This is a genomic window from Gracilibacillus kekensis, from assembly GCF_900143085.1.
In the GTDB taxonomy this organism is placed as follows: domain Bacteria; phylum Bacillota; class Bacilli; order Bacillales; family Amphibacillaceae; genus Gracilibacillus; species Gracilibacillus kekensis.
This window is the reverse complement of record NZ_FRCZ01000001.1, coordinates 461,374-519,044: the sequence shown is the minus strand read 5'-3', so window position 1 is coordinate 519,044 and position 57,671 is coordinate 461,374. Positions and strand designations below refer to the sequence as shown.

Below are 57,671 nucleotides of genomic sequence, written 5' to 3'. Positions count from 1 at the left end.
TAACTGCATAATTGTAGTGATCAGGAAGCCCTGTTGAGAGAAATCTCTTCAGGGCTTTTTGTGTTGAGTCGATTTGATTTTTCTTCACGGGATAACTTCTTCTGTTAACAGGATAAGTCTGTCTGTTGACGGGATAACTCTGCCTCTTCACGGGATAAGTGATCATATCCCGTGAAGAGGAGTAGTTATCCCGTCAAGAGTAGACGATATCCCGTGAAGGGAATTACCGGATAAGAAAGAAGTTTTATCTAGCTTAGGAAAGTACAAATCGGCAAAGAAATCATTGCATATATTGGAAAAATATGATAATCTACTTTTAAAATGATGTATTTACTAAAAAAGTATTAATTTACATAAAATTTTACTTAATAGGCAGGAGAATTAATATGACAACAATAAAAGATATAGCTAAACATGCTGATGTTTCCACTGCTACCGTATCTAGAGTACTAAATAATGACAAGCATTTAAGTGTTTCCGTGGAGACAAAGAAAAAGATTTTAGACATATGTGACGAATTTGGCTATGTACCTTTAAAAAAGAGGCGACCTCAAATTGAGGAGGGTGCGAAAACAAAAGAAATTGGTATTATTATGTATTGTTCTCAAGAATACGAGTGGGAAGATGTCTATTTTCTATCGATTAGAAAAGGTATTGAAAATGAATGTAGAAATAAAAATGTACTTGTTAAGCGAATTATTCATCTAGGGGATCAATCTTCTAAAGAAATTAATGATTTGGATGGAGTTATTGTAGTAGGTATTCCAAATCCTGAAGAAGAGAAAATGTTAGATGAAACTCTCGGTGATAACATCGTATATGTTAATAATCTCGTAGAAAATGATCAGGTAGACAATATTATTATAGATTATGAAAAAGCAACCAACAAAGCTTTAGATCATTTACTTGAGCTCGGTCACACTCGTATCGGTTATATAGGTGGAAGAGAACATAGGGGTAGAAGTGGACCGGAAATGGCGAATCCTCGAAAGGAAGCTTTTGAAGCAAAAATGAATAGCCATCAATTATTAAATAATAATTATATCTATCTAGCTGACGAATTTTTAATTAAGGATGGTTATGATTGTATCCAACATGCTATAAAAAATAAAGAAATGCCGAGCGCATTTTTTGTTGCTAGTGATGCAATGGCTATCGGTGCTATTCGTGCATTGGATGAGCAAGGTTTACATGTGCCTGATGATATTAGCATTGTAAGTTTTAATGATATTTCAATGGCTGAGTATACCAAGCCTGCTTTGTCGACGATCAAAATTTATACAGAAGAAATGGGAAAACATGCTGTAAAGCTGTTATTAGACCGATTCGATGGAAGAAGAATCCCTGTTAAAGTGGTTACACCGTCAAAATTAATTGTCCGCGAAAGTACGAAGAAGATTAGATAAGGAAGTGCCAAAATAGTACCTCTAAAGTAAGAGGTACTGCATTAAATGTAAGCGCTTAATAACATTAAGGGGGTGGTAGGAGAGTTTCATTTGATGAAGTCACAGTAGGAAGCTATCTATTATAAAAGGAGTGTATTACTGGATGTTAACCTTTCGTAAAAAAGTATTGTTTTTTTTAGCTCTGTTGTTGTTCGTATCTACTATTACGATTACTGTATTCGCTGAAACTACTACGAATCAAGAGGATTTACCAGCGCCATTATATCATTGGGGGTTTGAGCCTGATGAAGTAGATGGAAGTACTATTTTAAACAAAGTGAACAGTGAGGAAACTACTGATCAAGCAGAATTAAAAGAAGAAGCTACCGTACTAGAAAGTGAGGAGAAAGGCAATGTTTTGCATTTGCCTGGTAATGGTTGGTTAGAACTTCCTGGTGATATATATGAAGAAGTAACAGATGAATTAACCATTTCTGTTTGGGTAAATATTGAGGAAGAGGCTAGTGGTTATTCTAGATTAGTAGGCTCAACCATTACTGAAAAGCACCAACATTACCAAGGGGTATCTGGTTCATGGTCTGATCCTGAATTTGCCTTTGTAGCTGGAGGAGCTAACTATAACCAAATTATTAACATTGGTACAGATACTGAAGGTGCAGCAGATTATCGCGCAGCTGTTTCATGGGAAGACCAACCGGATAGAAATAGTTGGCAGCATGTCGCAATTTCTCTCAAGAGTGATGGAAGTTATCGTGCTTATATAGATGGACAATCTATTGGAATGAGCGGAATGGACGGTAACGCAAGTGATGATGACGCAAATCTAGAAGAAGCAGTTCAGCAATTTTTTGATCGAGAGTTTTTAGATGCGTTACAGTTTAATGATTTTGGCAGGTCAATTTATACATCAGATGATGATGTGACTGGATACTTTGATGATTTACAAATATACAATCAAGCGTTAACTTCCGATCAGGTTCTTGCACTTGTTGGTCCAGAAAATGATGCTACGATTAATAGTATTACTGTTGGTGACGATGTAGTTGAGGTTGATGATCAAAAGAACATTCGCTACGAAATATCCGATAATTCTCAAGTAGATTCTACAGATATTTCAGTCGAAACCTCTAATCCGAATGCTAATGTGGAAATAGAAAAAATAAATTTATTTACTTATGAAATTAGGGTGACATCTACTAATAATTTAAAAACTTTAACCTATACACTATCGTTATATAATCCTGATTTGGGTGCGATTGCAAACTTTGATATGAATAAAACGAATGGAGAGATCATGCATGGAGCTAGTGGTTTTCTGTATGGTGTAAGTGAACCGAATGTTCCGACAATAGATTTGCTGGAACCTCTTAAACCTCAGGTGGTAGAACAAAAGCCTCCTAATGGATTGCAACATCCAACAGGAGATGGCTTAAGGGTTGCGGATACGTATTTTGAAGCTGGAACAGAATGGATACAATTAGCTGTTCCCGATATGTATTTGCAATGGCCATATGAATATGAAGGATTAGATCATTATGAAGAGTTGATAAGAGAAACGGTTAGAACCGTAAAAGATAATAGAAATAGTGATAAGATCGTATATGTCATTTTTAATGAGCCTAATGGTATTTGGTTCTCTGGAAATTTAGGAGAAGATGGCTTTTTAAACGCTTGGGAAAGAATGTACAATGTTGTGAAAGAAGAAGATTCAGATGCCAAAATTGCAGGGCCAAACCTGTCCCATTACGACAGCAATTTTTATGAGGATTTTGTAGAATTTGCTGTAGAAAATAATGTGTTACCAGATCAGTTTACATGGCACGAACTATCTGGAGAAAGCTCATTAAGTAATTGGGATGCACATTTTGACCATTACAGAAGCCTTGAAGAAGAATATGGTTTTAGTCGTCCAGTAGTAATTAATGAATATTCGAACCCAGAAGATCCAGGTGCAGCAGGTAGTATGATTCAATGGCTATCAAGGATTGAAAACAGTAAAGTAAACGCCGGACTTGCGTATTGGCATTTTGCTAATACATTAAATGAATTAGCTGCAGATGCAAATAGACCGAATGGTGCTTGGTGGTTATACAAGTGGTATGGTGACATGACGGGACAGACCGTTGATGTAGAGACATATAATGCAGAGGTCGATGGTATGTATGGATTAACATCTATAGATGAGGGAAAAGGTAAAGCATATACCATTTTTGGTGGAGAAGATGGTGTTTTAACCGCCTCGATGGAAAACCTTACAGACACCTCTGCCTTTCATGACGCCCAGTCAGTTCATGTAAAACTTTATCGCACAAAGTATACAGGTTTCTTAGGTACTCACGAAAAACCACGGGTGGAATTTGAAGGGAATGTACCCCTTCAAGATGGAAACCTAAATATTACTATTCGTGATGCTAACGAATTAGACGGCTATCACGCGATTGTGACACCAGCTACTAATGATACAACTACAGATTTTCAAGACTATAACAGAATTTGGACTAAGAAGTATGAGGCTGAAGACGCTCAATTAAATGGAGCAAGTGTAGCTAATCAAGGCTGGGGAGCAGTTTCCAATCAAGCATATGTTCAAGGGTTAAACTCTTCTGAAAAGAATGTGAAGCTTGACGTAACAGTACCACAAGACGGGAAGTATAAATTAGAAGTATTTTATGGAAATGGAGCACCACTTACGGATGGCAAAAATAGAGCGCAAGGTGAATTAGCAAGACAATTACTTACATTAAACGGAGAAGAATACAAAACATTAACCTATGATTCTACGGTAGACAGCGATGTTTTCTCAAGTGAAACCGTATACCTAGATTTAGAGGAAGGGACACATAGTTTGCAATTCAGTTATGAAAGTGGCATGGAAGCTTCATTAGATAAATTTGATCTGACTTATGTCGGAGAGAAAGATCAGGATTTAACCAAAACATATCTTTTTGAAGCAGAAGAAGCAAGCTACAGTGATGGATTTACTTTAAAGTCTGAAAAAGATAACTATAGTAGTGCAGGGTATATTACCGGAAGTGGTGAAAACCAATACACGGTTGTAGTAGAGGATAATGGCTACTATGATCTTGAGTTAGGTTATGCTTCAGATTCCAAACAATCGATTAGTGTTCAAAAACGAATTGTTAACTATCCAGAAAATGCTACAGCTGAAGCTAAACTTAGTACAGAATGGAACGAGATCGCAAAACAGGATATTGAAACATCTGAAGATATTACTTCTGTTTCCGGCTCAAAAATATATCTGACCGCGGGTGCTAATTCTATTATACTAGCAAGCCAAGAGGAGGTTTCACTTGATTATCTAAAAGTAACACATCTTCCAGAAGAAACATCTTCTAACTCTACGATAGTAGAAGCTGAGGATGGAGACGTTTTTGGTGAAGCAAAAATAATAGAGAATAAGAATACTTCTGGTGAACAAGTAGTATCTAATATCGGAGAAAATAAAAATAATGGTCTTTCCTTTGATGTGGAAGTCGAGGAAGCAGGTGCATATAAGCTATCTATTGATTATATTAATGATGAGCCTGCCCCAGTAATTTATAATGAGGATCACCCGGATGGTTATTTGCATCCATACAATACGGACTTAGTGGAAAGATACGCACAAATCGTCGTTAACGAGCAATCACCACAAACTGTATATTTCAGAAATACGCTATCTTGGGACACAGTTAAAAACCATGTTGTTGATGTAACTTTAAAGGCTGGCAAAAATACGATTACACTGTATAACGATAATTCTTATCAATTTAATGATGTTGTGCAATATGCCCCGCATTTTGATAAATTTGAAATTGCGAAGTCAACATTATCAGATGAGTCTGAAGAAGTCACAAACATTCATATTACGCCAGAGGACTTACTTTTAAAGAAAGGAAAGGAAATGACATTAGAGGTTACAGCTGAATATGAAGATGGTAATACTGTAGATGTTACTGAAGAGGCAGAATACCATTCCAAGAACGAAGAGATTGTTACGGTTACCGATAAAGGTGAGGTTCTATCCGTAGGAACGGGCGAAACGGAAATTCAAATAAAGTATCAAAGTCATACAAAAGTGATAAATGTAAAGGTATACCAGACAACGATTACGTTAGGTGAGGCTATTGAAGTGATTGCAGGAGAATTATTTAATATAAATAACTCTAATGCGACGATTCATATGCCTGAAGATTTACCAAAAGGTACGACCTTAACAGTGTATAAAGTTGATCAAGATGATGTTAGTAATGAAGGCTACATTATAGCAGGAGATGTTTATGAATACATTTTTGAATATCCTTCTGGCAACTATAGTGAATCCTTTACTTTAACACTTGAGTATGATCAAGAAAAATTTAAGGAAAAAGAAGTCGATGTGCATTACCAAGGTGAAGATTCAGACGAGTGGGAAATACGTGATAGCAAGGCTGATCAAGGGGTAATATCATTTACGACAAATAGCTTTTCTACTTACGGCGTATTTGCTGAAGAAGAACGTTCGAACGATGGTGAAAATTCTGATGACAATGCAGATGAAGATAATAACAGTGGTTCGGATAATCAAGATCAAGGTAATACTAACCAGGTTAATGAAAGCGAAAGTGATCAAGGAGAAACCACAAGTGAGGAATCTTTACCTGATACAGCAACCTCTATGTTTAATTGGTTGCTTGTAGGACTAGCATTATTAGTCTTAGGGATAGTCATTTATTTTATTGTGAACAGAAGGAAGAATTCGAATTAAAACATTATAACTGTGAGTGTTAGAAAAATTGTAATATTAAAAAAATGTAGAGCCCCATTGAATTGATCTTATATTCAATGGGGCTTTTTTCTATAATAATGGATACACTTTCTTTAATGAGTTTTTGAATGAGCAACTATTTAATTCATTACTTGAAAACTCAGATAAGTTTCTGGTATGTCTGTCTAGCTAATTTTGGTTTATTTTATGTAAAAAAAGCTGCTCTTTAATGGGTATCGGTATCTGTGAAGTCAATATAACAAGCATGAGAGAACTTCATTCAATAGGAGAGAATTAACTTTCTAGTTTAATTCTCTCCTATTGTATTCTAACTTGCCGATAATTTTGGCTAAACGTAGGGGAAGTTTAAAACTCCCAGTAATTGAGATCACATTTTTTGTTCACGGGATAAGTCTGTTTGTTGACGGGATAACTACTCCTCTTCACGGGATAAGTGCACATATCCCGTGAAGAGGAGTAGTTATCCCGTCAAGCCATGTACATATCCCGCGAAGGGAATTGTGAGAGGATAGTCGTAATAAGCGGGAATAAAAATGTGAAAAATTAACGATTAAGTGTTTACATTTAACAAAAATTCATGTATATTTTGTTTAATAAAAACATAAAAAAGTTCATTTTAAACATATTAGTGAAGGAAGGATAGAGAAATGGCTGATACATCCACATTAAATGATAGACAAAGAAAAATAGTAGAGTTTTTAAAAGAAAAACATGAAGTGAAAATAAATCAGCTTAGTGATGTATTAAATGTAGCGGGTATGACCATAAGACGTGATTTAGAAAAAATAGAAAATTTAGGGTTGGCCAGACGTACTTTTGGAGGAGCTATTTATATTTCAGTCCAAAATAAACCAAATACTGATATCATTTTTGGACAAAGGGAATTGCGTAACACCGATGCAAAAGATGCTATTGGGCGTATAGCAGCGAGCTCTATAGAAGAGGGAGATTCTATCTTCGTTGATGCAGGTACGACTACATCACATTTTATAAAATATTTACCTACCGATAAAAATATAACAGTTGTAACAAATGGCATGAATATTGTTTCAAATATTACGGACAAGAATATCGAAAAAATTTTAATTGGGGGTTTCATGAGAGATTCAACATTATCGCTTGTTGGACCGATAGCAGAAGCTGCTTTAGATAACCTGTATTTTAACAAAGCTTTTTTATCTGCATCAGGCTTTACGATTAAAGATGGTTTTAGTAATAGTAATAATTTTGAAGTTCAAATCAAACAGAAAGTTATTACTAAATCAAATGAAATAAATTTTCTAGTTGACAGTAGTAAATTCGGGCAACAATTCTTACATAAAATAACTACCTTAGATCATGTAGATCGATTGTTTATAGATAAATACAATTTCTATGATGAGATCAAAACGATAGAAAAAAAAGATGTAGAACTAATTTTGTGCGAATAAAACATATAGTTATTCGTACACATAAAAAGTAAGCGTATACATTTTGGTATTAGACCTAAAAGGTTTGATATAAAACAAAAAACAAGGAGAGGTCAAACATGAAAAGTAATTATGTAAAATTCTTGGGGATTTTGTTCGTCGTTCTTATTCCATTGTTTTTAGTTGCTTGTGGTGAAGAAGAAAGTACAACCAGTGAAGATTCTGAGGTGGAAAGTGAGGATGCTGGTGGAACCGAGTCAGAAGATACCGAAGGTGAAGACTCTGAAGGTTATGTGTTTGGGTATACGTCAATGACACAAAATAATCCTTTTTTCCAAGTAATAGAGGAAACGATGCGAGAAGAAATTGAGGCAAATGGTGATGAATTAATTACTACGAATCCAGCAATGGATGTTTCATTGCAAATTAGTCAAATTGAAGACATGATAGCTCAGGATATTGACGCTATTTTCTTGAATCCAGTCGACTGGGAAGGTATTCGACCAGCATTAGAGCAATTAGATGAAGCAGGTATTCCTATTATTAATTATGATACAGAAGTAAAAGCATTTGAATATGTTACTGCATATGTCGGTTCCGATAATAAAAATGCCGGGAAAGTAGCTGGTCAAGACTTAGTCGAACGTTTTCCTGACGGTGGAAAGATTGCAGTATTAGACAGTCCAACAATGAACTCTATTAATGATCGAATCGAAGGGTTTATGGAAGCGATTGATGGAAAAGGTTTTGAAATTGTAGCTCAGCAAGACGCTCAAGGTGATTTAGAAACAGCATTAGGCATTGCTGAGGACATTTTCACAACTAACCCTGACATTGATGCAGTTATGGCTGGGAATGATCCGTCCGCCTTAGGTGCACTTGCGGCGGCAAAAGCAAATAATGTCACAGATGTAGCGATTTATGGCGTTGATGGCTCACCAGATGCTAAGGCTGAAATCGCGAAGGGTGAACAATTTGTTGGATCAGGTGCTCAATCACCAATGTCAATAGCTACACAATCCGTGGAGACTGCTTACCAATTGTTAAATGGTGAAGAAGTTCCTGAACGAATTCCAGTAGATACCTTTTTAATTAATGAAGAAAACGTTGAGGAATATGGAACAGATGGTTGGCAATAAATGAAGGAACAATATATAGAAGGGCTTTACTTTTCATAGTGGAGCCCTTTTGTTGAAAAGAGGTGTAAACGTGTCAGAACAATTACTTGAAATGTCTAAAATAACGAAACGCTTCCCTGGTGTGCATGCATTGAAGGGTGTTGACTTTTCTTTACGAAAAGGGGAAGTCCATGCTTTATTAGGAGAGAATGGAGCTGGTAAGTCTACCTTGATGAAGGTTTTAGGTGGAATCTATCAGTTGAATGAAGGCTCTATTACAATTGGTGGAAATAAAGTAGATATTAAAGATGTTAATGATGCGAAGGAAAATGGTGTCAGCATTATTCATCAGGAAATTGTTCTCGTTCCTTACTTAACAATTGCAGAAAATATCTTTCTTGGTAAAGAACCATTAAAAAAAAGCGGCTTCATTGATATGGACAGTATGATAAAACAAGCACAAACATTTATTGATAATTTTGATTTAGGTTTACATGCAAAAATGCTTGTTAGTGATTTAACGGTAGCGCAACAACAAATGATTGAAATTATCAAAGCCGTTTCTTTTAATTCTGAAATAATTGTTATGGATGAACCGACATCTTCATTAACCGATAAAGAAGTCGATTTTCTTTTTAAAACGATCAAACAATTAAAAGAACAAAATGTTGGAATTGTTTATATCTCTCACCGGATGAATGAATTGTTTGAAGTGACCGATCGGATTACAGTTATGCGAGATGGTGAATATATTGACACTGTTAACACAAATGAAACTACCAATAATGAGTTAATAAGTATGATGGTAGGACGAGATATGAATCAAATGTATGAAAGAACATACGTCAAAAAGTCAGGTCAAACTATTTTAAGTGTGCAAGGTTTAACAAGAAAAGGTGTCATTAACGATGTTAGTTTTTCATTGGAAAAAGGGGAGATACTAGGTTTTTCTGGTTTAGTGGGTGCTGGTAGATCAGAGGTAATGAAATGTATATTTGGTATTGATGAATATGATGAAGGCGAGATATTCGTGAACGGTAAAAAAGTCAATATCAATGTTCCAAATGATGCGATTAGTCATGGAATTGCTTATGTACCTGAAAATCGAAAGGAAGAAGGATTATTTCTGATAAAGCCTGTTGACTATAATATAACAATAAAAATTTTGCATCAATTTATGAGTATGTTCCAAGTTAATAAGCGGTATGAAGATGAACAAGCAGACTATTACATTAAAGAACTATCCATTAAAACACCGAACAAAGATCAAATTGTCAACAACTTAAGTGGAGGAAACCAGCAAAAAGTCTTGTTTTCCAAATGGCTGGCAACAAAACCGAATATATTAATTTTGGATGAACCGACAAGAGGTGTTGATGTTGGTGCGAAATCCGAAATTTATACGATCATGAATCAATTAGTAGAAGAAGGTGTCTCTATTATTATGGTTTCTTCTGAATTACCTGAAATTATTAATATGAGTGATCGAGTAGCCGTTATGTATAAAGGAAGTATACAAAAAGTATTAGAAAAAGAAGCAATGGATCAGGAAACCATTATGTATTATGCGACAGGGGGGAACTAATATGTCAAATACAACATATGATAACTTTTTTATAAAATTAACCAATGCTTTCCTTCAATATTTAAGAGAAAATCGGGGGATTTTAATCGGTTTAGTTGTATTATGTATCATTATTTCCTTGATGAATCCAGATTTTTTGTCTACGAATAATATTATGAATGTGCTTAGACAAACCTCAACAAATATGTATCTAGCTATTGCGATGACAATGGTAATTATTTTAGGTGGTATAGATTTATCCGTAGGTTCCATTATTGCTGTTACAGGGGTAGTAACAACGATGTTGATTGCTGTGGCAGGATTTCCGATTTGGTTGGCGGTGGCATTAGGTATTTTCGTAGGTATGTTATTTGGCAGTTTTAACGGTTATGTATCAGCGACGACAATCATTCCGCCGTTTATCATTACTCTAGCTACGATGAACATTGCCAGAGGTGCAGCGTATGTTGTTACCGATGGAAAACCAGTAAGAGTGATGGATGATTCTTTTAACTTTATTGGCTCCGGGTATATTGGTCCTGTTCCAATGCAGGTGATATATTTACTATTCTTTTTAATTATTGCCTATATCATCATGAACAAAACGAAACTTGGCAGATATATGTATGCGGTAGGTGGGAACAGTGAAGCTGCAAAATTTTCGGGTATAAATATTAAAAAAGTGAAACTGTTTGCTTACACTTTTAGTGGGTTTATGGCTGGTGTTGCGGGTGTTGTATTATCTGCTCGTATGTTCTCCGGGCAACCCACTGCAGGTGATATGGCAGAACTGGATGCTATTGCTGCCGTGGTACTTGGGGGAACAAGTATGACTGGAGGACGCGGCAAAATTGGTGGTACCGTGATTGGCGCACTTATTATTGGTGTTTTAAGTAATGGATTGAACTTAATGGGGGTTAGTTCCTTTTGGCAATATATCGTGAAAGGTGTCGTTATTTTAGTAGCAGTATATGCTGACGTATTTAAAAAGAAAAATTAAAAGAAGGTGGTTCACGTGAGTGGGGGTATTGCGGTTGCAGGAACGATTGCAGTGGATGAAATTAAAGTAGTAGAAAGATACCCAGATAAAACAGAGCTGACAACTATCTCTGATATAAAACGGTCTTTAGGAGGAGCAGTAGCAAATTGTTCACTTGCACTCTCCAAGATAGACGCAACTTTACCTATTGAGACATTGTGTATTTTAGGTGAGGATGAAAAAGGCCAGTATATTTATAATCACCTAAAGCAACACAAAAACATTGATGTTAGCAAAATTAACTTTAAGAACACGACCCCTTTTACGGATGTGATTCAGGATAAAAATGATAAGACGAGAACGTTTTATCATTTTAAAGGCAATGCCTCTTTGTTTAATGAGCATACGATCGATTTTACAAAACTAAATTCGAAAATTTTACATGTAGCCTATTTGTTACTTTTAGATGGATTGGATCAAACCGACGACCAATACGGAACAAAGATGGCACTACTTCTAAAAAAGGCCCAAGATCATGGTGTCAAAACATCGATCGATATTGTAAGTGAGAATCAAGAAAGATACCAGAAAATTGTTCCCCCCAGTTTAAAATACACGAATTATTGTGTGATTAATGAGTATGAAGCAGGAAAAACTGCTGGGATTCCTTTGCGTAATTCTAAGGGAGATTTATTGGCTGCTAATATTAAGGATGTACTTAAATCTTTGAAATCCTTTGGGGTAAAGGATTGGGTTATTATTCATGCCCCAGAAGGAAGCTTTGGCTTTGACGGGAAAGATTATTATAGTCTGCCTTCTGTCAAGATTCATAAGGATCAAATTAAAGGAACAGTAGGGGCCGGAGATGCCTATGTAGCTGGTGTTTTATACGGGGCATATTTAAAATTCAGTATCTATGAAGCTATGAAATTAGGAACAATAACGGCTGCAACTTCGTTATGTGAGGAGGATTCTAATTCAGGTATTCTAAACTTTGACTGTCTCATGCAGGAGTATCAACGTTATCCCAAACATGAAGAAATCAAGATATAAAGGAGACATCGATATGTTAGTAACATTAAAAGAAAATTTAAAAAAGGCGGATGAGGGGAATTATGCTGTTGGGCAGTTTAATTGCCCAACCCTTGAATCAGCCAGGGGAGCAATTGAGGCTGCGGAAGATTTACAAGCTCCAATAATTCTGGCGCATGCAGAGGTTCATGATGAAATTATTCCTATCGAACTGATTGGTCCTGTATTGGTGAGGCTTGCTAAAGAAGCTAGTGTACCAGTTACTGTGCATTTAGATCATGGGACGAATTTAGAGATGGTCAAAAAAGCAATTGATATTGGATTTAGTTCAGTGATGATAGATGCTTCTGTTTTAACATACGAAGAAAATGTTAACACGGTAAAAGAAGTAGTCGAGTATGCGCACAAGAATAATGTGTCTGTGGAGGCAGAATTAGGGGTAATGACTTCATCTGGTATTGGTGGGGAGGATACCGGCGGAGACAATGAGGATGAATTGTACACAGATCCTGATATAGCAAAAGATTTTGTTGAAAAAACAAATATTGATGCATTAGCAGCAGCATTTGGTACTGTTCATGGCATCTATGTAAACAAACCTAATTTGGATTACGATCGTCTTAGTAAAATACATGATAATATCCAAAGACCTGTTGTGATGCATGGAGGTTCTGGATTGAGCGAAGAGGAATATATAAATACGATTAATCATGGCGTCCGTAAAATTAATTATTATAGTTATGCTGCAAAAGCGGGTGCAGATGCAGTAAAAAAATATGTTAATCAACATGAAGATATTTTCTATCATGATCTAACGGTTGTCGCTAAAGAAGAATTAAGGAACAATTATAAAAAAGCGATTTCGATCTTCACTAATAAGGGTGTGTAATATATGGAAAAAAGGGAATATAAAGAAATCAAAGATTATGTTTTAAAAAAATTTCAAGAACTGAATATTGTTCTGACAGATGAAGAATTTAATCATATTGAAATTGCAGATTTTGGTTTAGATAACATTACAGTTAGCGGATTACAGTTATTTACGTATATTAATACTAATAAGGTTTGTGCCAAAGATTTAGTGCTATTACCACATCAAACGTGTCCAGAGCATAAACATCCGAAGCGCTCTTTTGATGAGGGAAAAGAAGAAACGTTTAGATGTAGATCAGGTGTTGTTTATTTGTATGTAGAGGGAGATAAAACAATTAATCCAGTAGCAACTCCACCTAAAGAAGACAAGCAATATTACACCGTATTTCATGAAGTGATATTACATCCGGGAGAACAATTTACAATTCCTCCAGATACACTGCATTGGTTTCAAGCTGGTAAAGAAGGCTCAGTAGTTTCAGAATTTTCTACTACTAGTACAGACGAAGAAGATATATTCACTGATCCACGTATAAAAAGAGTTTAGTATAGTAAAACACAAACACGAATGGTATATTGACATCTTACCTTAATGCATAATTGAAGTAATCAGGAAGCCCTGTTGAGAGAAATCTCTGCAGGGCTTTTTGTATTGAGGCGTTTCTTCACGGGATAACTTCTGCTGTTAACGGGATAACTCTGCTTCTTCACGGGATAAGTGCACATATCCCGTGAAGAGGAGTAGTTATCCCGTCAAGCGTAGAGGTTATCCAGTGAAGGGGAGGACTTATCCCGTGAAGAGAAAGGTTATCCGAAGAGTGTGTCTGCTTTGCTATACAATTATTGAGATATTGCCAAAAGAAATAAATTACAAAAATAAACCGTTAAATATTTACTGTTGATGACAAATAGTATATTATTAATAGGTAAATAGGGTTAGTAATTGTGCATGTGAGTCTTTTGATTAAATATTTATAATAGTAAATACCATTATTATGGTATATTTTGATTATTATAATGCTGGGTATATATGTATATGGGTAATATTTACTATATTTCTTGAGGAAGACTAAGGAATATCTAGTTAAACTCAGTGTTTACTTATATAAAAGAAAGTAGTGGTGTTGTTGAAAAGAGGGGAATTTTTTGTTGAGTTTGTTAAGCGAAAAGGCTTAACTATAAAGGAAATATCAGAGAAAATCGAAGTGCCATATTCTACTTTACTTTCGATGATAAAGAGGGATTTTGATAATGCCTCTATCAATAAAGTGATAGACTTATGTACCGTTTTAGAAATAAAAGTGGAAGATTTATTTAATGATAACCTGGATCAGATTCACTTAAATGAGTTAATACAAAGACCAATAGCAGAAACGTTTATATCGGAACAAGTTATTGTAGAGTTTATTGAAAAAGATCTGGAAGGGCTTCTGTCATTTTTAAATAATGATTCAAGATTTTCAAGCCAATTATTTTTCCAATCAAAAAATATTCTTGAGGAAGATAAAAAAATGCTTTTTATTTATATTGAACAAGCATTAAAAATAATAAAAAAAATAAAGTATGAAAGACATTAACATACGCTAAATCTGTCATCATTCGTAACCCCCATAGATCAATTCAATTCGTTAGTGTGAAACCTTTTACAAATATGCTACAATTGAATAAAAAGACCTAAATCTCTACATTGAATTAGAGCGCTTGCACGAATAGATAGCCAGTGGGTACATATAACCGGAATTTCAGGGTGGTGAGGAAATGGACAAAAACAAGAAGATTGGTCTTATATCGCCTTTTTTAGATGGGGATTATTACGGAAGAATTTTCATTAATCTTCAGCAGCAAATTCAAAATACACAATCAAGTTTATTTACTTTTCAGGCCCGTGCTAGTGTAAATAACCCAGTATCTTTTCATTATCCAGTAGGGACCGATGTGATGGATGGCTGGTTATTAATGACCAATCCACAGTCTGTATTGCCACTGGATAAGGTATTATTAGACAAAATGGAGAAAACCGGTAAACCAATTGTTACTGTTGGCTATCAGGAAGATTCGATCCCCTCCTATGGAGTGATCATAGATAATGTTCAATCAGCTAAGGATGCAGTACTTCATTTAATGGAGGAGCATGGACATCAACGAATTGCCTTTGTTGGCAGCATTCATGAACACTTAGATATGAAGGATCGTTACACTGGTTATTTGGAAGCGTTATCTCAGTCAGGTGTACCTTATGAGGAAGCTTTATTTTACCAAAGTAATGATGCATTAAGGCAAAGTGGTTATGAAGTTGCAAAGCGAATGGTGGCAGCAGGAATTGATTTTACGGCGATCTTTGCAGCAACGGATTTTAATGCAATGGGGTTGATTGACGGCTTAACAGAAGCAGGCTATCGAGTTCCGGAAGATATAGCAGTGATCGGATTTGATGATATACCATCGGCTCAAGACTTTAAAGTCCCCTTGTCTACAGTGAAACAGTCATTCGAAGATCTGGCCAAGGCAAGCTTTGATGTGCTTTATCGAAAAATGAATGGAGAAACCATAATTTCCGAGCACACGAAGATAAAAACAAATCTTATTTGTCGAACCTCTTGTGGCTGTGCTGCTCAAGTGAAAACATCTACAGAAGAAGATGTGCAAAACCAAAATCAGTTGCTCGGAACAAGGGCAAATTTAGAGAACATTATTAAACGATATGATAATTTTGTTGAGAAATGGGCAACGTCCGCTAGAGAGAAAAAATTCCGTCTATCCAATATGTTTGGAGAGAAGAATCAATGGGGTTGTTTAGCTTTATGGGATAAAAACGATAAAGAGAAGAAACATGTAGTAATAGCACAAGCATTTAGTAATCACGATGATCCCGTACCTCCAACTGGACTGCGAGTCCCCATTGAACAATTTCCGCCAATTGATTGGTTACCTCAAATGAAAGATGATGAGTTTGTTCGTGTACAATCTGTCAGGAATGAACGAGGGGATTGGGGTTTTATCGCAATAGTTAGTAATGTTGATGAATATATTTTAATAAGTTCTGCAGATATAACACAGGTAAGCTTTACGATTTCAGCAGCTGCATTAGAGAGAGATGATTTATTTGAACAGACCCAATCGATTGCAGAACAACTTGAAATTGTCTCACGATCCACAAATGATGGGATTTGGGATTGGGATACAGAAACGAATCGTATTCGCTGGAACGTACGCAGTAAGGATATTTTTAATGCTATTCACCAAGAATTGCCCGCAGATACACAAGCATTTTTAAATTTAATTCATCCGGCAGACGTTACCGATGTAGTTAATCAAATTCAAATGCTGAAAGATAAGAATGTCCCATTAAAAGTGGAGTTTCGCTTGCATGGAAAAACAGGGGAAGAGCTCTGGGTATATGTAACAGGTGATGCTATTCGTAATGACAAAGGAAAATCGATTCGCATTATTGGTTCGATCACAAATATCACAGAAAAGAAAAAAACAGAGGAAAAAATCAGACATCTAGCTTTTCATGATAGTCTCACTGGTTTACCAAACCGAGAAATGGCAAAGGAACGTTGGGATTCTTATAAAAAGAATGCGATATACCATAACTATAAACTGGGGATCTTAATGATCGATTTGGATCGATTTAAAGTCATCAATGATACATTAGGACATCTTGCAGGTGATCAATTGTTGCAAAAGGTAGCTAAATCTTTAACGCGATCAGTTAAAGAAACGCTGAACACGAAAGATGAACAAAAACAATCAACCGTTTCACGCTTAGGCGGTGATGAATTTATTATTCTATTGTCTAGTATTAAAGATGTAAACAAAGTTTATCGAGTGGCTGAACAAATTATTTCGAAATTTAAACAGCCCTTCATTATACAAAATCAAGAAATTTTTACATCGGCAAGTATCGGGGTCAGTATTTATCCAGACAATGGAGGAGATTTCGACGAATTATCTCGTCGTGCAGACATGGCTATGTATAAAGCCAAAGAAAATGGCAAAAGTCAAATGGAGATGTATACTTCTGATGTTGATTCACAAACAACCAAGCGATTCTTGTTAGAAAATCGCATGCGAAAAGCATTGGATAACAAGGAATTAATACTGAATTATCAAACAATAGTAGATATGAAAACAAATGAAGTTACAGGTGTGGAAGCATTAATAAGATGGAATAGTCCTGAGCAAGGTTTGATTTCACCACTCGATTTTATACCAATAGCAGAAGAGACTGGATTAATTATTCCTATTGGAACGTGGGTATTAAAGGAAGCCTGTCTGCAAAATAAAAAATGGATCGATAAAGGCTTTAAACCGGTGCCAATATCGGTGAATATCTCTCCGAAACAGTTAGAACAAGAAGGTTTTGTACAAACGGTTACCACTATTTTAGAAGAAACTGACTTATCACCATCGTTTTTATGTCTGGAAATCACAGAAAGTATGGCGATTAAGAATGTGAAAAACAGTATAAATATCTTAAGGGAATTAGGGAAAAGTGGCGTGCAAATTGCAATTGATGACTTCGGTACAGGATACTCATCACTAGCAATGTTAAAGCATTTACCAATTACTAACATAAAGATTGATAAGTCGTTTGTACGAGATATGGATGATGATATGGATAATGCTGCCATTGTTCGTGCTATCATTTCTATGGCTAATTCATTAGAACTAACGGTCACTGCCGAGGGTGTAGAAAAAGCTGCGCAAAGAGATATACTTAAAGAGGAGAATTGCACGTATGCGCAAGGCTTCTATTTTAGTAGACCAATAGTGGCTGAAAAAACAGAGCATTATTTGCTCAGAAGTTAAGCCTTTCAATAGAGACGTTAAAAAAGGAGAGAGCAGTATTGGCAAAGGAAATTATCTCAAAAACACCCCTTTGTAAGGAAAATGGTAAGTTAAATCCTGAAGCAATCGGTTGGGCACGTGATCCTTTTATTCACCCTAATGTAAAAGGATCCTTTGGACGCAAGAAAAAGTGGAATTACTGGTGTGTCACCAATGATCACTTGCTTTTCTCAGCAACGATTTCGGATATTGATTATGCAGCAAGTCTGTTTGTATATATTTATGACCGGGAAACGAAAGCATTTGCCGAAGAAACCGTGTTGATCCCTTTAAGCAGGGGAATTGAGATGCCTGTTAAGGTATTAGAATCGGTGCAGTTTAAAAGTGATAAAATGACCATTCTAATTAGTGAAGACACAAATCAAACAAAAATACATGTGAAATGCCCGGATTTTGGCGAACAGAAGGAAATGTTAACTGCAGATCTCATGATACAAAGGCAGCAACAATTAGAAGCGTTGCATGTCGTTATTCCATGGAGTGAAAAGCACTTTCAATACACAGCAAAACAACCGGCCCTCCCGACCCAAGGAAAAGTGGATTGGGGAGAAAACACCTTTATTTTTGACAGTAAAGATAGTTTTGCCTGTTTAGATTTTGGTCGAGGAAAATGGCCATACAAATCGAAATGGAATTGGGGTTCTGCTTCAGGTTATAGCAAAGATAATGATTTAATCGGTATTAATATCGGTGGTCAATGGACTGATGGAACGGGACAAAATGAGAACGGAATCATTGTTAATGGGCAACTACATAAAATTCATGATGACATGGAATGGGAATATAACAAGGATAACTGGATGCAGCCATGGAAAATGAAAACACGACACACGAATCAAGTGAACCTTACTTTCACCCCGGAATATGAACGTGTTGCTGCAACAAATGCGATCATCATTCAATCCGAAGTACATCAACTATTCGGTACTTATACCGGCAACATTAAACTCAATGGTGGACAGTACATACAAATCGAAAATCTGTTTGGCTGGGCAGAAGACCATATTGCCAGATGGTAGGAAACAGTGGGGACGGTTCTACTGTTTCATTTTTTTGTGATTTGAAGTTCATTAGAATTCGAAAAGCTTTTGTTAAATCACGATGAAATCTTTTCTATGAATGGTCCTTAAACTAGCATTATTCTTAAAATTAATCTATGATTAAATGAGATATGCTTAACGAAATTAGTTTAACCTAATGCTTTTTTCGTATGCGTAGTATTACGTAATATACTGCAATGTTTGTTAAACATACTTTGGGACGTGTTCATAATGAAAGTAGAGAAAGCGGATTCAACTAGACACCATGTTTCGTTTCGTACACTTTTATATTTCTTTATTCCGCTAGGTTTATCTGCAAGTTTGGTAACCATTTCTCATGTTATCATCAACAGCACACTAGCTCGTGCACCAGATCCGGCGGTTGTCATTGCAAGTTACTCTGTTGCTATGAGTCTTTTCGCATTATTAGAACGCTGTGCGGTTATATTACGACAAACGTGTTCAACCTTAGTGCGCGATCGTATTTCCTACAAATTAATGAAAAATGCTACCTTTTATGTATTGGCAGCTATTTTTTTGTTAAGCCTGATCCTGGCCTACACGCCATTGGGAGAGGTATTCTTTTCTGGATTACTTGGTGTTAGTGACCGGATGCTGCAGCCTACAATAGATGCCTATCGCGTTTTGATGTTCGTCACGATTTTTTCAGGAGTTCGTTGTTTGTATCAAGGTGTGATTATTTCCAATCTGAAAACAAAATGGCTGACAATAGGGATGGCGATACGATTAATAGTTATGGCTGCTTTAGCTTGGTTTTTGCTTGCAAATGATAAGGTGAATCACGGTTATATTGGTGCTTACATCTTTTTAGCTGGAATGGCAGTTGAGGCTCTTGTCAGTGTGTTGGAGGGAAGGTTGATCGTCAAGGAGTTACCACCAAAAAAGGACAAGCATCATATTAGAAAGCAATCACAGATCTTCCGTTTTTACAGTCCGTTAATGATAGCGTCTTTGATTGCGGTTAGTGTAACACCAACGATAAATGCAGTGCTTGGTTGGAGTACAAAAGCGGAAATTGCGATTGCTTCCTATGCCGTCGCTTTATCTGTCGTGCATTTACTGAATAGTATTGCCACCTATGTGCATCAGATCGTTATTAATTTTTATCCGAAAGATCAAGGTGCAGTACTTCGATTTACAGCAATTATGAGCTTGATCCCAAGTATCATGTTAATGATTATTGGTTATTCACCAGTTGGGGTATGGATTTTTGAAAATATCATTGGCGTTTCCGGAGAGTTACTTGACCATAGTATTTTAGCATTGCAATTCTTTGTGCTTTTTACACTCTGTTTTCCGTGGATCGATTTTGCCAATGGGATCCTGATGATTCGAAACAAAACTAAGATTATGTCTTTTTCGCAAACAGGTAATGTCGTGGCAGCCGTAACCGCCTTATTTATCCTCATTTTTGTTTTTCCAGATGGGGGCGGATCGATCGGTGCTCTGGCGCAATCGATAGGCTTTCTAATGGAACTAATCATTTTGTTGATATTTCTGAGGACTGCGGCAATATCCAAGAACAGGTAATAAAAAAGCTTCACGGGAATCCATTTTGTCTCCCGTGAAGCTTGAAAAAGAGGTTATTGTTTTAGATAGGTCTTTCCATCGACTTGTTCGATTTTTCTTTGCTTCATTAATTTTCCAAGTGCTCGTTTGAAGGCTGCTTTACTAATATGAAAAGTATCTCTGATTGCTTCAGGATCACTCTTATCAGAAAATGAAATCACACCATCATTTTCTTCTAAATGAGCTAAAATTTCATCAGCGTCCTCACGGATACTTTCCTTTTTAAACGGTCTTAACGAAACATTGATCGTGCCATCTTCCTTAATGTCAATCACGCGACCTTTCACTTGTTCACCAAGCCGAGGCTCTTCTTTTTGTTCGGTGTGATGGATAAACGCCCGGTAGCCTTCTTCTGTTATGCCTACAGATCCTTCTCTGCCTGTTCGGTAAATACGCCCGGTAATTGTCGTGTTTAATAACCGATCTGGTGCTGCTTCAAATTCCCTCTCAAAGATGCTTTCTGTAGCCGGAAGTGCGAGAAGACGACCTTTCTGATCATTTCCTAACGTGACATAGAGCTGATCGCCTGCAATTGGCCATACATCTTCAAATAATGGAAGGTCATCCTTTGAAACGAGCATTTCTTTAGATGTACCAATGTTTACAAAAACACCTAGGTGTGGCAACACTTCCGCGACTTCTGCCCAGCCGTAAATATTGATTTGAATATGTGGTAATTGGGTCGTAGCAATTGTTTGCCCTTTTTTATTTCGATAAAGGAAAACCTCTGTCATATCCCCTTCGTCGAGTGCGGAGTCTGTTTCATTATGATGCAAAAGGATATCGTTTTCTAGTACATAGCCAGTATCCATTTCTCTTACTACTTCCAATGTTTGAATTGTACCTATTGGTTTGTTCATATCAAGACCTACTTTCATTTTATATGTATTGGAAAAGGGGTACTCTTACAATAAGAGTACCCCTTTGTTTGATAAAGTAACGCATAAGATTTATTATTTTTTATCCCGATAAACTCGGGTGGGAAATTTCATAATTGGAATTTCACTTAACCGCGGTACATGTTCCACTGGAATTTTCTAACTTAAGCAACGTAAGCCCTACCTGCTCTTACGTCCTTGCGACCCCGAAGTCGCGCCAGTGTGAATAAGCATCTTCAAAAAACTTCATGCAGAATGCCAGATACTCTTATTTGTTACCTCACATTTGTTAACTAAATAATAATATCACATGAGGAAGAGAATGTCAAATAGTGTATTATTTTTTCGTTCCCATGGTAAAAGAATTACGTTCTGAATTTGAGAAAATGCTTCAACTTTTAATAAGACATGTTGTCCGTTTTTTAGTAATATCGGAAAAATACAAGGAAGAAAAATACGATTCGTTGAGCAACATAAGAATGTTGTCAAACCCTTTGTAATAGGGATGTTGACCAGAATTATTATTGGAATTTATCGAACCGTTGAGCAATCTCAGTCAAATGAAGAGCAATAAGATTAGAGAATCGAATGAAAAATATTGATAGTATTTGAATAAGAATAAAAGAAAACGTTTACAAATACAAAAGGGGGTAACAAGGTGAAGTATTCTGTGTTCTCCGTAATGGCCCATGATCAATCACCTGAAGCTTTATTGCCAATGATGAAGGAAGCGGGTTATCAAGCTGTAGAATGGCGATTTAAAGAAATATCAGACAGTCTAAAGCAAGAACAGACAAGTTTTTGGCGGAACAATAAATGTACCATTGATCCAGAAGCGACGGATGACCAATTAGAAAGGCTGAAACAATTAACAGCTCAATATGGCATCGAAACATTAAGTGTGACCCCTTATTTAACAGATAATTTAGAAGAGACAGAGCAGGTTTTACAAGTTGCGAATAAACTTGGGGCCTCGTTTATTCGTTTAGGTGTTCCAAAGTATCATCGTGACGGAAATTTCCAAGAGTTGTTCGAAAATGCAAGACAATACATGAAATAAGCAGAAAAACTGTGTAGTAAATATGGTGTGAAAGGACTTATTGAAACACATCACAACACCATTGCGGCAAGCGCCTCAGCAGCTCTTCGGTTATTGGAAGGGTTGGATGCTAAGTATGTCGGTGTTCTTTATGATCCAGGTAACATGGTGCATGAAGGGTATGAGAATCATCTTCTCGGTATGCAAATGTTGGGAGATTATTTAGCGCATATCCATATGAAAAATGCAATATGGGTCAATGATGCTGAAACAGAGGCTGGAGACGTGAAGTGGCGAGTCGAATGGGCACCAGTCGAAAAAGGAATTGTGGACTGGCAGCAGGTAATACTTGATTTAAAATCGGTTGGATATGATGGATATATCGGAATTGAAGATTTTAGTAGCCAATACGATACAGCAACAGCTCTCTGTCACAATTATAAATGGCTGGAACAATGGACAAAGAACTCCTGAAAAATTAGGAAGGGAATGGTCATTATCAAGTTAGGTGTGTGTGGAAGTATAGAAGATGCCGTAGTTGTGAAGGAAGCAGGTTATGATTTTCTAGAATGTTCGGTTGTTTCATTAGTTCCCGAAGATGATCAAAAATTTGATGCAATCTTTGAAAAATATAAACAATCTCCTATTCCTGTTGAAGCCTGTAATATGTTGCTTCCAGGTCATTTACATGTGACAGGTCCCAACGTTGATTTTCGACAATTAGAAATGTATATTAAAAAGGCTTTGAAAAGAGTCCATGCAATTGGGGCTGACACCATTGTATTCGGTAGTGGTGGAGCCCGCAGTTACCCTAATGGCTTCTCAAAAGGTGATGCAGAAGTACAAATTATCCGCTTCTTACAAATGGTAGCAAATATTGCGGAGCCACTAGGAATAACGATCGTTATCGAACCTTTGAACAAAAAAGAAAGCAATATTATTACAAGTGTACCAGAAGCTGTAGCGTTGGCAGAAAAGCTAAACCACCCTTCCATTAAGGTTTTAGCTGATTTATATCATATGATGGAAGAAGAAGAACCGATTGAAAATATTGAAAGTGCAGGCCGCTATTTACAACACATTCATGTAGCTGACATTGGTCGACTGGCTCCAGGTACGGGGAATTATCCTTATGATGTATTAAAGGAACATATCGTTAAAGCAGGCTATGATAAAAGAATTTCGATTGAATGTGAATGGGAGGATTTTCCTGGTGACGTTAAACTAGCCAAGATTTATTTAGAACGTATCTTTACGTAATACGTAATTTGAATGCACCTAAAACGAGGGGGATCGGATGGTGAAAAAAGTGAATGAGTCGTTAGATAAATTTAATATTGTCTATCGCAATGTTGATGTTGATTTTGAGGAACAAGATTTTTTTGTTCATTCGCACAATTTTTATGAAATTTATTTTTATCACAATGGAGACTGCAAGTATCTAATTAATGACGATATTATTGAACTGGAAGAAAACGATATTATTATTATGAATGGTTCGAGTTTGCATGGTCCATCGCCAGATGTCCATTGTCCTTATGAACGTAGTGTCATTGAATTTTCTTCGGAATGGATTCGCCCGATTCTTGATAAATTAAATGTGCCAGAATTATTAACACCTTTTGATGAGCTATCGAATTCATTGTTTCGTAAAGTCGATCGTGATGTGTATGAAAGTATTATGCAGATGGTGAAGAAACTACAATTAAAACAAATACAGCAACAAGATCACCATAAATCAGAGGTTCAAAAGCGTCTGTTAGAGGCGGAAGTTACGACGATGTTAATTGAACTGTTATTTATTATTTATGAATTAAGCAAAGGTAAATTAAATAGCATCATGATGCACAATAATGATAAGAGTAGTCATGTTCATCGGATTATTGCCTGGATTGATCAACATTATCAAGATAATATTTCCTTAAATGATATTGCCGAATCCCTTCATATCAGTAAGTATTATATGGCGAGAATATTTAAAGATATTACAGGTATGACGATTATGCAATATTTAATGCAACGTCGGTTAGTACGCGCAAAATATTTGTTGGAGATGCAGACATCAAAGTCGATATTGGAAGTTGCTATTGAAGCAGGCTTTGACAGTTCCTCTCATTTTAGTCGTAAGTTTAGAGCCTGTTATCAAGTGTCACCTTCTGTATATCGCAACAGAATGCGGGAAAGATCTGTGGGGAATGCTTATTCCGTTAAGTAAGCAATATCGTGCAAACACTTTAATTAAGAGTGCAAGCAGCGACAAGAATACGATTTTAAAATGAAGTAGAATGAAGTTACTTTAATAAGATAAACGGTATCATTCTAATAAAGTTGCTAAATGAAGGGGGAGGGGAAAGCATTGAATAAAGAAAATATGAAAGCGGATACAACAGTGTTACCAAGTGAAGATGTCACGACGATCAAACAAAAGAAACGAAAAGCAACATTCACCTGGTATCTGTTTTTGTTGCCAAGTTTTATTGGTATCTTACTATTTATGGTTTATCCAATCGTTGAATCTTTTCGTTTAAGTTTCTATCAATCAAATGGAACGATCGAAACGTTTACTGGTTTAAGTAATTTCCAACTCGTTCTGACGTCAGCGACTTTTTGGAACACTGTCTGGAATACATTTTTTATCGCTTTTTTTCAAATTGCATTAACGATACCGCTAGGGTTTATCTTTGCTTCGATGATTAACTCTGTTCGCAGAGGACAGAATTTCTTTAAAGTTATTTATTTCTTACCGAATGTAACTTCTATTGTAGCGGCAGCAATGATCTTCCAATTTGTTCTGCACCCAGAGATGGGGGTAGTCAACTATGCTCTAGATGCAGTGGGGTTGCCAACATCCACTTGGTTTTCAGACCCTTCTACTTCAAAATGGGGAGTTATTCTTTTAGCGGTATGGCATTGGATTGGCTTTGTCATCATTATTTGTTTAGCCAATTTACAAGCGATCTCACCTGAAATGTATGAAGCGGCACGAATTGATGGTGCCAGTAAGATTCAGCAATGGCTATTCATCACGATTCCGAATATGTCAGGAACTTTTGCTTTCCTATTGATAACAGGTTGGATTGGTGGTCTGCAACGATTTAATGAGGTTTATGTACTCGGTGGACCGAATGGAAGCCCTGCTCGGTCTATCCAAACAATGGGAGCTTTCATCTATGAGAGAGGTTTCACTGGGTTTGAGTTTGGGATCGCCTCAGCTGCTACGTATATTATGTTTATTATTATTTTGATTTTTACCTTTATTAATTTAAAAGTATCGAAAATGAATCTGTAGCGATAGGAGGTATGAAAAATGAATCAAAAGTCGATGGATAATACGACTGGAATAATTAAATTCGTCATCCTGCTAATTTTTGGTGTCTTGTTAATGATGCCGTTTATTTGGATGGTAAGTGTTGGATTTGATCGAACTGCGAATATTACAATGCCATTTCCACCGCGATTGATTCCGGAGAAGATCTCATCATTTAACTACGGAATCGTATTTGAAAATGGCCGCCTGATTCAATCCTATATTAACTCAGGTATTGTAACCACGAGCTCTGTAGCTCTCCAGGTAGGTGCTTCATTGTTAGCGGGATATGCCTTCTCAAAAGGTACATTTAAGTATAAAAGACTGCTTTTTATTTTAGTACTGTGTACGTTGATGATCCCAATGGAACCACGATTGATTCCATTGTATACATTGTTTAACTCATTTGGTTTATTAAATTCTTTTTGGCCATTAATTTTACCAACGGTTATTAACGGCATGCTTATCTTTTTGTGTAAGCAATTCTTTGACCAATTGCCAACTACTTTAAGGGAGGCAGCACAAATCGATGGTGCTGGGGAATTTCGTATTTTCTTTACCGTTTATTTACCGCTAGCCGGACCGATTGCAGCAACAATGGTTATTCTATCTTTTATTTGGAGCTGGAATGATTTTATGTGGCCACTAGTCGTACTGAATAATCAGGAACTTCATACCGTACCACTATATCTCGCGAGTTTTTCATTAGAGAATGGTACTAGTTTAGGTGGGTTAACGATGGCATTAGCCACTGTTAGTATATTACCAATTGTAGTGTTGTACCTTTTCTTACAAAGGTACATTATTCAAAGTATCGCTTTAAGCGGAGTAAAGGGGGAATAAATAGTTGCATTATCAGTCAACGATTTTACTATAAACCATACAGGGGGTAAAAAAATGAAAAAAATCAAATGGTCCTTATTGTTAGTGTTAGCACTTTTATTTTCAATGGTAATTATGACAGCGTGTAGTTCTGATGATGAAACAGGTGGCGAGTCTGATACAGGTTCTGAGACCAGTGAAGAAGGCAATGATACTAGTTCTGAAGGTGGAGAGAACTGGGACGGTCAAACGATCAATGTTCAATTAATTGGAGATTTTAATATGGAAGATTCAACAGACCCTATAACTGGTCAAACAACGAAGGGATTACAGGAAATAAAGGATCAGTTTGAATCAGAACATCCGGGTGCGACTGTTGAATTTACGATTATGCCATGGGAAGGATACACGGAAAAAACACAAGCAATGCTAACATCTGGTGAAGCAGATGTTTATCAAATGCCAGGTATTGCAGATTTTGCTGCACAGGGTTTACTGGAACCGTTACAACCATGGATTGATGAAGATGAAGAGTTTTCAACGGATATCTTTATTGATAATCAGATGGAAGGCTGGATGGCTCTAGGTCCGGATAGTGACGAATTGGATGTGTTTGGATTACCATTTTTAGGTGATGCGCGTTTTATTACCTATGACAAACAGTTATTTGACGAATGGGGCGTAGAATATTTATCCGAATACCCTACCATGGAAGAAATTGCAGAAAAAGCGAAACAAATGACAGGTACAAACCCAGAAACTGGTGAACAGAATTATGGTCTGTGGTTCCGTGGCGATTGGTCCTCAGCCTTTACATTGATCAACCTTGCTGAAGGTCAGGGAGGACAGTGGGGTACCGGATTTGCCTGGGATGAAATTGAATTTGAATTTGATAGTCCAGAAATGGTTTCAGGGCTAGAGTGGTTGTTAGAAATGCAAGAATATGCACCAGAAGGTTTAGTAAGTAATCAAGGGGCTGAGAAGTGGTTAACACATGAGAATAATATTGGGATTATGTTAAATCAAGGGCCTGGGGATACGATTATGCCAGCATATGCCCAAGATTTAGGTGATCGAATTGGTATCGCACAGGAATTTAAAAATGATGACGGTGTAGGTGGTATGTTTGCCGGCTCTCCGATCACAATGGCAAAAGATAGTGAAAACAAAGAATTAGCATGGGAATGGATGAAATTTGCTACGAGCGATACTGTACAGCAATATGTATTTGAAGAAGCAAATGCAATGCCTTCCGTACAATCTGTAGAAACTTGGGATAGTTATGCAGAGGTGGAAAATCTGATGGAGCCAACGGTTGAGGCAATGAGTACTCCTTGGACTCCAAGATATCCATGGGCCTCTTCCCAACCTCGTTTTATTTTAACCTCTGAGGTGGAAGCAGCACTTACAGGTGAAAGATCTGCACAAGAAGCAGTTGAAAAAGCCCAAAAAGAAAGTGTCGAATGGCTGGAAAATCGTTAATAAAATAGTACTGTAGAGAATAAGGGGGAATATGCTTCTCCCTTATTCTGCTATTCTGTTGTTTTAGAGGTTAGGGAATGACTTTTTTCTAAAAAAGGAAGGTGTGTTATGCATCAGGATGGTATAATTTATCGGAGCATGGTATGGTTAACTCGTCTTGCATATTTGAATATACTGTGGATCGTTTTTAGCTTGTTGGGACTCTTGGCAGTTGGATTTTTTCCTGCGACAATTGCAATGTTTGCTGTCGAGAGAAAATGGATAAGAGGCAATACGTCATTTGCTATCTTACCTTATTTTTGGGTTGTGTATAAAAACAATTTTAAACAAGCGAATGTAATCGGTTTTCCTTTCGTATTGCTTTTTATTTTGATCTACTTCAATTTATACTTTACACAGGTAATGAATCATTTTATAGGAAATCTATTCTTCTTCTTTTTATTTGCTATTTTATTTTTGGTTGCTATTGTCTTTTTATATGTATTCCCAACTTATATTCATTATGATGTGCGAATGATCGAATCCATAATATTTTCTTTCATTATCGCTTTTTCTGCACCACTGCAAACATTTTTAATTTTGGTAAATTTATTCGGATTTTTTATTATTACACTTTATTTGCCGGGCGTCTTCTTTTTATTTGTTGGAAGCGCCACTAGTCTTATTATCATGTGGTTTGCCTACAGAGCGATGACGCAAATTAAAAATCGAAAAGAGTTAATTTTACGGCATGAAAAATAATGTCAAAGGGAGTTAGGAAGATGGAGACTCGAAAATATTGGATAACAACGATGCAACAGATAGTAAAACCAGTCATAGATGCCGCAAGCGTTGGGGAATTAAAAAAGCGGATGCCTCTCGAGGAAGTCGAGGGCGCAAGTCGTGAGCGCTATTCGCATTTAGAGGCTTTTGCACGGACGATTAATGGCATCAGTCCGTGGCTGGAACTAGAAGTCGATGATCCGGAAGAGGCAAGATTACAAGTAAGCTTTGCCGAAAAAGTTCGCCAGGGAATAGCATATGCGGTGGATCCGACATCAACGGATTATATGAATTTTTCCGAAGAAGGTCAGCCGCTGGTGGATACTGCTTTCTTTGCGCAAGCAATTCTGCGTGCGCCGGTTCAATTGTGGGAGAAATTAGATTCTTTAACACAAAAAAGGGTTATTACTGCTTTAAAACAGACACGGGCATACAAACCGCACTATTCTAATTGGTTGTTGTTTTCAGCGATGATTGAAGCATGCCTTTTTCGAATAGGTGAAAAGGATTGGGATTCAATGCGGATTGATTATGCTTTGAAACAATTTGAACAATGGTATGTTGGTGATGGTCACTACAGTGATGGCCCTGCTTACCATGCTGATTATTATAATAGTTATGTGATTCAGCCATTTCTCGTCGATATTTTAGATGTAGTTGGTGAGGAATATTCTGAATGGCAGGAGACAAGAAAGGTGTTCATCGAAAGGGCAAAACAATATGCATTGTACCAGGAACGGTTGATTTCTCCTGAAGGTACGTTTCCGCCAATTGGTCGGTCGCTTGCCTATCGTTTTGGTGCTTTTCATCATTTGGCAAATCAGGCTCTTCGCGGTGAATTACCAGCTTCTATTCATGATGCTCAGGTGAGAGAAGGGTTAACAGCTGTCATTAGACGCACCTTTCAGTCTCAGCATATGTTTGATGAAAATGGCTGGCTGACGATCGGTTTGACAGGGCATCAGCAGACAATAGGAGAGCATTACATATCGACAGGAAGTTTGTATTTAGCTGCGTTTATTTATTTGCCATTGGGTCTTGATGTTCATGCATCATTCTGGAAAGCCCCCGCTGAAGACTGGACAGCTAAAAAAGCTTGGAACGATCAGGACTTTCCGATTTATCAATCAATAAAATGAAACATGGGGACGGTTCTACTGTTTCAGTTACCTAAATGGTTACAAAGGAAAAAGTCTCTATATTCATGATATACTAATTGTAGATCAAGAGGTTGAGTATAATTGCTCGACCTCTTATTATGTAGAAAGAAGGCGTAATCATGTTACAGGCTGTGCATCAACGATTTTACATTATTTATGGATTATTATTTTTGATGTTTTTGCTCGCACTTGCACTGGGGAGTGTGAAGGTCGAAATAGTAATAGCGATCTATGCATTATTGGTTTTTATGCTTTCCTGGTTCTGGGCGAGTAATCTATTTAAAACAATCAGTATTCTCTTTTTTATAATTGGGGCGAGCTTGAGCTTAGGGAGTGGTGTGTCCTTCGATGAGATTATCCGTCATATTCTCACCTCATTACCGATTTTAATCTTTCTAAGTTTATTGCCGTGGATTCGGACTGTATTCAAATTGGGTACATATGATCAATACTTAGCCCAGTTATTAGTGAGCAAAAATGGCGACTTAGCCCAGCTTTATAGTAAAAGTATAGCCACGACGTATTCCTTATTAATTTTTCTTAATATATCCGCGATTTACTTAGCTCAAGAGTTATTGCGTGAGAAATTAGTATCTTTGCCAGAAAAAATACGAAACTCGTTTATTATCGAAACGACATTACGGGCATTTTCGGTTGCGATTATTTGGAGTCCGATGGAGGTTGTTGTTGGATTGACCGTCGATGGAACGGGTGTTAGTTATCTGGTGTATTTGCCATGGCTTTTGATTAGTTCCTTTTTAATCGCTTTATTGGACATCCTAATGTCGAAAAATCGCTATAAAGGATGGGAGATTAAATCTGCTTCAACGAGCATTGCTTGGTCCGTTTTATGGCCACATCTACTGAAAATGTTTGGAATGTTGACTGTCTTTTTAGTGCTCATTCTATCTGTCAATAAAATAACAAACATGAGCTTTATTTTAAGTGTTACAATGGTTATTTTCCCATTTTCTTTGATTTGGTCGGTCTTAATTGGCAAAGCGGGTACCTTTTTAAAGGATGGTTGGTATTCTTGGAAAAATTATACGAACCATCTTCAAAATTTTGCGGTTTTATTTTTGTCATTAGGTTTCTTTTCAGGAGGATTTAATAATAGCGCAGTTCCTTCATTGCTCCAGCAATTGATGGGTTCCATGCAGGATTATCTCATTGTGGTTTTTGTGTTTATTACAGTCATCTATTTCGTATTGGCAATGGTTGGCGTTCACCCAATTGCAACAGTAGCGATATTGTTGGAGGTTTTACAGCCAATGTTTGCTTACGTTAATCCATTAAGTATCGGGATCGTCTTAATCATATCAGCACTGGCGACCTCGGCATCATCACCATATGGCATCAACGCCACGATGACATCACAAAGCATGAAAATAAACCCATACACTATCACCAAACAGAATATTCTGTTTTCACTGATGATGAGTGTAATTGGGATTGCAATAGCGTTGATTGTTAACGGGTGAAATGGTGAAACATGGGGACGGTTCTGCTGTTTCATTCTACGCTAGATTTTATGATAAAAGAATGAAACAAAAGAACCGTCCCCGGCGTTTCACACTGGTGTCTTGAATGACCAGTCTTTGATGTTTTCTGTTTTTAGTGGTTTGCTATAATAATAGCCTTGCATGACGAAGCAGCCTAGTTTTGTTAGGTGGTCGATTTCTTTCTCGATTTCGACGCCTTCTGCAATGACGTCTAATTCTAGTGATTCTGCTAATAGAATAATTGCCTGAATAATCGCACGCTTACTGGGATTCTCAATATCCATTGTGAAAATTCTATCTAATTTCACGGCTTGTATCGGTAAGACATCCAGTAACCCTAAGGAGGAATAACCTGTTCCAAAGTCATCCATTGATATTTTTACTCCAAGTGCTTGAATCGCTTCCAGTTGTTTTATAATATCACTTAAATCCTGCAACATCATGGATTCAGTAATTTCTAGTTCTAAATATGTTGGATCTAAATTATTTTTTTCTAAAATGGAAGCAATTAAATTATATAGTGTGCCCGTATGGAACAGATTTGGAGATGTTCACAGCTACTGGCTGAATAATACCCTGTGAGTGCCAGACTTTGCATTGCTTTGTTGCTTCTTCTAACGTCCACCTAGTCAAAGGTATAATTAAACCTGTTTCTTCTGCTATTGGTATAAATTCCCTTGGTGAAATAATCCCTAAACGTGGGTGTTTCCAACGGATCAAGGATTCGAAACCGTATAAAGTATTCGTTTTGACGTTCCATTTCGGTTGATACTCCATATAAAATTGGTTATCTTTTAAAGCTTTTTGCAAATCTTTTTCTAACTCCATTTTCCTTACTTCTTTTAGTCCCATTTGTGTCGTATAGACAGAGAATTGATTTTTCCCTTTCTTTTTGGCTACATACATTGCTGTATCTGCAGCTCTCAGCAATTTAGTGTGGTCAGATTCTTCATTGGAACCAACTACAATTCCAATACTTCCAGTAACATAAAGCTCATTGCCCTCTATGTGAAAAGACTGCTTAATTTGTTCTAGTAAGGAGTGAGCCGATTGCTCTAAAGCTGATAAGTCTTGATCCTTTGTTATTATTAAAAACTCATCCCCACCTATTCGATACGGTATAACTTGATCCTTCTCCCATTTTTTTAATTGTTCTCCTATTTTTGTTAATAATAAATCACCCGTGTCATGTCCTAATGTGTCATTAATTGCTTTAAAATGATCAATATCTAAATATAACACTCCTGGTTTTTGACCTATTGATTGTTTGTTTAAAAAAAGGTTCATTTCGTTTCTATTATATAAGTTTGTTAATGAATCTCGATAGGCCATTTTCTCTAATACATAACGATCGAAAAACATGGCAACCCATGAAACTATAATGATAAGGAAGATTGTAACGATCACACCAAACGATAAAAATATATTAATCGAATGCGACTGATGTTCATGTCCTCTGTAGTTTGAAATGTAGTAGCACTCATCCCCGTATAGTGCATCCCGCAAATAGCCAATCCCATTAAAATAGCTGATAACCACTTCGTCCAACTTATAGTAGTATGATTACGAAAACGTGTAAACAGGAATAAAGCTGCATATGAAGCGATAAAGGCAATCATAATCGACAAAATCACTTTAAATGTCTGATAAGTGATCTCTGTTTCCATAATCATCGCTTCCATGCCCAAAATGCATAGTGACGATGCCGCTACCCATAGATAATCCGCCAAATAAAATTTTGTTTCGATTAATTATTTTAGGCATCGTTATGTAAAAGGCGATAAATGAGGAACCTATACTTGCAAACATCGAAAGCAATATTATGAAAATATCATATTCTACTGCATCATGTATGTGATAGGCTAGCATGCCAATGAAATGCATTGACCATACACCTGCTCCCATTACGATAGAACCAGATGCCAACCAGAAAATTCGACTCTTCCCTTTTGTATTTGAGATTCTCGAAGTGATGCTAAGTGCTGAATAGGAGGAAATGATGGCAATAATAATAGATAGTGTAACCAAGTAATAATTATATTCTGCTTCCAACGCGATGTAACCCCTCTCTTGATAGACAATAATTGTAATGCGTAACTAACGCTGAAAAATCTATAATCTTTCTTTTAAGTATAATGATTGGTCTTAACAACTCTTTTATCAAAAATCCAAATGAATTGGGTAAATTTTATCATTATAAGTCTCTTTCAATAGACTTAATAATAACATAACAAAGTTTGAAGTATGTATTTATGAACCATAAATAGATTTAAGCAACATACCTTTGTATCCTTCTATATAACTAATAGATACCCTAAAAATCGACAAGTAAGCACAAATTGTAACTATTTTCGCCAACAACATGTCCTATTGTCACATCATTTTGCTAAATTGTTGAGTTGGCAAAGCATCATATGGAGATGGGAAAGTTTAAATTTCATTTCTTCCGTTTACGAATGTAGTAAACACATTACTAGATATTTTCCTAATATTTTTTTCAGAAGTGATAAAGCATACTCATAAAAAAATCTTTATTAATCAAAATAAACTGTATTTGATCAAAATATTTCTAATTAGTTAAATTTCGAGTTGTTATACTGAGTTTCAGTAAGCGTTATCAGAAATCAGAGGATCTGCTATATTTTTTTCTGATTAATGAAAGTGTTTTCAAAAGTATAGAAAAATACAAAGAGGGGGAAGCGATATGTCAGAAATAACGTTGGATAATCAAACAAATTACAATACCTCTAAATGGTGGAAGATTGGCTTATTTGCCTTAAATAATAGCGCTACCAATCTTTATTTATTTATTATTGGTTTTGTATCGTACTATGTGACTGGGATTGCCGGATTGGCAGTTGTAGCAGCGAGTGCAATTATCGGGGGAAGCAGGGTGTTTGATGCGGTTACCGATCCGATTATTGGCTTTATTATCGATAAGACAGAAGGGAGATTTGGTAAATTCAGACCTCTCATGATTGTCGGTAACATCATTTTAGCTGGTTCTGTCTTAATCATTTACAATGTAACGCATTTATTACCTGAGTCAATGCAATTAATTTTCTTTGCATTAATGTACGGTGTCTACATTATTGGTTATACTCTACAGACTGCGTGTACAAAGGCAGCACAAACGGTATTAACGAACCATCCTAAGCAACGTCCCTTATTCACTATATATGATTCGATCTATGGTATTGGTATTTTCACTGGTGGTCAGATCTTCGTTGCAAATTATTTAATGGAGAAACATGGAGATTTTACGATGGAGCTTTTTGCTGAATTAAACATGTATGGAATTGCTCTATCCGGCTTGTTTACCATTTTGGCAACGATAGCGATCTGGCAAAAAGACCGAAAAGAATACTTCGGCTTATCGAAAAACAATGTGAAAACAAGATTTCGTGATTATTGGCCGATTTTAAAAGGTAATCGAGCACTTCAAATGTTAGTGCTTGCAGCATCTACCGATAAAATTACAGTAATGGTGATGAGGCAGCCTGCAGTATATGTCATGTTCTTCGGTATTATGATTGGGGATTATGCGTTAAGTGGGACAATGTCAGCGATAACCGTTATTCCTGCCATTTTGATTACTTTTTTAGGTGTAAATATTGCAACAAAAACAGGGTTGAAAAGTGCTCTCGTTAAAGCAACTTGGATAGGGATTCTTTCGGCAGCCTTTTTATTTATATTTTTCTTAATGGTCGACCCAGGCACAGTCACGCTTAATAATTTGGGCTTTACCACGATTATTTTCTTAATCGCTTACAGTATTCTGCAAGGTATTGAAAAATTGACTACACCTCTTGTGATGCCAATGATTGCTGATGTAGCAGATTATGAAACCTACAAGTCTGGAAGATATGTCCCTGGTATGATCGGGACAGCTTTCTCGCTAATTGACAAGGTGATGTCCTCGTTAGCACCAGTGATTGTAGGTTTAGCAGTTGGTTTTATCGGTTATAAAGATGAATTTCCTCAAGTAGGAGAGGCGCTGACGCAACCATTATTAATTACTACGTTAATTTTGATGTTTGGTGTTCCGATATTCGGATGGATGATTTCATTGATTGCGTTGAGATTCTATCCATTGGATCATACAAAAATGGAGGAAATTCAACAAGTGATCTCAGATATGAAAAAAACAGAGAAAAGTGACAGATAAAACGAGGAGGAGAAGAAATGCATACTCAAAAAGTAACAACGAGAGTAAAAGATATGATCACCGTTAATGGCAAACAGTTCCGTGATTTAAATGGAAATGGCGTTCTGGATCCGTATGAAAATTGGGAGCTTCCAATTGAAGAAAGAGTGAAGGATCTCGTGTCACGCATGACTTTGGAAGAGAAAGCCGGATTAATGATGGTATCGTCTCAATATATGCCGAACTCCGCTAAGATCCCTGGAGAAAACAAGTTGAAAGAAACAGATGAAACGGGCTTATTAAACGAAACAGATGTCGTATTAAAAACACACCCTTTCTCTAAACCAGGAGATGATAATTATGAGCTACCAAAGCCATTGTTATACAATGCGGGAACAACAAAAGGGATACTTGATTTAAATTTGAGGTATTTTATTGTTCGTGACAATCCAAAAGCAAAGGATTTAGCGACATGGACGAATAAGATTCAAGAGGTTGCGGAAAGCTCGAGGTTAGGAATTCCTGCTGTGATGGTATCCAACCCCAGAAATCATATCGGTTATTTGTATCACGGAATGATGGAAGCGTCTGGACAGTTTTCAATTTGGCCTGGTGAACTAGGTCTAGCTGCTACTAATGATGAAAAGTTGGTGAAGGAATTCGCTGAAATTGCTGCGAAAGAATGGCGAGCTTCTGGTCTTCATAAAATGTATGGTTATATGGCTGATATAGCGACAGATCCACTCTGGATGCGCTATAATGGCACTTTTGGTGAAGATCCTGATCTTGTTTCAAAAATGATCCGTTCCGTGATCACAGGTTTTCAAGGTGCAAAATTAGGAGAAACTAGTGTTTCGATGACAACGAAACATTTTCCAGGCGGTGGGGCACGACATAAAGGGCATGACCCACATTATCCGTGGGGCAGTTTTAACCCGTATCCGACAGAAGGAAGCCTGTATCGCTATCACATACCACCGTTTCGAGCGGCAGTGGAAGCAGGAACTTCTTCGATTATGCCTTACTATTCTTATCCTAGTAATCAGCATAGCGCGCAACAATTGAAAGAAGATCAAGCTTTTGAAGAGATTGGTTTTGCTTATAATAAAGCGATTATACAGGGTGTTTTGCGGAAAGAACTAGGATTTAAAGGGTATATAAATTCAGATACCGGCATTATTAATATGATGCCGTGGGGGGTAGAGCACTTATCTGCAGAGGAAAGATATGCGAAGGCAATTGAAACAGGTGTTCATATGTTTTCAGATGAGGCGGATCCTTCTACTTTATTGAGCGCTGTTGAACAAGGTTATGTTAGTGAAGATAAATTGGATCATTCGGTGACATATCTATTGACGGAAATCATGGAATTAGGTTTATTTGAAAATCCATATGTTGACGAGCAACATGCCCAAGCAGTAGCAAAAAGTAAGGAATCCCAGAAATTAGCGGATCAAGCACATCGTCAATCGTTCGTCTTATTAAGAAATGATCAAGAGACATTACCTATAAAAGATGCGCAATTAAAAGATATGAAGCTATATGTGGAAGTTTTTCAAAAGGATGGAGCGAAAGAGGAAAGCGACAAGTTAAAAGAAGCGATCCAGAATCACGAGCCAGACCTAATCGTAACAGACAATCTGGAGGAAGCGACAGATGCTTTATTACTTGTGTCTCCTACCCCTGTAGCTGATCGTCCGGATCAACCATTATCAGTTGCGTTAGGAACAGAAACGGGTGTGGATGTTGCGCGGATAAAGGAAATTGAAAAAAGAGTGCCTGCGATTGTAGGAATTAATATGACGAATCCATGGTTAATCGGCGAGGTGGAATCAGGTGCAAGTGCCGTATTTAGTACATTTGGTATTAAATATGAGCCTTTAATGGATGTCCTTCGTGGCAAATATCATCCAACAGGAAAGTTGCCGTTTACGATCCCTGCAGATCAAAAGGCTCTCGATAATAGTCCAGGAGATATTCCAGGCTCTGCTAAAGGAAAAGACTACGTGTATCGTGATAAGCAAGGGAATGCGTATGGTTTTGGATATGGTATATCTTATTAATAAAAGAAGGGGTAGCATTGTGCTATCCCTTCTTTTTAGGTTAATAATAAGAATGTTTCTTTTGATAATGGGCTGGAGGCATGTAATAATATTTTTTAAAAACTTTTGTAAAGTAATTGAGGTCATAGAAGCCAACATATTCTCCAACCTCTTGTACAGAATGCTGGCTGAACTCAAGCATTTGAGCGGCTTTATCCGCACGAGCATGATTAATATAATTAGGAATCGATTCATGTACCTCCTTATTAAAGGTACGTGATAAGTGAGATGTACTCACACCAGTATATGTAGCTAATTGATCTAATGTCAGCTCATCACTTAAGTGAAGTTGTATGTAGTTCACTACTTTTCGAACGAGTGGTGAGAAAATTCGTAAACTGTATTTTTTAACAAGACGACAGTATTCTTTAATCATCTCTATACCTAATTGCTCCAATTCGGAAACATTAGTCGATGCTTCAATCAGAATTGCATAATGATTAGAAATGGAGTCCAGATAAATCGGATGTACACTCGCTTGCTCGCTAGCAATCCGGAGGTGGGTATTATGAACGAAAGCCAGATTTTTCTGATTACGTAATGGATTACGGTTACGTTTAATCACTTTTAAATGTTTCTTAAGAGTGAGATGATGCTCAATGGCCTTCGAAGTATTTCCATATTGAACTTCTAAATACAATTGGTTGATCACTTCATACCTTTTTTCTAATAAGGGCATGATTGATTCGGCATAATCTTTTTGTTCGGTGTCTTTATCTAATGATTGATCTGCCTTTTCTAATACAATTTCTTTGACGATAGGGTCAGATTTCGTGTGGAACAGCTTGTTGATAATAGTTTTTGCGACAAAAAGTAATTCGGTACTTCGACAAACGGGCAGGGATTCATAATAGGTATAAAAAGCTAACGAATAGGAAATAGGAAAATGATTCTCCTGCATTAACTCCTCCGCTATTTCCTTGGTAATTTCTTGTTCAATAAATGGTCCGAAAACAATAATATACTCAGGATCAGCATAAAAAACAATATAGTTCATCATCAAAGAATCCTTATAATGAGTAATCATCTCCTGACTTGGAAGCGTAGTCAACTTACTTGTCATTTGCCGCTTTTGACGAGCAGACAAAAATAAAGGCAACTGCTCCCCATAATCCTCCCACAAACCCTCAAGATCAGCATCCAAAACCAACACCCTAAGCGAAAACAACCCACCCATCAACTCATCAACAAAAGAAACCAACTCATCCCACTTCATATAATCAACCTTTCAGCACGGGTGAAACACGGGGACGGTTCTCGTGTTTCACTTTTGAGATATTTTTGAGATCCTTCTTGAAAGTTTGAACTTTAGGAAGGATTTTTAGTGATTTTGTAGAAATATATGTATGTGTGCAAGCCTTTGGACAAACTCACGATGTAGCAAATATTTGAGCCCTCTCAAGTGCCCCATTTCCACCTTTTTCTTTAACGACTTATCTTTTTTTATCCAAATATGAAAAACTAAACTGTTGTGACCTTCAGCGGAATGCCTTTAAAAAATATGTTATGTAAATGTGGTGATTAAAATCCCTCGTCAAGCTAGAAAGAAAAGTAAAACAGGTATCTATCATGTCATGCTTAGAGGTGCTAATAAGCAAGAAATCTTTCATGACGATGAAGACAATATGAGATTTTTGGATACGATAATCAAATATAAAAAGCAATTAGAATTCAATATTTTTGCATGGTGTCTTATGAATAACCATGCCCACTTACTTATAAAAGAAGGTAAGGAAGAGCTTTCGATAACAATGAAACGTATTGAGGTCAGTTATGTCCATTATTATAACAGGAAATACAACACAACTGGACACCTTTTTCAAGATCGCTATCGAAGTGAAAACGTAGAAACGAAGCGGTACTTCATGACGGTTTTGAGATATATTCATCAGAATTCGATGAAAGCGGGACTTGTATCTCGTGTAGAGGATTGGACCTGGAGTAGTTGCTCCGGCTACTATGATAAAGGCTGTTATTATCAGCATTTACTTGATAGTGATTCGGTTCTGAAGTTGTTTTCAGGTAATAAAGCAATTGCAGTAGAGGATTTTCGTAAGTTTAACGAACAAAACAATAATGATAGTTGTTTTGAAAATCAGGCTGAAAAGGGGCGACGTTTAACGGATGAAGAAGCAAGGGATAAAATAAAAGAAGTTCTTGGTACTAGAAATCTTGCACAAGTAAAAAGTTTACCTAAAAGCGAACGAGACGACCTTTTGCGAAAAGTTAAAGAAATAGAAGGTCTGTCTCAACGTCAAGGCTCAAGAATTTTAGGAGTTTCTGTTAGTCTGATTCATAGAGCGTAATGAAACAGGAATAACCGTCCCCACTGTTTCACCCCAAAAACCGTTTGACATAATCTGTCTGTTTTTTGAGGTCGTAATGTTTGTAGAGTTCTCGGGAAAGGTGGTTGGGGTTTCCGAGGAAAAAGCGTTCGTATTGTGTTTGTCTGCTCCCGAATGCACTCATGGTGGCGTCCCATGCGAGTCGAAATAATTGTACTCGGTCTTTTGCTTCTAATGTCGCACTTTGTAAGTATTGCTCTAAATCGGATTTTATCTCAGATTCGAAGTCTGCCTCGGTTGGGATCGATACTAATCCGCTAGAACCTAATAATTGGATGATTTCTGTTAGGCGAGCATAGACTTTTGGATAAAGAGCTGTTGCTACTTGTAATGGGGAAAGCTCAGGTCGCATCAAATTAAATTCATCCGTTTCTGCATAGACTTCCGCTTTTATTACAAGTGCCTCCATCGTTTCGAGAACGTTAATCATTTCTGCCATCATTTCCTGCACATAGGGATACTCCTGAATATTAATCGCATCCACAATGGATTCTGCAATTCCTATTAAAAAGTCTGTTTTAATAATTTGCCTACTGACAATTTGATGTAATGTAAACGGAAGAAAAGCACTTTCATTTTTAAACGTATTTGATATTTCAATATTGTGGTAAAAAAATACGCGATCCCATGGAACGATGACATCATCAAATACTACCAAACTATCAGATTCTTCAAACCTCGAGCTGAGTGGGTAATCATACGAAGACTCACCAGCAACAAAGGAATCTCTGCTAATAAACTTTAATCCCTTTGTATCGCTTGGAATTGCAAAGGCAAAGGCGTATGCTTTATCCGTGATGCCGCCTGGAGAGAAAACGATAATCTCATCTGTAAGCCCACCTTGAGTTGCCAGTAAGCGTGCTCCTTTAATAACGATGCCTTCCTTTGTTTCATCCACAATTTTTGCAGCTATCGGCTCTTTTGAATCTTCAAAGTAAAGGACCGAGCGATTGACTTGTGGATTGATAAAAGTATGTGTAAAGGAGAGATCTCTTTCTCTTGCCTCTTCGTAAAAATCAATGAGATGTTGTGGGAAGCAATTCAGTTTTCCTTTAAGTAGTTTAGCAGATGAAGCAAACGTCATAAGTATCGTATTCATATAATCCGGGCTTCTGCCAAGCATGCCACCACTTAACTTTGCCCATTCTTGCACCATTTTTCTTCGTTGGAAAAGATCTTCCTTGGTAACGGGTGGCAGATAGGAGACGCCAAACGGATGGCCTGTTACGGGTGAGCGATAAGTCATAAAATCCTTTTTGTGTTGTAAGTTATAAAGAGAGGCTTGACTTTTGATCACTCCTTTGAATGCAGTATGGTTCAGAATATCCTTCACTTTATGTCCATTATGCCAAAGATTCACATTTAATTTTTTTAATCGATTAACATAGATATCTCCTGTTATTGCAGGCATACATACACCCCTTGCTATAAAATGAACTCACATTATTATACAAATATTTTAAGAAAATGTTACGAGAACAAAAAATAGTCTTTTGTATATGATAAAAATGACTATCTAAATAAGGCTTAATGAAACAGGAGAACCGTCCCCCTGTTTCACTGGAGGTGATCAATAATTGGCAAGGGTAAAGTATACTTCAAATGATGTTAATTTGATGGCGAGGATGATGAGAGCGGAGGCTGAGGGTGAGGGGCGTCTTGGAATGTTGATGGTTGGTAATGTGATTGTGAATCGTGCGAAGGCGGATTGCTTGGACTTTGAGGATGTACGGTCGATTCGAGATGTGATCTACCAAGTTCAAGGTGGAAACTATTCCTTTGAAGCAGTACAAAAAGGGAATGTTTTTTATAATAGGGCAAGAGGTGTAGAAAAAAAATTAGCTGAACAAACGCTGAAGTATTGGCGCCAGCATCCTTCTAAATATGCTTTGTGGTATTTTAATCCGTATGGTGAATGTCCACCTACTTGGTATGGCCAACCATTTACAGGACAATATAAACAACATTGCTATTATGAACCACAGCCGGACACCTGTGAAAGTGCCTATCGATGGTAAAACTAAAACCCCAATTTTGTTGGGGTTTTTGCTTTGTGTTTATTTCTTATGTAAAATATAATGATAACGCTTTACTTATGAAGCTTTAGAAAAAAATGCGCGATTTAATAAAGGAGATGAGATAAAATGGCCAAGAAAATCCTAGCTGTATTGGGTGATTATTATCATCGCAAAGATTGGGCAATACAAGCACTTGAATCAGCAATAACATCGATGGAGGAGACAATTGAAATAGAATACAGCACGGTTGATCAACTTGTAGAAAATGTAGCAGGAAACCCTGATGCAGTTATATTGTTTGCTGAGAATCGAATAAATCCTGAGGATGAAACCGTAAGAACATGGATGGACGAAGAAGAAGCATCCGTGATTGCAAGATATGTAGAAAATGGTGGAGGATGGTTGGCTTGGCATTCAGGTTTAGCCAGTTATGATAATGTTCAAAATTATACATCGATGCTCCATGGTTATTTCAAATACCATCCGCCGGAACATCAACAAGTAACCTATTATCCAAAACCTAATTCTGAGTTAGTTGATAAAGGATCAAGTTTCTCGATCTTAGATGAACACTACTTCGTTGAATGCGATGAAACAAGAACAAATGTATTTTTGATAACAGAGTCAGTAGATGGTAGCTCCATTGGTGGCTGGAACCATCGATTTGGAAAAGGTAATGTTGTTTGTCTAATACCAGCACATTTAAAAGAAGGATTAATGAATGATTATGTTCAAAAGCTTTTAATTAGTTGTGTGAGAAAGGTTATATCTTGAGATAGCTTTCAGTAGATACTAAAAAGAATGGGACAAAGAAAAAACATTGTTCCTTAAACTCTTCTCACTCTGGTAACTTATCTTGTATTTCGTTTCTTTTTAGTAGAGTATGAATACGAGGAAAAGAGGAAATGCATACTTCATACCACCTCTTGAGTGTATTAGTTTTAATAATTTATATCTATTCAATACAGAAAAGTTGTAATATACTTATTAATGGTATAAAATATTTAATTACATACATAAATTTTAAAAAGGTGGATTAAGAATGTTAGAGCTTTCTATAAATAACATGGAGCAGTTAAGTAGCGTAACTCGTGCGCTTTCTTCTAAAGTTAGATTACAAATTATTGATCTACTAAATACAGGTAATTTAAATGTGCATCAGTTAGCAGATGAATTGGAAATACCAGTCTCAACAGCTGCCTCGCATGTAAAAATTCTTGAGGAAGCCTCTCTGATTCATACAGAATTAAGACCTGCCAAAAGAGGTGCGATGAAAGTTTGTACTAGAAATTTCGATGATGTACATATTGCTCTAAATCAAAAAAAGAAAAAAATAGATGAGATTGAAAATTATGAACTAGAGATGCCTATTGGTCAATATTCCGAATTTGAAGTAGCTCCAACTTGCGGAATGGCTAATCAGGATAAGTTTTTAGTCCCAGAGGATGAGCCGGTTCATTTCTATAATCCAGTAAAAAGTGATGCTCAGATTATATGGACTAGAAAGGGTTTCTTAGAGTATAAATTTCCAATCATTTTAAAAGCCAACGCAAAGATTAAGAGTATTCAGTTTTCATTGGAAATTTGTTCGGAAGCACCAAACCATGATCACGAGTGGCCTTCTGACATTACTGTTTGGATAAATGACATTGATGTTGGGACATGGACGAGTCCTGGTGACTTTGGAGATCGTCCTGGTGAACTCAATCCAAAATATTGGGCAGATTCAACGAGCACGCAATACGGAATTTTAAAAACTTGGAAAGTTACAAATGAAAAGACGATGCTAGATGATATCAACCTTTCGAATGTGACAACACAAGATTTGAATTTGTTGGATAATAATTTCGTGAAGTTTAGAGTAGGGATTAAAAACGATGCGGTTCATAAGGGTGGCATGAATATTTTTGGAGAAAAATTCGGTGATTATCCTCAAGGTATTAAGTTAAAAATAGACTATTACTAAATATCTAGCTGACCAATAAGAAGATTTATTCTTATTGGTCAGTTTTTTTGTTTTTTGTAAAAACAACCACTACTATAGTTACAATATTTTTGTATTAAAATCATATTTTTAAGAATGTTCGTTGACAAAAACTAAATGAAAGCGTATACTTCTGTCTAAAGTTACGAAAATTTTAATTCAAAACAAAATTATTGTAACTAAAGTTAGTTTATTTTAAAGAGGAGGAGTCATGATGAAAAAATCGTTGTTTTTGTCTTTATTGTCATTACTATTAGTATTAGCAGCTTGTTCAGGATCAGGTGGGTCAGATGAAGAAGTTGCGTCAGATGTTGACTTGCCAGAAGGTACTACTGAGGTAACAATGTGGAACTTATTCGGTGGTGGAGATGCTGAATTCATGCAGGAAATAGTAGATGACTTTAACGAAAGTCAAGATGATTATTATATAAATAATGTGATGCAGGAATTTGATGAGTATTATACCAAGCTTTTAACAAGTATCGGTTCAGGGCAAGGTCCCGATTTAGCAATTTCGCACTCGCATGTATTACCAGAGCTTGTTAATCAAGGATTAGTTGTTGATATGACAGATATTGCCTCTGAAGTCGGTGTGAATTGGGATGAATTTAATCAGAATATTTTAGATGCAACGGTTTATGACGATCAGCATTTTGCTATTCCTATTGATACACATGCCCAAATTATGTATGTAAACAATGAATTAGTTGATGAAGCTGGACTAATGAATGATGATGGTACGATTCAAATGGAAGAATCTCCTGAAGGATATATAGAATTTTTCAAAACGTTAGATGAAAATCTTCCGGATGAAATCATACCTTTTACCTTTTCATCAACAGGTGGAGACCCCTATTGGCTATGGTGGGGGATGTATTCCCAACTTGGTGGAGAGCATATCTTAACTGAAGGTGACCTTGAAAATCCAACATATGACATAGATTTAGACAAAGCAATAAAAGCAGCAGAATTTGTTAAAAGTTTATATCACGAGCATGAAATTGTTCCTTTGAATATTCAAGATTTCGTTTCTGAATTTCAATCTGGGAATGCAGCAACAACAACTACCGGCGTATGGACAACTGGATTACTGGAGACAACGGAAGATTTAGATTTCACTCCAATGCCAATTCCTAATGTTTTTGGCGAAAAGGCAGCGTGGGCTAGTTCTCATACTTTGGTCTTACCATATTATGATGATGCAGACGCCGAGGTACAAAAAGGAGCTGTCGAATTCATGAAATTTGCTACTGACAATGGCGCGATGTGGGCAGAAGCTGGACACATCCCGGCAAAGGATTCAGTAGTCGAATCTGAAGAATTCCAAGAACTCCCTTATAGAAGTGAGTATGCACAGGTAGCCGATTATGTTAATTTCGTTGACAGAAATGTATATGCACGTGGTATTGAAGAAATTATTACAAGAAATCTTGATTCGATTTGGGCAGGAGAGGTCGAGGTAGAAGAAGCTTTTTCTTCTATAGAATCTGAAATTACAGATTTAATTGAATAAACAAAGTAGTGGATGTCTATAGGCGTGAAATAGACGTCCACTTCTAAACCTCCCCAATAGAAAGGAGACTTGTGATGAACTCGAAGAAGAAAGCATGGATGCAAGATTTAAGAGCTCTACCATTTCTGTTGCCTTTTTTTATTGCATATCTGATTTTTACCATCTTCCCAATCTTTAAAGGGTTGGAAATGAGTTTATATGAGTGGAATTTAGTGAGGAAGTTAGAATTTGTTGGATTAGAGAATTATACCGAAATGTTTCAAGACGAGTTCTTTTGGGATAGTTTATGGAATACTACGTTGTTTGTAATTCTTACAACACCCACAATGGTTGCATTAGCCTTGGTTTTAGCATTATTAGCTAATTTAAATACAAAATTACAAACTTTTTTCCGAGGATCTTTTTTTCTTCCAAGTATCCTATCGGTAGCCGTTATTTCATTCTTAGCTATCTTTATGCTACAACCGTATAATGGCTTGGTGAATACCGTATTGCAATTAGTAGGAATTAATGCTGAACCATTTTGGATGGCTGATAAAACATTAGCGTGGGTAACAATTGTAGTCGTTACGTTATGGTGGACTGTTGGTTTTAATATGGTGTTGTTTCTTGCAGGTCTACAGGATATTCCTGAATCACTTTATGAAGCAAGTGAAATAGACGGAGCAACGAGATGGGAGCAATTCCGATATATTACGCTTCCACAATTAATACCAATCGGGCGAGTCATTTTATTGTTGCAAATTCTAGCATCCTACAAAGTGTTTGCCCAAATTCTATTAATTACGGGTGGTGGACCTGGTGGGGCTACTCGTCCGTTAATCCAGTACATTTATGAAGTCGGATTCACTAAAAATAATCTGGGATATGCTGCGACGATGTCCTATGCATTATTCTTTATCCTGTTAGTTCTTTCCATTATTCAGCTTCGAAGTCAACGATCGGAGGGGAAATAAATGAATAAAAACAGCTTGAAGATTCTGGAAAAAAACCGTGATCCTTTTCGAAGTGTAAAATTAACTGTCGGTATTACCATTTCAATAATATTTATATTTCCGATCATCTGGATGATGTTTGTCTCCGTTAAACCGGATGGATTTATGACTACCAATCCTGTTGAATGGTTTACACCTCCATATACATTCTCCAATTATGTCGATTTAATCATGAACAGTTTGATTTTACGATGGCTTTGGAACAGTTTAATTGTAGCTGTAATCACAACGATTCTTACACTTGTGATCACATCATTAGCTGCATTTGCTATATCACAAATGAAATTCCGCTTTAAAAATACGATTTTTATCTTTTTCTTACTAGGATTAATGATTCCTGGTGAGGCAACAATTATTCCATTATATGAAATTGTCAAAAGTCTTAACATGATTGATAGTTATGCAGGGCTTATATTGCCGATGATTGCCTCACCTTTAGGTGTTATTATCTTGAAAAGTTTTTTCGACGGCGTACCACGGGAAGTGATTGAAAGTGCGATTATGGATGGCTGCTCCTATCTTAAATTATTTTATAAGATAGTCTTACCATTGGCAAAACCAGCAATGGCGGCTATCGGTATCTTCACTTTTATTGGTTCCTGGAATAATTTCTTGTGGCCATATTTATCAATACTATCAGAAACATTGTATACATTGCCTGTTGGTTTACCAGTTTTCAATTCGACATATTCACAGGCATATGTTCAACCGATGACAGCTAATGCCATAGCATCAATACCTGTAATCGTAGCCTTTTTAATATTTGAAAAACAAATTGTAAAAGGTATTAGTTTTACAGGAATTAAAGGATAACAAAAGGAGAATAGAAAATGACAACAAAAAATTCAACTTATCAACGAACAGAATACCCAAGACCACAATATGTCCGTGAATCTTGGCAAAACTTAAACGGAACATGGAAATTTTCATTTGATGACAACAATGAAGGAGAAAAAGCTAAATGGTTTGCGAATCCTTCTTTTACTACTGATATTAACGTTCCTTTCACTTATGAAACAAAAGCGAGCGGAATTGGGGAAGAAAAATTCCATCCTTATATTTGGTATAAACGAGATTTTGACATTCCAGAAAAAGAAGTAGGAAAGAATGTTATTTTAAGATTCCAGGCTTCTGATTACAAAACAAAAGTCTGGGTGAATGGTACCTTTATTGGAGAACACATAGGTGGAAATGCAGCATTTTCCTTCGATATTACAAATGCAGTAGTGGAAACAAAATCAAATGAGTTAGTGGTAAAGGTAGAAGATAGTAACAGCTGTTACCAGCCAAGGGGGAAACAACGTTGGATTGATGAGAATTTCGGTTGCTGGTATGTGCAAAATACTGGGATTTGGCAAACAGTTTGGTTAGAGTTTGTCAATAAAGAACGTATCGATAACGTGAAAATCACTCCTAATATTGATACGAGTTCTGTAGTTTTTGAATATAAATTAAACGGCGAAGTAGATGATTCATGGCGAATTGATACGACCATTTCATTTAATAGTCAAGTAGTGAAAAAAGTATCTTTAAACCCTAATCGATCCAATGCCACTTATGAAGTGGACTTATTATCAGAAATACATGAATGGAAAGTGATGCACTGGACTTCAGAACATCCGAATTTATATGATGTGGAATTTACTTTGCTCAAAAACAATGAAGTAATAGACAAGGTGACATCCTATTTCGGAATGAGAAAAGTATCGATTAAGAATGGGCAAGTGCTTCTCAATAATCGTCCGATTTATCAGAAGTTGTTGTTGGATCAAGGGTATTGGCCAGATACGATGCTGACCCCTCCATCTGATGAAGCAATCCTAGAAGATATTGATAAAACAATGGCAATGGGCTTCAATGGCGTGAGAAAGCATCAAAAAATTGAAGATGAACGTTTTCTATACTGGTGTGACAAAAAAGGTTTATTAGTATGGTCTGAAATGGCAGCAACCTATGAGTTTTCAGATGAAGCGGTGGAGAATTTCACGAAAGAATGGCTTGAAATCATGCAACAAAACTATAATCATCCATCTATTATAACTTGGGTGCCATTTAACGAATCATGGGGTGTTCCAAATATTTTAACAAATAAAAAACAACAAGCATTTACCGAAGCAATTTATTATCTAAGTAAATCGTTGGATAACGAGAGACCGGTAATCGTAAATGATGGTTGGGAGCACACGATCTCAGATATTATTGCCCTTCACGATTATGAAGAAGTAGGTAAAGTATTCTACGATCGTTATAAAGAGAAAGACAATATTCTTGGCAATAAGATTCCACACAATCATCAAAAATATGCCTTTGCAGAAGGATATGAGTATCAAGGTCAACCTGTCATCCTAACGGAATATGGCGGTATTGCGTTCAAAGATGAAAGTGGCTGGGGCTATGGAAACCAAGTGGCATCAGAAAAAGAATTTTTGGACAGATATAAAGAGATCACAGACGCAATCAAAAGCATTCCATATATTAGTGGCTATTGCTATACACAGACAACAGACGTACAACAAGAAATTAACGGACTACTAAATGAAGATCGCACACCGAAAATAGCGATGGAGAAAATTAAAGAAGTAAATGATGCGAATGTAGATAAATAGAGAAGATATGAAGGGTTGTTCAGCAGTTTATGAACAATCCTTTTTCTCTAGAGAAGGGGGTAAGTGTTTGAGAGACGATGCCATGGATTATATGAAAGGGTTATTAGTTATTGGAATGGTCTACACACATATTATGCAATTTTTTAGTGATGTAGATATTTACCCTACTACTATATTTAGTATTGAATTATTTAATTTAATTACATTTTCCGGTTTCATATTTTGTTTTGGATATGTGAATGAATTGGCCTACTATCGGAAAAGATTTAGTGATGTTTATATGAGAATGCTAGTTACCAGTCTGAAAACTTTGGTCACTTTTTATATCTCAGGGCTTGCTTATCAAATTTACGTGAATAGCATGCCACTAGATAGTAACACGATTGTACCCGTTCTATTAATACAAGAAATACCTGGATGGTCAGAATTTCTGTTATCCTTTTCATTGATTATGTTAATGGGACTCATTCTTTTTCCGATCATCAATTGGCTAAAGGTGAGAAAAATACTGTTCTGGTTAGTTACTTTCACGTTATTATTCAGTACGTTTATCAATTACAGCATGATTGATTCACCTTATCTGGGCTTATTAATTGGGACAGAGTTATTTCCTACTTTTCCGGTTATTCAATATCTGCCTTTCTATTTAATAGGTATCTATTTTGCTAAGTATCGAATCATTTTCAAATGGAAGTATGTAATTGGTTCTATTGTTGGTACAGCTGTATTCACTTTATATCTGATCCGGAATGAAGGTCAGCTTCCCATGCGATTTCCACCCTCTATTTACTGGATAGTGGGATCGACTTTTTGTTTATATATCTACTATTTGATAAGCAAATTCGTAAAAAAGCAGAAGTATGAATTAGCTTTGCTGAAAGGTATGGGAAAGAATGCTCTATTTTATTTAGTCATGAGTAATATATTTATATTTTCTTTAGACAATGTGTTAGGCACAAAGATAATCGGACCATGGTATTGTTTGTTGTTTACTTTTGTATTATTGTTACTAATTTCTTTTTTAAATAGTATTTCCACTTATACAAAAAGAAGAACGTAATCATTTTTACGATACATTTTACAGGGAGGTATTATCATGCCAGATCAAATTGTCTTTTTTAGTGGGCCTTTGATTTCTTTTTGAATAATCTTGAAAAGTGGCCGAGTTATTCATTAGTTGTTAAGGGAGATTAAACTTTTGACAAAAGGAGGTGAATTGCAACCATTATCACAGTGTAAGCGTCCGTAATACCCCACCTTCATGTTTTGAATTAAGCAAAGAAGCTAAGACGGGGATAAATTGAAGTCTTAATTTTTTAAACCAAACGACCTACAAATTTCTTATCAAAAAGGAGAGTGCCTTTATTGAAAAAAATCACAGGTGTATTATTAATTACTATGTTCTTGTTATCTTTTAATGTTTTAAGTAAAGACTCCAGTGTTCTTGCTTCATCGGATCCTATTCGAATAAATGGAAATGACACGCCAAAAAATAAGCAACTACCAGATGAATTGAAGGAACTAAAGCAATATAAGTTGGAGTTGGATGATAGTTCTCTTGAAAGCGGAACTTATCACGATGGAACTATTCATATCGACTTTCAAAACAGTAAAACATTTGATTGGCAGTCAGATATTAGCGTTAAGTATGTATTTGTGAAGGGTGGTAATGCAGGAAATCTCTATAGCTATAATCAGGAGGAAACGATGGCAAACAATTTGAACGCTCCTAAAAATAATGGCGGACAGCAGCCGGATATTGGCCATATAACTTTTTATTATGCGGAAGAGCCTGTACAGCTATTTGAAAATCCAATTGTAGGTGATGGGGCAGACCCGTGGATTGTAAGTCACACAGATGGTTATTATTACTATACCAATACAACAGGAAACAACATTACTCTTTGGAAATCCAAAACGATTACAGGCTTGCAAGATGCAGAAAGTAAAGTCGTTTGGACGCCAGAACCAGGTGCACCTAATAGTGCTCACATATGGGCGCCAGAGATTCATTTTATTGATGGAAAATGGTATATCTACTTTGCAGCCTCTGGTGGTGACATGGAGAAACAACGAATGTATGTATTGGAATCTGCAACATCTGATCCATTTAGTGATTATGCTTATCCACAAGGGACGAATCTGGGGAAGATAACAACACCTTCTGACAAATGGGCAATTGATGGTACGATTTTAGAAATGGATGACGACTACTATTTTGCTTGGTCGGGTTGGGAAGGTGACGTCAACGTGCGTCAGGATATCTATATCGCACCAATGGCAAATCCGTGGACGATAAGTGGAGAGAGGGTAGAATTATCAAGACCGGAATATGATTGGGAAAAGATTGGAGAACCACACGTCAATGAAGGTCCACAATTTTTAAGAAATAATGAGGGAGAGTTATTCCTTATATATTCTGCGAGTGGAAGCTGGACAGACGATTATACATTAGGAATGTTACTATTTACTGGATCTGATCCACTTGATCCAGACGCATGGGAAAAGAATCCAGAACCAGTCTTCGAGAAGAACCCAGATGTTGGAGTGTATGGTCCTGGACATAATGGTTTCTTTAAGTCACCAGATGGAACCGAGGATTGGATCATCTATCATGCAGCTAAATTCCAGGGATCAGGTTGGGATCGGAATGTTAGAATGCAAAAATTCACTTGGAATGATGACGGTACACCAAACTTTGGTAAACCCGTAGCAACTGGAACATTATTAGAAGTGCCATCAGGTGAACAAGCAGGAACCTTAACACCGAAGCTACCAGTAGGTCATAAATTTGAAGCAGAAGATGCTACAGTGAATCGAGCGAGAATAGTATCTAATACATCAGCATCCAATGGGGCAAAGGTTGGTCATATTGATTTTGAAGATAGTTTTATAGAATTTGATATTGATCTTCCAGCAGGTGATTATACGTTAAAAATAAGGTATGCAAATGGCATGGGAGAGCCATCCTCGCATAATATCTCTGTCAATGGTAATTCAGTTGGTGAAATTACTTATAACAGTTACGGCTGGGATAGCTGGTATTTTGCAGAAAAAGATATTAATCTGGCTCAACAAAAAAATAAAATTAGATTGGCAAAAGAAAATTCATTTGCAGAGCTAGATTTTATTGAGTTAATTCCGGAGCAACCAGAACTCAGATATGAAGCAGAACATGCAGAATTGTATAAAACTACTGTTATGAATACCTTCACTGCATCCAATAAGCAAAAAGTAAACTTTACTAGCAATGAAAGTGAACTAGCGTATCGGATTAACGTAGAAAAAGCAGGCACTTACAATTTAAATCTAATCTATAGCAACGACACCAATGAGATTAGTGTACAGAAATTAGTTATTAATAATAAGGAAATTGGAGAAATAAAGTTTCCGCCGACAGCTAATAGTCTGGAAAGTGTTTCTATACCAGTAGAGTTAGAAGCGGGAGTACAAACTATTAATCTATCACACCATACTGGGGAGCTAGCCCTGGATTACTTGCAATTAACACGATAAGCTACCTGCCACCTAACCTATTTCGATAGGTTAGGTGGCAAATCTTGTAGTTACTATGAATGCTTCTTATCAATGTTAGAACCTATCCAGACTTTGACTTAACAAAAGAACCGATAGCGAAGTTCCATGATGATTTACAACAACATTGATGTGAATGTTAAATTGTTTAATAGGTATAAATATCTTAATATCAAAGACGATAAATGGCATTGGTTAGTTTTTTAATCGATTCATTTTCTATAGTAGGAATCTCTCGCGATCGTGCCAGACTGGGGTGTAACATAAATATTGCGTAGTAAATTAAATGCTAACTAAGCAATAAGAGTTTTACTTTTAAATAACTTTGTGAAAGAGAGCATTTAAGGTCAATGATAGGAAGCGAAAAGGTAATTATGGTTGTTTCAGGTGCAATTGTTTTGGATTGTGAAAATCAAGTGCTCATGCAAAAACGGTCTGATAACGAACAATGGGGTTTTCCAGGTGGATTTATGGATTTGGGAGAAAGTGTTCAAGCTACTGCTAAAAGAGAAGTTTATGAAGAGACAGGACTTAAATTAGAAAAACTTGAGTTATTTGGAATTTATTCTGGTCCTCAATATGACAAGACCTTTTCTAATGGCGATCAAGTATCACTAGTTTTTATACCATTTATTTGCAAACAGTATAGTGGAGAGTTAGTTGAAAGTAACGAGGAATCTTTACAAAATAAATTTTATTCACTAGATAAATTACCAGAAAATATATTTAAGGAACATAAGATGCTTATAGATGATTTATTATCTAAGAAAAAACGACCTATTATAGGATGATAATTTTTAACAAAAGGGAGGTGAAAATTCCTCTAGGAGTTGTCGGTTTGATCGCCTTTATTTATTAAAAAGGCAGTATTATTGAATAAACAAGTGAATAAAAATATTTAGAGAAGTTAAATAACGATAGGGAGATATAAAATGCAATCTAACTTAAACGAAAACGAAGAATGGAAAAAGAATAGAATTGCCTCCGCACGTTGTGGAGAGAACCCAATGATTATCACAAAAATGAAAAGTGGCTTTGCCGCAATTGGTGATACTCAGTTTCTACCAGGTTATTGTGTGCTTTTACCGTCTGAAGAATGTACTTCATTGGAAGAACTTGATTTCAGTCAGAGAAGTGACTATTTGTTGGACATGAGTTTAATTGGTGAAGCCATACTACAAGTATGTAATCCAAGAAGAGTTAATTATTCAATTTATGGTAATACAGACGCTTATTTACATGCTCATGTGTTTCCACGCTATAGTTGGGAACCTAAAGAACGAATTCCTTATCCAGTTTGGCAATACTCTAGCGAAAAATGGCGTAATTATGAATATCAATACTCTGATGAAGAACATGGAGCAATGAAAGAGAAATTAAGAATAGAGATTTATGAGTTAATGGAGAAGTGCTATTAGCAAACTAAGTTCTGATGTTAACATTGCCTTTTATATAGTCGTTATGAGCGTTGTTATTGCTACTCACCCTTCTCTTTGGTATCGTTTTCATATAAATGAAAATGGAGGGATATTAAATGGCTTTCACATTGCAAATAGGAGAAAAAGCATCAGATTTTAAGCTGCCTGCAACAGACGGTAATGCGTACCGTTTGTCAGATTTTAATGATGCAAAAGTTTTGGTTGTCTTCTTTACCTGTAATCATTGTCCTTTTGTTGTAGGATCAGATGAAGTAACCCGCTCGACTGCGGAGAAGTTTGCAGATCAAGGCGTGAAATTTGTTGGAATTAACGCTAATAGTGTGAGAACCAAGCCAGATGATTCGTTCGAAGTAATGGTGGAAAGAATGGAAGAGAAAAAATTCCCATGGACCTATCTACGGGACGAATCTCAAGAAGTAGCTAAAGCATATGGCGCTTTACGCACCCCTCATTTTTACGTGTTCGATGAAAAGCGTCAGTTAATTTATACTGGACGTGGTCTTGACAATCCGCGCGAATCGGAAAAAGCGACGATTAATGATCTAGAAAATGCTTTATCGGAGCATCTAGCAGGTGAAAAAATCACAACGCCATTAACCAATCCTTTAGGATGTAATGTCAAATGGGATGGTGAGGATGAACATTGGATGCCGCAAGAAGCGTGTGATCTAGTATAGTGAAATAATGGGAACAGTTCAGCTGAACTGTTCCCTATTGTGTTTTAATTATAAATATATTGACTCTCACTCATTTATAAATGCCAATTCAAGTGTGTGTCTTCTATCTTACTTTTTGGTTCTTAGTGCTTGTAGTTTATCTCCTATTTTAATAGATCATATAGAACCGATAAATACAAAATAATGGATGATAAAGGGTTGAAGGATGTGATTTTGCAAAATACATTCATGTAAACATATCTTCTCTCGAAATCTATGTTTGTAACTAGAAATCGGGGAGGATTTTTTTATGTTTAACAGACTTAGAGTTTTATTAACAGCCGTAGTAATAGCTGCTTTCATGTTGGTGGGAGCACCTGCTATTACAGAAGCAGCCCTGGGTGATCGTATCTTAGCTAATGGATCATCAGGGTCGGACGTTGCCGAATTACAAGATTATTTAATGACGAAAGGCGTATTTCCATATCATACTTCGACAGGGTATTATGGGGATATCACAGAAGAAGCAGTAAAGGATTTTCAGCGAAAACGTAATTTGAAAGTAGATGGAATAGCAGGCCCACAAACAAACCATGCAGTTGAAGTATTACGAAGTGGCAATATTGGAAAGCAAGTTATTCAAATACAAAATCAATTGAAAAAAACGGGTCACTATCATTCTGCGGTTGATGGGATATATGGCAGTGGAACGAAGGAAGCGGTTAAAAGTTTTCAAAGGCAACAGGGGTTATCTGTAGACGGAGTTGCTGGACCAAATACACGAGCAAAGCTGGATAGTAAGTCGAGCCGCAGTACAGCAGCTGGTAAAACATTCACAGTGGAAAGTACAGCATATACAGCAGATTGTGATGGTTGCTCTGGAGTAACGAAGATGGGACTTAATTTAAACCAGTATTCTGATGCAAAAGTAATTGCAGTGGATCCCAGTGTGATACCGCTTGGATCAATAGTCAAGGTTGAGGGTTACGGCACTGCCATTGCAGCTGATATCGGTGGCGGAATAAATGGAAATGCCATTGATGTGTTCATACCTAATCAAAATGACGCACTTCAATGGGGGCGTAAAACCGTTCGTGTTGAAGTTGTCGAATAAATAAGAGTAAGAGGGGCGGGTTTGTTTCTATGGGAAATAAATCTGCCTCCTTTTTTCTAAAAAAATGTTTATTATCTTCTAGTAAAGGTATTAGTAAAACAACTACATATTAAGGAGATGATAACATGAACGATCTAGGAAATTCTTTTGCACAAATGTTTAATGATGTGATTCAGGCAATTCCAAATGTGTTAGCAGCCTTATTATTGCTTGTTTTAGCATGGATAGTGGCAGCTATTGCAAAAGGGATTGTTGAAAAGTTATTTGTAAAATTAGGAGTTCATAAAGCAATTGGAAAAACGAATTTTGTTGAAGACGATGAACAAGGGAAGAAAGTATTAAGTGCTGTAGCGAAAGTCGTCTATTTATTGGTATTTATTTTATTCCTGCCAGCTATTTTGGATGCTTTAAGTATGGATTCTGTCTCAGGTCCAATCTCAAATATGATGGACAAATTATTAGGATTCCTTCCGAATTTAATAGCAGCGGCTGTTATTCTAATCATCGGGTATGTGATTGCAAAACTAGTAAAAGAGTTATTTGAGAGATTTTTAGTAAGTGTGAATGTTGATAAATGGTTTAATAAAGTGAAACCAGCTTCAAAAACAAATAGTGGATCGACTATGACACTATCGTCTGTTCTTGCAAATGTCTTATTTGTTGTCATAATCATTCCTGTAATTACAATTGCATTAGAAGCATTAGAAATTCAAACAATCTCAGAACCAATTACACAAGTGTTAGATAGTGTATTATTGATGATCCCAAATATTTTTATTGCGATTGTGTTAGTAATTGTAGGTTATTACTTAGGTAAAATCCTTGGTAATCTGCTTGAAGGTTTGCTTCAAGGTACTGGTGTTAATAATGTATTCTCTTCCATAGGTATTGATAATGCCGAAAGCAAAGTACCTTTTGATATTTCTAAAGCTATTGGTACGGTTGTAAAAGTACTAGTGATTCTATTCTTCACAGTAGAGGCGTTAAGTGTTTTACAATTAGAAGTATTAAATCAAATTGGCAGTGCAATGATTACCTATTTACCGTTCCTGGTAAGTGCGTTATTAATTCTGGGTGGAGGAATCTTATTAGGTTCATTCCTCGCTAGCTTTATTCGTAAGTATACACACAGTGGCTTCACCGCAGCTATTGTAAAATATGTGGTTATTGTATTTGCGGTCTTTATGACTTTGGATCAGTTGAAATTTGCAACTTCTATCGTTAACACTGCCTTCATTCTTATCTTAGGCGGGTTAATGGTGGCATTCGCGATTTCCTTTGGTATTGGTGGACGCGATTTTGCGAGAAATCAATTTAGTAAGGTAGAAGCGAAAATGAAAAAAGATAATAATAATTCCATTAATCATGATAATGACCCGTTAAATTAATAAAGGTTTTTTAAACCCTGCATCAAATGGTGCAGGGTTTAATTTGTAAGCAACAAACAGTTAGTGATGAAGTAATTCGAATTAATGGAAATATCGTAAATAAAAAGTTGAAAAAAATCTAAAACGAATCTATTTTAATATCTCTCAGGAATTCTTTTGGGGTTATTTGAGCATGACGTTTAAATATTTTAGTGAAATAACTCTGATCAGTGAAGTTTAGTAAATTACATATTTCTGTTAATGAA

Annotated in this window: 46 protein-coding genes and 1 pseudogene (1 of these 47 running past the window's edge); 40 read left to right on the top strand and 7 right to left on the bottom strand. The window is 36.5% G+C overall.

The window, feature by feature from the left end:
- Window positions 1–386: 386 nt before the first annotated feature.
- From BUC25_RS02410 to BUC25_RS02350, 13 genes are all read left to right on the top strand, one after another.
- Window positions 387–1,406 (top strand): LacI family DNA-binding transcriptional regulator, encoded by a 1,020-nt coding sequence (locus BUC25_RS02410; RefSeq protein ID WP_073199305.1) that lies wholly within the window; start codon window positions 387–389, stop codon window positions 1,404–1,406.
- A gap of 142 nt (window positions 1,407–1,548) precedes the next feature.
- Window positions 1,549–6,153, top strand: coding sequence for a LamG-like jellyroll fold domain-containing protein (locus BUC25_RS02405; RefSeq protein WP_073199302.1), 4,605 nt, complete (start codon window positions 1,549–1,551; stop codon window positions 6,151–6,153).
- 668 nt (window positions 6,154–6,821) lie between these two features.
- A complete protein-coding gene (locus BUC25_RS02400) occupies window positions 6,822–7,604 on the top strand; it encodes a DeoR/GlpR family DNA-binding transcription regulator (protein WP_073199300.1) in 783 nt (260 codons plus the stop codon).
- A gap of 98 nt (window positions 7,605–7,702) precedes the next feature.
- On the top strand, window positions 7,703–8,722 hold the full coding sequence (locus BUC25_RS02395) for a sugar ABC transporter substrate-binding protein (protein WP_073199299.1): 1,020 nt from the start codon (window positions 7,703–7,705) through the stop codon (window positions 8,720–8,722).
- A gap of 70 nt (window positions 8,723–8,792) precedes the next feature.
- Window positions 8,793–10,286, top strand: a complete 1,494-nt coding sequence (locus BUC25_RS02390) for a sugar ABC transporter ATP-binding protein (RefSeq protein WP_073199297.1) — start codon at window positions 8,793–8,795, stop codon at window positions 10,284–10,286.
- 1 nt (window position 10,287) lies between these two features.
- The gene (locus tag BUC25_RS02385) at window positions 10,288–11,265 is read left to right on the top strand and encodes an ABC transporter permease (RefSeq protein WP_084543327.1); all 978 of its coding nucleotides are present in this window, start codon (window positions 10,288–10,290) and stop codon (window positions 11,263–11,265) included.
- 15 nt (window positions 11,266–11,280) lie between these two features.
- A complete protein-coding gene (locus tag BUC25_RS02380) occupies window positions 11,281–12,297 on the top strand; it encodes a carbohydrate kinase family protein (protein WP_073199295.1) in 1,017 nt (338 codons plus the stop codon).
- Between the two features lie 13 nt (window positions 12,298–12,310).
- A complete protein-coding gene (locus tag BUC25_RS02375; RefSeq protein WP_073200450.1) occupies window positions 12,311–13,165 on the top strand; it encodes a class II fructose-bisphosphate aldolase in 855 nt (284 codons plus the stop codon).
- Between the two features lie 3 nt (window positions 13,166–13,168).
- Window positions 13,169–13,696 carry a D-lyxose/D-mannose family sugar isomerase gene (locus tag BUC25_RS02370; protein ID WP_073199293.1) on the top strand — a complete coding sequence of 176 codons (528 nt, stop codon included), beginning with the start codon at window positions 13,169–13,171 and terminating at the stop codon, window positions 13,694–13,696.
- Window positions 13,697–14,276: 580 nt separating this feature from the next.
- Window positions 14,277–14,726 (top strand): helix-turn-helix domain-containing protein, encoded by a 450-nt coding sequence (locus BUC25_RS02365; RefSeq protein WP_139251751.1) that lies wholly within the window; start codon window positions 14,277–14,279, stop codon window positions 14,724–14,726.
- A gap of 181 nt (window positions 14,727–14,907) precedes the next feature.
- The gene (locus BUC25_RS02360) at window positions 14,908–17,964 is read left to right on the top strand and encodes an EAL domain-containing protein (protein ID WP_073199289.1); all 3,057 of its coding nucleotides are present in this window, start codon (window positions 14,908–14,910) and stop codon (window positions 17,962–17,964) included.
- Window positions 17,965–18,002: 38 nt separating this feature from the next.
- Entirely contained in the window at window positions 18,003–19,022 is a 1,020-nt protein-coding gene (locus BUC25_RS02355; protein ID WP_073199287.1) for a DUF2804 domain-containing protein, read from the top strand.
- A gap of 252 nt (window positions 19,023–19,274) precedes the next feature.
- Entirely contained in the window at window positions 19,275–20,594 is a 1,320-nt protein-coding gene (locus BUC25_RS02350) for a multi antimicrobial extrusion protein MatE (protein WP_073199286.1), read from the top strand.
- A gap of 53 nt (window positions 20,595–20,647) precedes the next feature.
- Here BUC25_RS02350 and BUC25_RS02345 read toward each other — a convergent pair whose 3' ends face one another.
- Entirely contained in the window at window positions 20,648–21,493 is an 846-nt protein-coding gene (locus BUC25_RS02345) for a CvfB family protein (protein WP_073199284.1), read from the bottom strand.
- A 676-nt stretch (window positions 21,494–22,169) separates the two neighbouring features.
- On the opposite strand from BUC25_RS02345, the gene BUC25_RS19515 reads away from it, so the two are divergent.
- From BUC25_RS19515 to BUC25_RS02300, 10 genes are all read left to right on the top strand, one after another.
- Window positions 22,170–22,571: a sugar phosphate isomerase/epimerase family protein gene (locus BUC25_RS19515; protein ID WP_244535107.1), complete on the top strand. Its 402-nt coding sequence runs from the start codon at window positions 22,170–22,172 to the stop codon at window positions 22,569–22,571.
- A 9-nt stretch (window positions 22,572–22,580) separates the two neighbouring features.
- Window positions 22,581–23,024 (top strand): sugar phosphate isomerase/epimerase family protein, encoded by a 444-nt coding sequence (locus tag BUC25_RS19510; protein ID WP_280174042.1) that lies wholly within the window; start codon window positions 22,581–22,583, stop codon window positions 23,022–23,024.
- Between the two features lie 15 nt (window positions 23,025–23,039).
- Window positions 23,040–23,810 carry a sugar phosphate isomerase/epimerase family protein gene (locus BUC25_RS02335; RefSeq protein WP_244535105.1) on the top strand — a complete coding sequence of 257 codons (771 nt, stop codon included), beginning with the start codon at window positions 23,040–23,042 and terminating at the stop codon, window positions 23,808–23,810.
- Window positions 23,811–23,850: 40 nt separating this feature from the next.
- Complete coding sequence (locus BUC25_RS02330; RefSeq protein ID WP_073200446.1) at window positions 23,851–24,765, top strand: AraC family transcriptional regulator; 915 nt, start codon at window positions 23,851–23,853, stop codon at window positions 24,763–24,765.
- A gap of 141 nt (window positions 24,766–24,906) precedes the next feature.
- On the top strand, window positions 24,907–25,839 hold the full coding sequence (locus BUC25_RS02325; protein WP_244535104.1) for a carbohydrate ABC transporter permease: 933 nt from the start codon (window positions 24,907–24,909) through the stop codon (window positions 25,837–25,839).
- A gap of 18 nt (window positions 25,840–25,857) precedes the next feature.
- Entirely contained in the window at window positions 25,858–26,700 is an 843-nt protein-coding gene (locus BUC25_RS02320; protein WP_073199281.1) for a carbohydrate ABC transporter permease, read from the top strand.
- A gap of 54 nt (window positions 26,701–26,754) precedes the next feature.
- A complete protein-coding gene (locus BUC25_RS02315) occupies window positions 26,755–28,161 on the top strand; it encodes an extracellular solute-binding protein (RefSeq protein WP_073199279.1) in 1,407 nt (468 codons plus the stop codon).
- Window positions 28,162–28,269: 108 nt separating this feature from the next.
- Entirely contained in the window at window positions 28,270–28,902 is a 633-nt protein-coding gene (locus BUC25_RS02310) for a YesL family protein (RefSeq protein ID WP_073199277.1), read from the top strand.
- Between the two features lie 20 nt (window positions 28,903–28,922).
- Complete coding sequence (locus BUC25_RS02305) at window positions 28,923–30,062, top strand: DUF2264 domain-containing protein (RefSeq protein ID WP_073199275.1); 1,140 nt, start codon at window positions 28,923–28,925, stop codon at window positions 30,060–30,062.
- A 140-nt stretch (window positions 30,063–30,202) separates the two neighbouring features.
- Window positions 30,203–31,564, top strand: coding sequence for a hypothetical protein (locus tag BUC25_RS02300; protein ID WP_073199273.1), 1,362 nt, complete (start codon window positions 30,203–30,205; stop codon window positions 31,562–31,564).
- 89 nt (window positions 31,565–31,653) lie between these two features.
- Here BUC25_RS02300 and BUC25_RS19755 read toward each other — a convergent pair.
- The 3 genes and pseudogenes from BUC25_RS19755 to BUC25_RS19745 form a co-directional block, all read right to left on the bottom strand.
- Window positions 31,654–32,872: pseudogene (locus BUC25_RS19755) on the bottom strand (putative bifunctional diguanylate cyclase/phosphodiesterase).
- A 116-nt stretch (window positions 32,873–32,988) separates the two neighbouring features.
- On the bottom strand, window positions 32,989–33,252 hold the full coding sequence (locus BUC25_RS19750) for an MHYT domain-containing protein (RefSeq protein WP_342039383.1): 264 nt from the start codon (window positions 33,250–33,252) through the stop codon (window positions 32,989–32,991).
- The gene (locus tag BUC25_RS19745) at window positions 33,221–33,637 is read right to left on the bottom strand and encodes an MHYT domain-containing protein (protein ID WP_342039382.1); all 417 of its coding nucleotides are present in this window, start codon (window positions 33,635–33,637) and stop codon (window positions 33,221–33,223) included. The genes BUC25_RS19750 and BUC25_RS19745 overlap by 32 nt, the downstream gene beginning before the upstream one ends.
- Window positions 33,638–34,289: 652 nt before the next feature.
- Between BUC25_RS19745 and BUC25_RS02290 the strand changes: the two genes are divergently transcribed.
- Together BUC25_RS02290 and BUC25_RS02285 are read left to right on the top strand one after the other, a co-directional pair.
- Window positions 34,290–35,753 carry an MFS transporter gene (locus BUC25_RS02290; protein ID WP_084543326.1) on the top strand — a complete coding sequence of 488 codons (1,464 nt, stop codon included), beginning with the start codon at window positions 34,290–34,292 and terminating at the stop codon, window positions 35,751–35,753.
- A 17-nt stretch (window positions 35,754–35,770) separates the two neighbouring features.
- The gene (locus BUC25_RS02285; protein ID WP_073199271.1) at window positions 35,771–37,795 is read left to right on the top strand and encodes a glycoside hydrolase family 3 protein; all 2,025 of its coding nucleotides are present in this window, start codon (window positions 35,771–35,773) and stop codon (window positions 37,793–37,795) included.
- Between the two features lie 40 nt (window positions 37,796–37,835).
- On the opposite strand, the gene BUC25_RS02280 is transcribed toward BUC25_RS02285, so the two are convergent.
- A complete protein-coding gene (locus BUC25_RS02280) occupies window positions 37,836–39,050 on the bottom strand; it encodes an AraC family transcriptional regulator (protein ID WP_073199269.1) in 1,215 nt (404 codons plus the stop codon).
- Between the two features lie 301 nt (window positions 39,051–39,351).
- Here BUC25_RS02280 and BUC25_RS02275 point away from each other — a divergent pair, with 301 nt between their 5' ends.
- Window positions 39,352–40,140, top strand: a complete 789-nt coding sequence (locus BUC25_RS02275; protein ID WP_342039381.1) for a transposase — start codon at window positions 39,352–39,354, stop codon at window positions 40,138–40,140.
- A gap of 28 nt (window positions 40,141–40,168) precedes the next feature.
- Here BUC25_RS02275 and hpaB read toward each other — a convergent pair whose 3' ends face one another.
- Window positions 40,169–41,590 carry a 4-hydroxyphenylacetate 3-monooxygenase, oxygenase component gene (gene hpaB / locus BUC25_RS02270; RefSeq protein WP_073199267.1) on the bottom strand — a complete coding sequence of 474 codons (1,422 nt, stop codon included), beginning with the start codon at window positions 41,588–41,590 and terminating at the stop codon, window positions 40,169–40,171.
- A gap of 166 nt (window positions 41,591–41,756) precedes the next feature.
- Here hpaB and BUC25_RS02265 point away from each other — a divergent pair, with 166 nt between their 5' ends.
- The 14 genes from BUC25_RS02265 to BUC25_RS02200 all read left to right on the top strand — a co-directional run bounded on the left by BUC25_RS02265 (window position 41,757) and on the right by BUC25_RS02200 (window position 57,426).
- Window positions 41,757–42,197 (top strand): cell wall hydrolase, encoded by a 441-nt coding sequence (locus BUC25_RS02265; protein ID WP_073199264.1) that lies wholly within the window; start codon window positions 41,757–41,759, stop codon window positions 42,195–42,197.
- Between the two features lie 126 nt (window positions 42,198–42,323).
- Window positions 42,324–42,971 (top strand): ThuA domain-containing protein, encoded by a 648-nt coding sequence (locus tag BUC25_RS02260; RefSeq protein ID WP_073199262.1) that lies wholly within the window; start codon window positions 42,324–42,326, stop codon window positions 42,969–42,971.
- 268 nt (window positions 42,972–43,239) lie between these two features.
- A complete protein-coding gene (locus BUC25_RS02255; RefSeq protein ID WP_139251750.1) occupies window positions 43,240–44,163 on the top strand; it encodes an ArsR/SmtB family transcription factor in 924 nt (307 codons plus the stop codon).
- Between the two features lie 232 nt (window positions 44,164–44,395).
- Complete coding sequence (locus BUC25_RS02250; RefSeq protein WP_073199260.1) at window positions 44,396–45,694, top strand: extracellular solute-binding protein; 1,299 nt, start codon at window positions 44,396–44,398, stop codon at window positions 45,692–45,694.
- Between the two features lie 74 nt (window positions 45,695–45,768).
- Window positions 45,769–46,650, top strand: coding sequence for a carbohydrate ABC transporter permease (locus tag BUC25_RS02245; RefSeq protein WP_073199258.1), 882 nt, complete (start codon window positions 45,769–45,771; stop codon window positions 46,648–46,650).
- Window positions 46,651–47,502 carry a carbohydrate ABC transporter permease gene (locus BUC25_RS02240; RefSeq protein ID WP_073199256.1) on the top strand — a complete coding sequence of 284 codons (852 nt, stop codon included), beginning with the start codon at window positions 46,651–46,653 and terminating at the stop codon, window positions 47,500–47,502. It begins immediately after the preceding gene.
- Window positions 47,503–47,519: 17 nt separating this feature from the next.
- Complete coding sequence (locus BUC25_RS02235; RefSeq protein ID WP_073199254.1) at window positions 47,520–49,295, top strand: glycoside hydrolase family 2 protein; 1,776 nt, start codon at window positions 47,520–47,522, stop codon at window positions 49,293–49,295.
- 67 nt (window positions 49,296–49,362) lie between these two features.
- Window positions 49,363–50,355: a hypothetical protein gene (locus BUC25_RS02230; protein WP_073199252.1), complete on the top strand. Its 993-nt coding sequence runs from the start codon at window positions 49,363–49,365 to the stop codon at window positions 50,353–50,355.
- 305 nt (window positions 50,356–50,660) lie between these two features.
- A complete protein-coding gene (locus tag BUC25_RS02225; RefSeq protein ID WP_073199250.1) occupies window positions 50,661–52,811 on the top strand; it encodes a family 43 glycosylhydrolase in 2,151 nt (716 codons plus the stop codon).
- 368 nt (window positions 52,812–53,179) lie between these two features.
- Window positions 53,180–53,620, top strand: coding sequence for an NUDIX hydrolase (locus tag BUC25_RS02220; RefSeq protein ID WP_073199248.1), 441 nt, complete (start codon window positions 53,180–53,182; stop codon window positions 53,618–53,620).
- Between the two features lie 141 nt (window positions 53,621–53,761).
- The gene (locus tag BUC25_RS02215) at window positions 53,762–54,247 is read left to right on the top strand and encodes an HIT family protein (protein WP_073199246.1); all 486 of its coding nucleotides are present in this window, start codon (window positions 53,762–53,764) and stop codon (window positions 54,245–54,247) included.
- A 116-nt stretch (window positions 54,248–54,363) separates the two neighbouring features.
- Window positions 54,364–54,945: a thioredoxin family protein gene (locus BUC25_RS02210; RefSeq protein ID WP_073199244.1), complete on the top strand. Its 582-nt coding sequence runs from the start codon at window positions 54,364–54,366 to the stop codon at window positions 54,943–54,945.
- 289 nt (window positions 54,946–55,234) lie between these two features.
- The gene (locus tag BUC25_RS02205) at window positions 55,235–56,038 is read left to right on the top strand and encodes a peptidoglycan-binding protein (protein WP_073199242.1); all 804 of its coding nucleotides are present in this window, start codon (window positions 55,235–55,237) and stop codon (window positions 56,036–56,038) included.
- Window positions 56,039–56,163: 125 nt separating this feature from the next.
- Window positions 56,164–57,426 carry a mechanosensitive ion channel gene (locus tag BUC25_RS02200; protein ID WP_073199240.1) on the top strand — a complete coding sequence of 421 codons (1,263 nt, stop codon included), beginning with the start codon at window positions 56,164–56,166 and terminating at the stop codon, window positions 57,424–57,426.
- Between the two features lie 118 nt (window positions 57,427–57,544).
- Here BUC25_RS02200 and BUC25_RS02195 read toward each other — a convergent pair whose 3' ends face one another.
- Window positions 57,545–57,671, bottom strand: the end of a protein-coding gene (locus tag BUC25_RS02195) for an AraC family transcriptional regulator (RefSeq protein WP_073199238.1). The gene runs 1,097 nt beyond the window's last position; only the last 127 of its 1,224 coding nucleotides appear in the window; its start codon lies beyond the right edge, outside the window; the stop codon is at window positions 57,545–57,547.

Coding starts and splice junctions, on each gene's coding strand:
- BUC25_RS02410 (WP_073199305.1), top strand. CDS start 387: ATGACAACAATAAAAGATATAGCTAAACATGCTGATGTTTCCACTGCT.
- BUC25_RS02405 (WP_073199302.1), top strand. CDS start 1,549: ATGTTAACCTTTCGTAAAAAAGTATTGTTTTTTTTAGCTCTGTTGTTG.
- BUC25_RS02400 (WP_073199300.1), top strand. CDS start 6,822: ATGGCTGATACATCCACATTAAATGATAGACAAAGAAAAATAGTAGAG.
- BUC25_RS02395 (WP_073199299.1), top strand. CDS start 7,703: ATGAAAAGTAATTATGTAAAATTCTTGGGGATTTTGTTCGTCGTTCTT.
- BUC25_RS02385 (WP_084543327.1), top strand. CDS start 10,288: ATGTCAAATACAACATATGATAACTTTTTTATAAAATTAACCAATGCT.
- BUC25_RS02375 (WP_073200450.1), top strand. CDS start 12,311: ATGTTAGTAACATTAAAAGAAAATTTAAAAAAGGCGGATGAGGGGAAT.
- BUC25_RS02370 (WP_073199293.1), top strand. CDS start 13,169: ATGGAAAAAAGGGAATATAAAGAAATCAAAGATTATGTTTTAAAAAAA.
- BUC25_RS02360 (WP_073199289.1), top strand. CDS start 14,908: ATGGACAAAAACAAGAAGATTGGTCTTATATCGCCTTTTTTAGATGGG.
- BUC25_RS02350 (WP_073199286.1), top strand. CDS start 19,275: ATGAAAGTAGAGAAAGCGGATTCAACTAGACACCATGTTTCGTTTCGT.
- BUC25_RS02345 (WP_073199284.1), bottom strand. CDS start 21,493: ATGAACAAACCAATAGGTACAATTCAAACATTGGAAGTAGTAAGAGAA.
- BUC25_RS02335 (WP_244535105.1), top strand. CDS start 23,040: ATGGTCATTATCAAGTTAGGTGTGTGTGGAAGTATAGAAGATGCCGTA.
- BUC25_RS02320 (WP_073199281.1), top strand. CDS start 25,858: ATGAATCAAAAGTCGATGGATAATACGACTGGAATAATTAAATTCGTC.
- BUC25_RS02315 (WP_073199279.1), top strand. CDS start 26,755: ATGAAAAAAATCAAATGGTCCTTATTGTTAGTGTTAGCACTTTTATTT.
- BUC25_RS02310 (WP_073199277.1), top strand. CDS start 28,270: ATGCATCAGGATGGTATAATTTATCGGAGCATGGTATGGTTAACTCGT.
- BUC25_RS02305 (WP_073199275.1), top strand. CDS start 28,923: ATGGAGACTCGAAAATATTGGATAACAACGATGCAACAGATAGTAAAA.
- BUC25_RS02300 (WP_073199273.1), top strand. CDS start 30,203: ATGTTACAGGCTGTGCATCAACGATTTTACATTATTTATGGATTATTA.
- BUC25_RS19750 (WP_342039383.1), bottom strand. CDS start 33,252: ATGGAAACAGAGATCACTTATCAGACATTTAAAGTGATTTTGTCGATT.
- BUC25_RS02290 (WP_084543326.1), top strand. CDS start 34,290: ATGTCAGAAATAACGTTGGATAATCAAACAAATTACAATACCTCTAAA.
- BUC25_RS02285 (WP_073199271.1), top strand. CDS start 35,771: ATGCATACTCAAAAAGTAACAACGAGAGTAAAAGATATGATCACCGTT.
- BUC25_RS02280 (WP_073199269.1), bottom strand. CDS start 39,050: ATGAAGTGGGATGAGTTGGTTTCTTTTGTTGATGAGTTGATGGGTGGG.
- hpaB (WP_073199267.1), bottom strand. CDS start 41,590: ATGCCTGCAATAACAGGAGATATCTATGTTAATCGATTAAAAAAATTA.
- BUC25_RS02260 (WP_073199262.1), top strand. CDS start 42,324: ATGGCCAAGAAAATCCTAGCTGTATTGGGTGATTATTATCATCGCAAA.
- BUC25_RS02255 (WP_139251750.1), top strand. CDS start 43,240: ATGTTAGAGCTTTCTATAAATAACATGGAGCAGTTAAGTAGCGTAACT.
- BUC25_RS02250 (WP_073199260.1), top strand. CDS start 44,396: ATGAAAAAATCGTTGTTTTTGTCTTTATTGTCATTACTATTAGTATTA.
- BUC25_RS02245 (WP_073199258.1), top strand. CDS start 45,769: ATGAACTCGAAGAAGAAAGCATGGATGCAAGATTTAAGAGCTCTACCA.
- BUC25_RS02240 (WP_073199256.1), top strand. CDS start 46,651: ATGAATAAAAACAGCTTGAAGATTCTGGAAAAAAACCGTGATCCTTTT.
- BUC25_RS02235 (WP_073199254.1), top strand. CDS start 47,520: ATGACAACAAAAAATTCAACTTATCAACGAACAGAATACCCAAGACCA.
- BUC25_RS02220 (WP_073199248.1), top strand. CDS start 53,180: ATGATAGGAAGCGAAAAGGTAATTATGGTTGTTTCAGGTGCAATTGTT.
- BUC25_RS02215 (WP_073199246.1), top strand. CDS start 53,762: ATGCAATCTAACTTAAACGAAAACGAAGAATGGAAAAAGAATAGAATT.
- BUC25_RS02210 (WP_073199244.1), top strand. CDS start 54,364: ATGGCTTTCACATTGCAAATAGGAGAAAAAGCATCAGATTTTAAGCTG.
- BUC25_RS02205 (WP_073199242.1), top strand. CDS start 55,235: ATGTTTAACAGACTTAGAGTTTTATTAACAGCCGTAGTAATAGCTGCT.
- BUC25_RS02200 (WP_073199240.1), top strand. CDS start 56,164: ATGAACGATCTAGGAAATTCTTTTGCACAAATGTTTAATGATGTGATT.